The following is a 57,671-nucleotide window of genomic DNA, read 5'->3' on the forward strand; positions in this document are numbered from 1 at the left end:
AGCGGGAGTAGTTCAACTCTCAGAACACATTCCTTCCCGGAATGAGGTATAGGTGTAAGTCCTATCTTCCGCTCCATAATTTAATAATTAAGCGGGGGTATTTCAACTTTCAGAATACGTTCCTTCCCGGAACGTGGTGTAGGTGTAAGTCCTATCCTCCGCTCCATAATTTAATAATTAAGCGGGAGTAGTTCAACTCTCAGAACACATTCCTTCCCGGAATGAGGTATAGGTGTAAGTCCTATCTTCCGCTCCATTTATTCTTCCTCATGGGAAGTTTTTTTTATATCTTTTTTTGTCTTAACGTGTATCAATATTTTAAATTCCAATATTTGTAGCAATATCTATATAATATGGTAATATAAATAATTATAATAGTGTTTTGTACCATTAATTTAAATAGCATACATTATTATAAATACTTTATGGTAGGAGATTGTATATAATGATTAGAACAATTATGAATGGAAAAATTCATAGAGCGAGAGTTACCGAATCAAATTTAAACTACGTAGGTAGTATTACTATAGATAAAAATTTATTAGAAGCAGTTGATATATTGCCTAATGAAAAGGTTGCTATTGTAAATAATAATAATGGAGCAAGATTTGAAACATATGTGATTGAAGGTGAACGGGGCAGTGGTAAGATTTGCTTAAATGGCGCAGCATCTAGACTAGTTGAAGTCGATGATGTGGTGATTATTATGACTTATGTTCAACTGAACGAAGATGAACTTTCTACGCACGTTCCAAAAGTTGCTGTTTTAGATGAATATAACCAGATTACACAAATGATACATGAGGTTGAAAGTAGAGTAATTACGGATTAATTATTATTATTTTGTTGTTTAGAGTCAATCATTATATTTCACTTTATACTTAGAGTTTAATCATTGAAGATCCTTTATATTTAAAAAACTTAAATTTTTTTAGAAGTTTTCACTGTTGATTCAATTTGTTAAATTTATATGTGGTATTATACTTGAAGTTTTGGATTTGAACAGTGACAAAATTTACAATTTACATTTTAAAAAATAGTTGCTAAACCTACTAATTACGGCTTTATTTAAGAAATCTATTGACGACAAATGTAGTTAGTTATATAATAAACTTATGCCGTTTAGAAATTGTAAAATATTTGCAGCTATAAACGATAATAAATATATAGTCTCTTTTGAGCTATTGAGCCGGCGTGGCGGAATTGGCAGACGCGCGGGACTCAAAATCCCGTTCCTTTTTGGAGTGTCGGTTCGATCCCGACCGCCGGTACTAATAAAATAACTAACATTTTAGAAACATCATTTAATGATGTTTCTTTTTTTATATTTTCTTTTCGTTTATATAGAATTGGATTGTTAGATTGAACATTTCATTTTAAAATTTGTTGTTATTTTACTAAAAAGAAGTATCTTATTTTAGTTTTATACTTATAAACTCTTTAAAAATTAATTATTACTAGAGCAAGTTGATATTGTAGTTTAATACAATGTGTAATATTATTAGTCTAATGTTATATTTGGAGGACATAATTTTATGGTTAAATCTAAAAGTTCAGATTCAAGCTGGAAACAATTTTTTAGTAATATTTTACAAGCTGTCGGTGCTGGTGTAGTAATAGCATTATTACCAAATGCATTATTAGGAGAATTATTAAAGTTCTTTAAAGAAGGCAATCAATTACTGGAATCAATATACCAACTTGTTGTGTTAATTCAGTCATTTATGGCCTTTATAATTGGTGTTTTAGCAGCGCACCAATTTAAATTTAATGGTGCAGGTGCAGCTATGGTTGGTGTTTCAGCTATGTTAGGTAGTGGTGCTGTTAAAATTACAGACGGGGGATTTATGTTAAATGGTATCGGCGATATTATTAATACTATCCTTGTGGTAATTGTTGCATGTTTTTTTTATTTATTATTACGTGATAAACTCGGTTCATTAGAAATGATTATTCTACCAGTATTAATACCAGTGATAAGTGGAGTAATTGGCTTATATACATTAAGTTATGTATCGAATGTAACTAAAGGTTTAGGACATGTAGTTAGTTCATTTACAGAACTAAATCCAATGTTGATGTCGATATTAATTTGTATTACATACTCATTGTTAATGGTAACACCAATATCTGTTGTAGCTATTGCAACTGCTATTGGTTTATCAGGATTAGGTAGTGGTGCTGCAAATATGGGTATAGTTGCTGCCTGTGTAACATTCTTATTTGGTTCAATTAGAGTCAATAGCGCCGGTGTGAACCTTGTGCTAATAATTGGTGCTGCAAAAATGATGATACCAGTTTATTTTAAGCATTTAATTATTGCAGTTCCATTAACTATAAACGGTATAATTGGTGGTTTAATTGCTTATTTCATAGGTATCCAAGGTACACCTATGTCTGCGGGATTTGGATATACAGGGCTTGTAGGACCAATAAATGCTTTTAATCGTATGGAAGGAGACCCAATGACGGATATTATTTTACTTGTATTTGGTTACTTTGTTATACCTTTTGTCTCAGCGTTTTTCGTACATGAATTATGTAAAAAATTTATTGGTAAATATTCTGATGAAATTTATAGATTCGAGATACCAAGACAATAGTGGATTCATACTTATCTAACTGTATAACAATCAACAAATTTGAATTTGGGCATATACAAAACCTAGGTTCATGTTATAGCATCTTTTTAAGCGCTTAATAGAGCGGTTTAAGAAATCAAAACTTAAATTTTGATTTCTATCCGCTCTTTTTTTATACATAAGTATTGCATAATAATTTATTTTCATTAAAGAAAGAGCGATATAACAATAATTTTAAATTTTGTTATTGAATAATATTGCGTTAATGTGTATAATAATTAATATTATAGAGAGGGGATACGAAGATGAAACACATATTAAAAGGCTTCATGGCATGTATAATTATATTTTGTGCCATAGTGAATTATATAAACCCTACAGCTCATGCACAATCGCAAGACGAACAATGGGAAAAAATAAAAGAACGTGGTGAGTTAAGAGTCGGGTTGTCGGCTGATTATGCGCCTTATGAGTTTGAGCATAATGTTAACGGTAAGACCGAATACGCTGGAATAGATATTGAATTAGCAAAGAAAGTGGCAAAGGACAATGATTTAAAATTAAAAATTGTAAATATGCAATTTGATAGTTTACTGGGAGCTATTAAAACTGGGAAAGTAGATTTAATTATTTCTGGTATGACACCTACGCCAGAACGTAAAAAGGAAGTAGACTTTTCTAATCCATATATGACAGTTCAGCAAAAAATGATTATAAAAAAATCTGACGCTGATAATTTAAAAACTATCGATGATTTTGCTAACAAAAAGATAGGTGTTCAAAAACAAACACAGCAAGAAAAAATCGCTCAATCGGATATTGAAAATGCTCAAATTCAATCTTTGACTAGAGTTCCAGAAGTAATCATGTCTTTAAAAAGTGGAAAAGTAAGCGGTATGGTTATTGAAGGCCCTGTTGCAGAAGCCTATTTAAAACAAAATAAAGATTTAACTTTTGCTGATGGAGTAAAGTTTAATGAAGGAACTAAAAGCACAGCAATCGCTGCACCAAAAAATGCTCCTAAATTAATGGAAAAATTAAATGCTAGTATTAAAGAAGTTAAGGATAAAAACTTGATTGAAGATTATAAAGATTCAGCTGCTGAAGCAATGAAAAAAGATGATGGTAACTTCTTTAGTAAATACAGTAGCTTTTTCTTAAAAGGGATACAAAATACTATTTTAATTTCAATTGTTGGTGTGTTATTAGGGACTGTATTTGGAGCTATTATAGCATTAATAAAATTAAGTAAGATAAGAGTGTTTAGATGGATAGCTTCAGCTTATATTGAATTCCTAAGAGGCACGCCATTATTAGTACAAGTATTTTTAGTTTATTTCGGTACCACTGCAATGCTTGGTTTAGATATTTCAGCTTTAATATGCGGTATGATTGCACTTGTAATTAACTGTTCAGCGTATATTGCCGAAATAATTAGAGCAGGTATTAATGCGGTAGATAAAGGTCAAACGGAAGCTGCGCGCAGTCTAGGGCTTACTTGTGGCCAAACTATGAAAACAGTTATATTACCTCAGGCAATTAAAAAAATATTACCAGCTTTAGGTAATGAATTTGTAACTGTAATTAAAGAATCATCAATTGTTTCTGTAATAGGTGTAAGTGAAATCATGTTTAATGCACAAGTAGTCCAGGGTGCTTCATTTGACCCATTCACGCCATTATTAGTGGCAGCAGTATTATACTTTATACTTACATTCACATTATCTAGAGTAATGTATTTCTTTGAAGGGAGAATGAAAGTTAGTGATTAATATTAAAAATTTATATAAAACTTTTGGGAAAAATGAAGTTTTAAAAGGTATTGATATGACAGTGAATCAGGGAGAAGTTGTAGCTATCATTGGCCCTTCTGGTAGTGGAAAAAGTACATTACTGCGTTGTATGAATCTATTAGAAACACCTACAAGCGGTGAGGTTATATTTAAAGAAAATAGTTTAACAAGTAAAAATACAGAGTTAGAAAAATTACGTCAACAAATGGGTATGGTATTTCAAAATTTCAACTTATTCCCACATAAAAAAGTAATTGATAATATTATTTTAGCGCCAAGTCTATTAAAAAAAGACAAGCAAGGTAATTTAAAGAATCAAGCCCAAGAATTATTAGATAAAGTAGGATTAAGTGATAAAGCAGATGCTTATCCCTCACAATTATCAGGTGGACAAAAACAGAGGGTTGCTATTGCTAGAGCCTTAGCCATGAATCCAGAAGTTTTACTTTTTGACGAACCTACGTCAGCGTTAGATCCTGAAGTAGTCGGAGATGTTCTGAAAGTTATGAAAGATCTTGCTAAAGAAGGTATGACAATGGTTGTTGTTACTCATGAAATGAATTTTGCTAGAGATGTGAGTGATAAAGTAGTATTTATGGCAGATGGCGTTATCGTTGAATCAGGTACTCCGGCAGCAATATTTGATCAACAACAGCATGAAAGAACTAAAAACTTCTTAAGTAGAGTATTATAAATTTTATTAAAGCCAGGTGGATAAAGTAATTATGCTAATACAATTACTTATCTGCTTGGTTTTTTATTTTTGATGATAAAAATTGGATTTGCACATACTCTAAATACGAAATAGTGTGTTAAACTGTAGGATGTATGTTTTTAATGTGGGGTGTAAGAATAAATGGATTTAAAGCAATTAAAACAAGATGTCATTGACTATGCACATACGATAGGTATCGATAGTATCGGATTTACTACTGCCGACCCATTTGATGAAATGAAACAAAAATTAGTAGACTATCATGCTAAAGGTTATGCATCAGGTTTTGAAGAATCAGATATAGCATTGAGGACCGAACCGACATTAACACTACCAACAGCACGGTCTATTATAGCGATTGCGGTAGGTTATCCCAATAAATTAAAAGGTGCACCTAAGAGTACCAGAGGAGATAGAAGAGGTATGTTTGCGCGTGCTTCATGGGGACAAGATTATCACTCTATTATGAGAAAAAGGTTGGATAAACTAGCTGATTATTTGAGAGATAGAGTAGATGGCGTTGAAATCCAGTCAATGGTAGATACAGGAGCTTTATCAGATAGGGCTGTGGCAGAACGTGCTGGTTTAGGTTATGTTGGTAGAAATGGTTTTGTTATCAATCCCGAACTAGGGACTTGGACTTATTTGGGTGAAATGCTCGTAAGTGTCCCTTTTCCGCCAGATGACCCGTTATTGGATAGTTGTGGGGACTGTACCATTTGTGTTGACCGTTGTCCAACTGGTGCGCTTGTTGGAGATGGGCAGTTAAATAGCCAAAAATGTATTAGCTTTTTAACACAAACAAAAGGTTATTTAGCAGATGAATACCGTTATAAAATAGGGAATCGGCTTTATGGCTGCGATACTTGTCAGCAAGTGTGTCCAAGAAATAAAGGTATTAACACCCAGCATGATGATATTGTCTTAGAACCTGAAATTTTAAAACCAAGATTAGTACCATTATTAAAAATGAGCAATAAAGAATTTAAAAATACGTATGGACATTTAGCAGGTGCTTGGAGAGGTAAAAAGCCAATTCAACGTAATGCAATAGTAGCATTAGCACATTTTAAAGAAGAGAGTGCTATTCCTGAATTACAAGATGTTGCATTAAATGATCCTCGTCCAATGATTAGAGGCACTGCGTATTGGGCAATTGGACAAATACAGGGCGAAGATGCTAGAAACTTTATTGAGCAGCAATATCATAACGAACTAGAAGAAGTTCAACAAGAAATGTTAAAAGGATTAGAAATGAGGAGAGAACAATAGCATGACAAACCATATCGTATTATTTCAACCGCAAATACCAGGTAATACAGGTAGTATTGCAAGAACTTGTGCAGGAACATATACTAATTTACATTTAATTAAACCACTAGGCTTTAGTACGGATGATAAAATGTTAAAGCGTGCAGGACTAGATTACTGGGAAACTGTTAATATTATGTATCATGAAAGTATAGAGGAATTTTTTGAAGCTACTGAAGGTACATATTATTTGTTAACAAAATTCGGAGAAAAAACATATTCAGATTTTGATTTTACAAATACTGAGCATGATCACTTTTTCATATTTGGACGTGAAACAACAGGATTACCTGACTGGGTAAAAGAAAAATATGCAGCTACTGCGCTTCGCATACCTATGAATGATAATATTAGATCGCTTAATCTTTCAAATACTGCTTCATTACTAATTTATGAAGCTTTGAGACAGCAAAATTTTCCAGAGTTACATTAATACTTACCAAAATGAATGAAAATATATTAAAAGCTTTGTATAATGATAATAAGTCTTATATTAACTATTTGTACGAATCATCATTTAGTTTAATAAAGTAGTGGTTTATAGAAACATTATGTAGGGTATTAATAAAAATAATGCTAGAACCGTCTTAATAGAAAAAGAGGAGTGTAATTACTATGGCAATGAACTTTAAAGTTTTAGAAAACGAAAAAGTTGTAGCTGAATATGCTGCAGATATTTTAAGAAAACAATTTAACAATAATCCAACAACTATTGCAGGTGTACATCTTGCTAGTGACAATGCTCCTGTATTGGATGAATTGAAGAAAAATGTAGATAAAAATGCGGTAGATTTCAGTCAAATAAATATATTAGATTATGATGATAAGAAATCTTATTTTGAAGCATTAGGCGTACCAGAAGGTCAAATATATAATGTATCATTTAGTGAAGATACTGAGTCATTTATTAAAGATAAAATCAAAACTAAAGAAAATAAAGGCAAGTTAGTTACACAAGTACTTTCTATTGATACAAAAGGTAATTTAGATGTAAGTATTAACCAAGGTCTCTTTTCAGCTCGCGAAGTAATTTTAATAATTACAGGTAGTGAGAAAAAAGAAGTTGTTCATAAACTTTATGAAGAAAATGGTAAAACAAGTTTTGAACCTTCAGATTTAAAAGCTCACCGCATGGTAAATGTAATTTTAGATGAAGCGGCTGCAGAAGGTTTACCTGAAGATGTGAGACATTATTTCACAGCACGTTTTGCATAATCAAATGTGAGGTGATTCAAATGACAAAAAATAAGAATTCAAATGATCAACAAAATGATACATTAGAACCTGAGAATGAAATGGTCGATGATTTTGACGATGTTGTTGAATTAGGCAAAGAGATGGAACAAATTTCAGAAGAAAATGATGAAGATAAATTAGATAAATCACATGATTCTGAAGTACGTTCTGACCTAAATGACTAATAAATAGCTACCCGAAACATTAATTAATGTTTCGGGTTTTTTATATGTTATTGCACAGCATTTTACAATTTCAAAATCCATTTTACATATTTTAGCTAATAGTAGTTATCACACGATAATATACTTAGCTATAAAAGGAAAAATAGAACAAAAATCACGAATCTTATAATAGGGTTGACCTATTTCTGATTAGATAAAATAACTGCAATTTAAATGTAGTGTATGTTACAAAAAGAAATGCCATGTTAAAAGTTAATGTGGTATGATTAAAACATTATTGATTTAAGGAGATTTATATATGTTAAGTAAGCAATGGAAATATATTATGATAGCTGCAGTAATTGTTAACCTATTATCAATTAAAGGTTTCCCAATGGCAATTGGTGCTATCTATTTACCAGTATTATTTAAAATTGTTAAATTGCAAATTAATTTATCACGTGGTCTTGTGGATCAGGTTAATGCTTCAACATTTGTTAAGGGTAATCAAACAGGTATTATTATAAGCGTTTTATGCTGCATAATTGTAACTGTTTTATTGTTTAAGCCGTTAGGAGATTTTTATAGTAATTTAGATGGCTTTTTAGGATTACTTATCACAATAAGTCCTGTAACTATGGTAATTGGTGCTATATTGTTAATTTTAACTGCTATAGGTATTATTCAATCTGCTAAAGAACAGTTTAAAAATGTAAATATTACAAAATAATTATAGTGTCCAATAACTTTTAAGAAGAAAATCCTGGAAATATTCGGGATTTTCTTTTTATATATAAATAGTTATGTTATTGAAAGTAAAGTAGAAAGAGTAAATAAATATTTGTAATTTGAGAAATATGAATTTATTATGAAAACGCTATATAATACGATTGCCCGTTTAAAATGATTAATGCTATACTTAAAGCGAACTAAGATTAATGAAGGGGAGATTTATAAATGTCAGTTAGAATTGAACATGATACATTCGGTGAAATAGAAGTACCAGCAGACAAATACTGGGGTGCTCAAACAGAAAGAAGTAAACGTAACTTCCCTGTTGGTAAAGAACGTATGCCAATTGAAGTTGTTTATGGATTTGCTCAATTAAAAAGAGGTGCTGCTTTAGCTAACCACGAATTAGGAAAATTATCAGATGCCAAGAAAGATGCAATTGTTTATGCATGTGACCGTGTATTAAATAAAGAATTAGATGAACATTTTCCATTAGTAGTATGGCAAACAGGTAGTGGTACCCAAAGTAATATGAATGTTAATGAAGTTGTAAGCTTTGTGGCAAACAATTACTTAAAAGAGCAAGGTAGCGATGAATCTATTCATCCTAATGATGATGTCAATAAATCACAAAGTTCTAATGATACGTTCCCTACAGCAATGCATGTTGCCTTATACAACGAAGTGGAAACGAAACTAGAACCTGCATTAAAATCTTTAAGAGATACATTTAAACAAAAAGAAGAACAATATAACGATATTATTAAAATAGGGCGTACACATTTGCAAGATGCTACACCGATTCGTTTAGGTCAAGAAATTAGTGGTTGGCGTTATATGCTAGATAAATGTGAAACACTATTAAATGAATCAAAAGCGCATATTTTAAATTTAGCAATAGGTGGAACTGCGGTTGGTACTGGCATTAATGCACACCCTGAATTTGGAGATAAAGTCGCTAAGTTCATAGCAGAAAATACAGGCCATCCATTTGTATCTTCTGAAAATAAATTCCATGCATTAACTGCACATGATGAGGTAGTACAATTACATGGTACTTTAAAAGCACTTGCGACAGACTTAATGAAGATTGCAAACGATGTAAGATGGTTAGCTTCAGGCCCACGTGCCGGATTAGCAGAAATCTCAATACCTGAAAATGAACCAGGTTCATCAATTATGCCGGGTAAAGTTAATCCTACACAATGTGAAATGTTAACAATGGTTGCTGTCCAAGTGATGGGGAATGATACAGCAGTAGGAATTGGTAGCTCACAAGGAAATTTTGAATTAAATGTATACAAACCTGTTATTTTATTAAATACATTACAATCTATATATTTATTAGCAGATGGTATGGATACATTTAATAGTAATTGTGCTGTTGGAATAGAGCCAATTCCTGAAAACATTGATAATTACTTAAACCAATCGCTTATGCTAGTTACTGCTTTAAACCCACACATCGGTTATGAGAAAGCAGCAAGTATTGCTAAAAAAGCGCACAAAGAAGGCTTAACTTTAAAAGAATCTGCAATTCAATCAGGACATGTAACAGAAGAACAGTTTGAACAATGGATTAAACCAGAAGATATGGTTGAACCAAAATAAATAAAACGTAAATAAGTAATTGTAGATATAATTTAAATAGTATTCATAAATTTATCTGAAGTTGTATTCTTTATTAATAAACACACTGTCATTTATATGATAGTGTGTTTTAATTTATTATTATGGAGTATAAGCATCAGTTTGATATGATAGTATAAATGTAATTGGTAAATAAGACACCACAATATAAAGTTAGTCTCTGTAACTTTATATTATGATGTCTTTAAATTTTTTAGAAACGATACTACGTAAGTTTTAAACATGTGAATAGTAATAAACTACATGGTTATGTCTAAAACATAACTAATACTTAAAACTACTAACGTTGTAATTTTAAAATTTTAAAACTTTACTGCTAGGTTAGACTTCATCATCTAGACTGACAGAAATTTGTGCTTGGGTCAGCGGATGGATGAATTCAATTTTATAACTATTTAATTGAAGTTGTCTCAATGTAGAGTTTCCATATAATGGATCACCTATAACTGGATGTCCAATTTCAGCTAAATGAACACGAATTTGGTGAGTACGACCTGTATCTAATTTCAATTCTAATTCACAGACATCTTCTTTAACCATTTTTGAGTCAAGAATATGTGTGATTGCTGATTGACCTGTTGGTGATACCCTACGTTTGTTAGAATGGAATTTATCTTTACCAATCGGCATATCGATAGTTTGGGGTTTGATTGGTAATAAACTATGAACATTAGCTTTATAGATACGATCAATTTCATTTTCTTCTAACATACGATCTAATATTTTTTTCATCAATGGGTTTTTCGCTACGATTAATAAACCAACAGTTTCTTGGTCTAGACGGTGAATTGGTTCAACATAGTCACTTTTAACAGTATAAATAACATGGTTCATTAATGTATTACTTTCTTTTAAATCATTCGGGTGTGTTTTAACACCTTTTGGCTTCATGACTATAGCGATATCATCGTCTTCATAGTAAATTTGTGCAAAACGGTAACTAGGTAAATAATTACTTACTTCATCTGGTGTAGGGATAAACACATTGTCACCTGTGTTAACTCTAGTCATTAATGAAGCGGTTGTGTCGTTAATTGTAATTGCTTTTGACATGTTTAAATTATGCAAATCTTTTTTAGGTAGATGCAATTGTTGGAAAATTTCTCTTAATGTTAAATTATTATATTTAATAGGGATTTCGAATTTCATACGTATCCTCCTTGATAATCAATTATTATCATACCATAAACATAGGTTTAAAAATATTAGATAAATACTTTCATTAGATTAAATATTACATTTGTAATTAAATTATGCGTTCATACAAAAAAACATGATTTTTAAATTATTAACTGAGAAGGTATAATAAATATAAAGTTGTAAAGAAATGGGCTGGTTAAATGGAAAAACCAACTAGACTTGCATTGTTAAAAGAAATTGCAGAATTTTTAAATGAAGAAACCGAAACATATAATATGATTCAAAGTGCATTGAAATATTTAATTGAAGGTACAACATTTACTACCGGTTGGATATTTTTTATAGATGATGATGGACAACATGAATTAGTTGCACATTATGATTTACCTGGTGCATTAGCTAAACAAAATTGTAAATACATGTGTGAAGGAACCTGTTGGTGTGTGCAAGCATATCAAAATAAAAAATTAACAAAAGCATCAAACATTATAAATTGTTCACGTATTAATCTAGCAAATCGTGCATTTCATGAGGAGTCAGAGGGCATCACACATCATGCAACCGTGCCACTGCGCTCTGGCGATGAGTTGTTTGGTCTGCTAAATGTAGCGACGCCTTATAAGACAAGTTATAGTGAAGAGGATTTAGAATTGTTAGAGTCTGTTGCTTTTCAGATAGGGTCTGCAATCAAACGTATTGCGTTAACGGACCAAGAAAAAGAAGCAGCCCGTATAAGTGAAAGAAATCGACTAGCACGTGATTTACATGATTCAGTAAATCAATTACTTTTTTCTGTAAAATTGACGGCACATGCTGCACAAGGTATATCTAATGAAGAAGTATCCCGTAAAGCCTTTAATATCATTGAAGAAACGAGTCAACAAGCTGTAAATGAAATGCGTGCTTTAATTTGGCAACTTAAACCAGTTGGATTAGAGCAAGGGCTAGTTAAGGCTATTCAAAATTATAGCGACGTATTACAATTGGATTTAACGGTTAGTGTTGAAGGTTTAATTAATTTACCAAGTAATATTGAAGAAAATATCTACAGAATTATCCAAGAAGGTATGAATAATACAAAAAAGCATGCTCAAGATACAGAAATTAAATTAAAATTATCACAAAACCAGGACTATTTTTATGTAGAAATTAAAGATTACGGCATTGGCTTTAATATGCAGCAAACTAGCTATAATAATTCACATGGTATTAATAATATGAAACAACGAGCAAAAGCAGTTAAAGCTAACATAGATATAACATCTGAAGAAAATAACGGGACTCAAATTTATATAAAAGTGCCGCTATAAGATAATGAAAGGAATGTTAAAATGAATCGAATCGTGCTTGTTGATGACCATCACATTGTAAGACAAGGTTTAGAATTTCTATTATCCACAGTAGATGATTTAGAAGTCATTGGAGGATTTTCAGATGGTAAATCATTTTTAACATACTTATCAAGTAATGATTTACCAGATATTGTATTACTCGATTTAGTCATGCCAGAAATGAACGGTATTGAAATTACAAAGATAATAAAAAATAACTATCCAGAAATAAAAATTTTGGTCTTAACGAGTTATGTGGATGATGAGCATGTAATATCTGCTATTGATCAAGGAGCAGATGGGTATGAAATGAAAGACGTAGAGCCGGAGCAATTAATTAAAACGATTAAAAAAGTATTGGATGGAGAAAAAATTATTCATCCACAGGCTCAAAATGTTATAGAAGCTGTTAGTAAAAAGCCGCATTTTACAAATAAATTATCTAAACGTGAGGCAGAAGTTTTAGCAGAAATGGTGAAAGGTAAGACTAATAAGGAAATTGCAGAGACTCTATTTGTATCGGAAAAAACAATAAAAACACATGTAAGCCATATTTTTAATAAATTGCAAGTAACGGATCGTACACAAGCCGCTATTTATGCGATGCAGAACAACCTAATATAAAAAACGTATTTTATTTAAAAATATACTATGAAGTAGCAATTTTCTTAGTATTTTGAAAAATTACTTTAAAATATATAAAAATACTATATAATAAAGTTAATACTCAAAAGGGGATGTTGCTATGAAAACAAAAAATCTTTCATTAAAGATTGTCATAGCATTAATATTAGGTATCGCAATTGGTTCTATTTTTAATATTTTTGCAGGCTCAGCCTTTGTAGAGAATGTAGATAAATACCTATTTAATGTTATTGGACAAATTTTCTTGAATTTAATCTTTATGCTTGTAGTACCAGTAGTATTTGTATCTATTGTATTGGGTGTAGTAGGTGTTGGGGATCCTAAATTATTGGGAGGAATTGGACTCAAGACAATTACCTTCTTTTTAACTACGACTGCAATTGCAATTATTATTGGTCTTACTTTGGCACTGGTATTACAACCCGGTGCAGGTAAATCTGATCTTTTAAATAGTGACGATGTATCGAGTTATCAACAAACACTGAATAAAGAAAATAGTGCGCAAGATTCAGCTGCAAAGCAAACATTTGATCAAACACTTATTAATTTGTTTCCTAAAAATCCATTACAGGCAATGACCGAAGAAAATATGCTGCAAATTATTACATTTGCAATATTTATCGGGGTTGGTATTATTATGGTCGGTTCCAAAGCACAGATGGTACATAAATTTTTAGAACAAACCAATGAAGTGTTAATGTATATCGTTACTATGATAATGAGCGTGTTTGCTCCGATTGGGACATTTGGATTGGTGGCACATGCATTTACAGGGGCAGGATTTGGGGCAATTCAGCAACTTGGAATGTACTTCTTTATTGTATTGTTAGCCTTAGCAATCCATTTCTTTGTTGTTTATGGTTCTGCAATTAAGTTTCTTGGTAAATCAAGTCCATTGAAGTTTTATAAGGAATTTATTCCTGCTATTACATTAGGTTTTAGTGCCTCAAGCTCAACCGCAACTTTGCCTGTTTCTTTAGAATGTACAAAGAAAATGGGAGTTAGACGTGAAATTGCTTCATTTGTCCAACCATTAGGTGCAACGATTAATATGGACGGTACAGCAATCATGCAAGGTGTTGCTACTATGTTTATTGCTCAAATATCTGGTGCAACCTTATCTTTTACTCAAATTATAACGGTAGTCGTAATCGCCGTAGTAGCTTCAATTGGGACAGCTGGTGTTCCAGGAGTCGGTTTAATTATGTTAGCTATGGTGTTAAATGCGGTAGGCTTGGATCCTGCTGCAATCGGAATCATTTTAGGTATCGATAGATTACTTGATATGACAAGAACATCTGTGAATATAACTGGAGATGCCGCTTGTGCATTAATTATATCTAAATCAGAAGAGAGAAAATTAGCCGCAAAGAATAAATGATTTTAAATAGTTTAGGAAGATAATTTAAGAGGACGAAACATTATTATAATGTTCTGTCCTCTTTTTTTAATTAAAATCAATAGTTGTAAAAGTAAATATGTTATTGGCTAATTGTTTTTATAAATTATTCTATAAAAACAGACTATATGTTTTGAATTGTCGTTAAAAATATTTTCGCCATTAAAAATAAGACTTTAGGATTACCTAAAAATTATTGCCATAACATTACCTTTGTGCAACAATTGTAAACATAGTATTAAGAAAGGGTAAAGTTAATGTTAAATATAATGAAAAGATTTCAAAAGCGATTAAAACGTTTGGACCTTGGTATTATAATTAGTTTTATAATTCTAAGTATTATCGGCGTCATAATGGTATACAGCGCAAGTATGGTGCCTGCTTCTAAAGGGAGTTTAACAAATGGAACACCTATAGAAGCTAATTATTTTATGAAAAGACAATTTATCTTTTTCATTTTAAGTGTTTGTATAATCTTATTTATTAGCATGTACTTTAATATTAAAATGCTAAGAAATGCTAGTACGCAAAAGTTTCTAATAGTTGGAACGTTTGCATTATTAATTCTGACATTACTGATAGGTAAAGATGTTAATGGTTCCAGAAACTGGATTAATCTTGGATTGTTTAGTTTACAATCATCTGAGTTTTTAAAATTAGTTGCTATTTTTTATCTTTCTTTTATCTTAGATAAAAAACTAACCAACAATCAAGATTATAAGTTGAAGAATATTGTCCCGCCATTGGGTATATTAGGCGTGGGCTTAGTACTTGTATTAATGCAAGGAGATCTCGGGGGTACATTATTAACAGTAGCAATTATTGTGGCTATCTTAATGTATTCAGATATTAAAAATAAAATAAAAATTCAAATATTAACAATTACTTCAATCCCCGTAATTCTATACATATTCTATACTTTAGTTTTTGACTCGAAAAATCTATACAGAATGAAGCGAATTAAAGTAGTATTGGACCCTTTTAAGTACGAAAACAGTGATGGCTATCAACTTACGAACGCATTAGTATCAATAAGTAACGGTGGGGTATTCGGTCGTGGGTTAGGTAATGGCATTTTGAAATTAGGGTATTTACCAGAACCACATACAGACTTTATATTTACGGTTATTTCAGAAGAATTAGGACTCATAGGCGTATTACTTATACTTCTTATGTACGGCTTTATTATTTTTAAAGGATTTATTTATGCAAATAAAACGCGTAACCATTTTTATAAATTAATTTGTGTAGGTGTAGTAAGTTATTTGTTTATGCAAGTATTTGTAAATATAGGTGGTGTGTCTGGTTTGATACCTTTAACTGGAGTAACGCTTCCCTTATTAAGTTATGGTGGATCATCCATGTTAAGTATCAGTATCGCATTAGGTATTTTATTGGCAGTTATACGAGAAATAAAAAAAGAGACCAAAGTATATGAATAATACATAAAAACTTTTATTTAATAAGGCATGGAAGGGAAGAAGTAATTTGAAATTATCGAAAAGAGGCAAGATTGTAGCGGTTATTTTACTGTTAATACTTATAATAATCGGATTTTTTGCATATAAATTATTTCATTTGAATCAAGCAATACATGATTCAGATGGCACAGATGAAGCCACGAAAGCAACCCAAGAAAAAATAAAAAATAATAAACCAATTTCTATCGCAATATTTGGGGTGGATTCAGATGTAAAACGTGCTGAGGAAAACATGGGACAACGTACAGATACACTATTAATTGCATCAATAAACCCCGAAAAGAATAAAACAAAACTCATTTCTATACCTCGTGATATGAGTAGTAATATCCCTGAGGTCGCTGGTAATCAAAAAATTGCACATGCTTATGCATATGGTGGCCCAAAGACAGCAATGGACACACTTAGACAAAATTTAGATGTACCAGTAGATGCTTATGTTACTTTAGACATGGATGGTTTCAAAAAGATGATTGATATTTTTGATGGTGTAACTGTGACAAGCAACGCAACGTTTAGTTATAATGGTTCTAGTTTCAAAGAGGGGCAAAAAGTAAAACTAGATGGCGATAAAGCACTAAATTATGTTCGTAGTCGTAAAGAGGAAGGTGCAGGTGGCGACGAAGGTCGTACTGAGAGACAACGTCAGGTCATTGATACACTATCTAAAAAAGCAAATGGATCTTCCAATTTATTTAAGTTAAACAAAATACTTAAAGTTAGTGAAGAAAATGTTAAAACAGACCTTAATGTTGGCGATTTAAAATCTTTATATTCAAATTATAAAGATGCTACAGAATCTATTGATAAAGAATCTATTGATGGTGAAAATTTAATAGAAACTGATGGAGTTTGGTATTTTGAACCAAATGAAGAAGATAAAAGTGTTAAAATAAATGAATATAAGAATAATTTAAAATAGAATATAGGGTTTGAATGTTGAGAGGTGTAAAGCAATGACAATTATAATATTACTTATAATAGGGCTCGTTTCCTCTATTATAGGTTCTTTGATCGGTGTTGGTGGAGGTATTATTATTGTACCAACATTGGTTTTTATAGGTGCAAATTTTGATTTATTAAGCGGTATTACAACGCAAACTGCAATTGGTATCTCATCTGTGACACTTGTTTTTACAGGTTTGTTTTCAATAATTGCTTACCGGGGCAAAGGTAAAGATACGATTGATTTTAGAAATGGTATTTTATTTTCTATTGGTATTATTCCTGGATCGTTACTAGGTGCTTACCTAAGTCAATTTCTGAACGATATATACTTTAATATTATATTTGGTATATTTTTATTTTTAATTTCAATCTTACTTTTTGTAAAAGACTATTTAGCATCTAAAAAGGACAGTACTACAGAAAAAAATGTGAACTTAACAATAGGAATTATTTTTGCATTTTTTGTAGGTATCAGTGCTGGTTTGTTTGGAATTGGCGGTGGCGTGTTAATGACGCCGTTAATGATAATTGTTTTTAACTTCACACCACACGTAGCCGTGGCAACTAGTATGATTATTATTTTTACTTCAAGTTTAGCGAGCTCAGTGGGACATATGATCCAAGGACATATTATTTGGGGTTATGGATTGATATTAATTATTGCAAGTTATGTAGGAACTAAGTGCGGTGTGAAAATTAATAGATCAATTAATTCCGCAAAGTTATCAAACTTGCTTAAATTTGTTTTGATTTGTTTAAGTATCTATTTAATTATCAAAGGATTTATTGAATTGTAAATTTAACAAGTATGAGTAAAAAAATGTGGCTGATTAATTAAGTATTGTCGTTTGCTTATGACCCAGTTGACTAGAATTGAAAATATCATTTTAGCGTTTTTTGAATTCTAGCTTGCTATTAACAATTTAATAGAATAGAAAAAGATTTGTAAGTGTATTTTTAATATGCATGCTAACTTATAATAATTTTTACAGAATATCAGCCTAAAACATGTTATTGTTTTAGGCTGATATTTTTGAATAGTAAACATTAATAAAATAATTAATTCATATTAACACTTTGCGCTATACATTTAAACTATTTAATTTCATTATAGAGTTCTATAAATTGTTTGCCTTTTTTACGATCTATATAATTAAAAATCCATGGTTCACCATCTTTGTCCATGATAGTGATTCTAAAACAGGTTAATGTTAAACCCATTTTTATACTTTTAATATCTGAAAATAGAAATTCATCTTTTAAATTAAGGACTTTTGCTACATTACTAGTTCTAAAATATATGCAATCACTGAGCAAAATTAAATCTCCAGCAATTGATTGCGAATGCGAATATTTTAATGTAGCTTGAATAGCAAATACAGGATTATTCATATCTATATTCATAACTTTTCCTCCAAGCTTTAATTACAATATAATAAAATGAGTATTTGACATAAGACAAAATTGTTTACTTAATACTACCACTAATTTTGTGCGGTATAAAATATAAACAGCACTAAAAACCCACTTTATATCATTTTGAATGATTACAAAGTGGGTTTAGTGTATATACAAATTTTGAATTATTGATTTTACATAAAATCGGCAAAATGGTCTCTATAACGCATATGCAATATAGCACCAATAATAAATAAAATCACAACTAAGGCAAGGTTATAAAGCGTTAAATGCCAATGCTCTATAAAATACCATTCATGATGAAGCACAGCGGCTCTATATCCTTCTGCAAGGAAATATATTGGATTTAATTTCATCACTGTTATTACAATTTCATTTTTAGGTGCATACAAAATAGAAGATACAAAAAATATAATTCTCATTAATGATTGAACTACCATCTGCGTATCTCGAATCAGTACACCTAATGTAGAAGTTAATAGCGAGATGACTATAGTAAGTATAAGTGCGTAAGGCACATATATCAATAATTGTAATGAATAAATTGAAGGATAATACCCCCCAAAGAAACATAATATTAGTACAATCATAAGTAAACCTAGATGACCATAAAATCTACTGAAAACAATGTAACTAGGTATAATTGATAAAGGAAACTTCATTTTAGCTACTTGATTATACTTTGAAGCGATTGATTTTGTACCTTCTAGTACGCCTTGGTTTACGAAAAACCACATGCTAATACCGACAATTAACCAATAGATAAATGGGATTCCATCATGCATCGAATTATTTCGCAAGCCCAAACCGAAGACAAACCAGTATACTGCAATTTGCATGGCAGGGTTAATAATCTCCCAAGCAATCCCTAAATAATTGTTGTGATTTGATATACGTAGTTGAAAGTCTGCTAGTCTTTTAATTAAATATAAATTTTTCAATTGTTCTTTTAACACAAACCACATTGCATTCATTTGAATATATCACTCTTTCATGCTGACTTTTTAAAAACTGACAAATAAGATTATACATTATAATTTTTAATATAAGCAAATATAAATAAAATGACAGTAATATTAAAGTTTAAAGCGTAACTATAAAAAGCTTGGGTTCATTATCATAAAATACTTTATTTAAGTTAAAGCGAACCTACCCAATTAGCATAGTAGGAGGTTCGTTAAAATAACATGTAGTATTGTTATATTTTTAAAGGGATGTTACCTTTAAAATTTACAAGTTGATAAGCTAATTTAACATCGTTATCTGTAGGTGGTTGAACTTTATTTAAAGGATAGCTCAAGTTCATTGCTTCCCATTTATGGACACCAAGTTGATGATAGGGCAATAGTTCAAATCTTTCCACATTATCCAATGTATTTATAAACGCGCCTAATTGTATTAAATCTTCCTTAGCATCAGTATATCCGGGAACTAGCACGTGTCTAATCCAAACAGGTTGTTTAACATCTGATAACTTTTTAGCAATTTTTAATATTTGTGTGTTAGGTTTTTCAGTTAATGCTATGTGTTTCTCATTATCAATATGTTTAATATCCAAGAGTATTAAGTCTGTATATTTTAATAATTTATCGAAGTGACGTTGAAATGCTAATGTGTCATTTGCACAACCTGCAGAAGTATCGATACATGTATGAATTCCGTTTGCCTTTAACGCTTTAAATAAAGCTGTGACAAAGGGCATTTGCAACAATGGTTCGCCACCACTTATAGTTACGCCGCCCCCAGATGCTTCAAAATAAGGTTTGAAAGATGTTATTTCATCCACCATTTCGTCTACTGTTACTTCTCTAGATAATTCATTGACTTTCCATGTATCCGGATTATGACAATATAAACATCTCAGTAAACAGCCTTGCATAAAAAGTATATATCTAATACCTGGTCCATCGACAGTACCCATACTTTCAACAGAGTGCAAGTGTCCTTTAAGCATTTTGCTCCCACCTTATAATTTTTGTTTTACATTCTTTCATGAAACGTACGAGAAATAACATCTAATTGTTGTTCTCGTGTTAATTTAATGAAATTAACAGCATAGCCAGAAACACGAATAGTAAGTTGCGGATACTCTTCGGGGTGCTCCATTGCATCTAACAATGTGTCTCGATTAAAGACGTTTATGTTTAAATGATGGCCGTGTTGCATAGCGTATCCATCAAGCATACTTGTAAGATTTTTATTTTGCTCTTCTGGTAATTTTCCTAATGATTTAGGAACGATACTAAATGTATTTGAAATACCATCTTTGCAACAATCATAAGGAATTTTTGCAACAGAGCTCAGTGATGATAATGCACCTTTTTGGTCCCGCCCATGCATTGGGTTGGCACCTGGGGCAAATGGTTCACCAGCTTTTCGTCCATCAGGTGTATTACCGGTCTTTTTACCATAAACGACATTTGAAGTGATTGTAAGTACACTCATTGTATGCTCAGAATTACGATATGTTTTATGGCTTCTTAATTTAGTCATAAAGCGTTCTACTAAATCTACGGCGATATCATCTACACGAGTATCATTGTTGCCATATTTAGGGAAATCTCCATTTATTTCAAAATCAATTACTAAACCATTTTCATCACGTATTGGCATAACTTGGGCATATTTAATTGCTGACAATGAATCCGCAGCAACTGATAAACCTGCAATACCTGTTGCCATCGTACGTATGATATTAGTATCGTGTAACGCCATCTCGATACGCTCGTAACTGTATTTATCATGCATATAATGAATAATATTTAAAGCATTGATGTAAACGCCTGCTAACCAATCCATCATCTTATCAAACTTTTCAAATACTTCATCGTAATTTAATACTTGTGAATTGATAGCTTCATATGATGGTCCGACTTGCATACCAGATTTTTCATCTTTTCCACCATTAATTGCGTATAATAAAGTTTTAGCTAAGTTTGCACGAGCACCAAAGAATTGCATTTGTTTACCAATTTTCATTGCAGATACACAACATGCAATACCATAGTCATCACCGTATGATTCACGCATTAAATCATCATTTTCATACTGTATTGAACTTGTTTTTATACTCATTTTTGCACAATAATTTTTAAAATGTGTTGGTAATTGTACTGACCAAAGTACAGTTAAATTTGGTTCTGGTGCAGGTCCTAAGTTGTCTAATGAGTGTAAGAAACGGAATGAGTTCTTAGTTACAAGAGGTTTACCATTAATTCCTATACCACCAATTGATTCAGTAACCCAAGTAGGGTCTCCAGAGAATAATTCATTATAATCTGGTGTACGTGCAAATTTCACAATACGTAATTTCATAATAAAGTGATCAATTATTTCTTGAACTTCACTTTCGGTGATAGTACCATTTTTTAAATCACGTTCAGCATAAATATCTAAGAATGTAGACGTACGTCCTAAACTCATAGCAGCACCATTTTGTTCTTTGATAGCAGCTAAATATGCTAAATAAAGCCATTGAACAGCTTCTTTAAAAGTAGTAGCAGGGCGTCCTAGATCAAAGCCATAAGTTTCACCTAATACTTTTAATTCTTTAAGTGAGCGATATTGTTCTGATAATTCTTCGCGTAATCGAATAATATCTTCTGACATTTCAGTAGACATTGTATTGAAGTCATGCATTTTTTCTGCCATCAAAAAATCAATGCCATAGAGCGCAACACGGCGATAATCGCCAATTATTCGTCCTCTGCCATAAGCATCCGGAAGGCCTGTGATAATACCAGCTTTTCGACAGTCAAGCATTTCTTTAGAGTAGGCATCAAACACACCTTGGTTATGAGTTTTACGATAATCTGTAAATATTTTTTCAGTTTCTGAATCTAGTTTATAACCATAAGATTCACAGGCTGCTTTGGCCATACGAATGCCGCCAAATGGTTGCATAGATCGTTTAAATGGTTTTTCAGTTTGGACGCCGACAATAGTTTCTAAATCTTGATTTAAATAACCGGCTTCATGCGAGGTTATTGTCGAGGGTACTTTTGTATCCATATCCCACATACCACCACGTTCACGCTCTTCTTTTGATAAAGCCATTACTTGATCCCAAAGCTTAGATGTTGCGTCAGTAGGGCCTTCTAAAAATTGATCATCGCCTTCATAAAGTGAGTAGTTTAGTTGGATAAACTCACGAACATCGACATGGCGACGCCAACGCCCACTTTTAAATCCTTGCCAAGCAATTTCGTGTAATTTTTCTTTTTCTAACATTTTTACTCTTCCATTCATTCAGTTAATAATTTCAAAAATATTGTAACATTGATATTGTTAAAACTTTCACAATGTTTGTGAAAGTTTTAAATACAAACTGTGAACGATTTGAAAAACTGTAGGATATTATATAACAGGTTTATAGTATTGCGTGTCTGTTATACAACAGAAAACACTTGTATTGTGAGCAGTTTATAATGAAAAGATAGAGGAAAAAATTAGTGAAAAACACGATGTATAAAAATAAGTCACTTCTACCCCTTGTAATTTGTGGATAAAAGCGACTTAAAAAATCATATATAATAGAAGGTTTTAGAAATTAAATTATGCGTAAAATTGTATTAATCATGATGATAACAGTAATTAGTACACTTTTTATACACAATATTAATTGAAAACAATTGTTTTATTGCCATCATTTACGATAACTTTATGTTGAACATGATATTCAACTGCTTGAGCTAAAACAGAAGATTCAACATGACGTCCAATTTTACGTAAATCTTGTACGTTATAACGATGATTAATACGTGTGACATCTTGGTCTATAATTGGTCCTTCATCTAAATCAGAAGTTACGTAATGACTTGTTGCACCAACTAATTTAACGCCGCGCTCCCAAGCTTGTTTGTATGGGTTCGCTCCAATGAATGAAGGTAAGAAAGAATGGTGGATATTAATAATTTGATTTGGATAATGACTTACAAAATTATCTGTAAGTATTTGCATATATTTAGCTAAAACAATTAATTCTACTTCGTGTTTTGCGCAAATATCCAATATATTTTGCTCAACAATCGCCTTATCATTATTACTTGGCACATAGTAAAAAGGGATATTAAACGATTCAGCAAAATGCCTATTGTTTTCATGATTACTGACAACACAAGTGATTTCAGCAGGGATTTCTTTACGCTGAACTCTTAATAATACTTCATTAAAAGCATGGTCTTCTTTTGATACAAATAATGCGATTTTTGTTTTATCACTTGTATCAAAAATATCAAAATTAATGTCATTTTGACTTAAAGTATTTTCTAGAGCTTCTTTCAGTTGTGTTGCTTTTTCAAACTCAAATCTTAAAAATAATTTCCCTTCGGTATCTTGTGCATGATCATATTCAGTAAAGTGATCAAGATGTAAAATATTAGAGCCGTATTCTGCAATAATATTTGTAATTAATGATGTTATACCGACTTTGTCATTGCATGTTGCGAGTAATATGTATTTATCTTCCATTTAAGCACCTCAAAATTTAAAAAGTACTTAAAATTATAGGGAATATTCTGAACAATGTAAATAAATAAAATATTTTTCAACAAAATTACAACATTTTACAGTTTTAACTATACTATTATAGTAGAAATAGGATATAATAATAAATGGGTTTTTTTATCTTTTATGAGTAATAAGTAATGAGAGATGATGACACTTTTCATGAAAATAATACGCTTACAAACAAAGTGATTTTTGTTTGTAAATTAATTATAAGATATAAGATTGATTATTTTGATAATTGCGCCAATGATAAAAAACGATGAAAATTTGATTTCACTCTTTTATTTTCTTAAAAATTGTATTAAGATGTAATTTGTGTTTCAAGAAGCGTGTATTATTGCAATTTCTTGTGTCCGGATAAAATATTCTTTAGATGAAAGGTAGATTAAAGTAATGGATAGACAGAATTTCACAGATTTAATTCAAACAAAATTTAAAATGGTACGTATTGAAGCAGGTTATACGCAAGATACGATGGCCCAAACTATTGGTCTTTCAAAAAAGACTTTAGTACAAATAGAAAAAGAAAGAGTACTACCTAACTGGACAACATGTGTGTCAATTTGTGCATTATTTAGAGATTCAGATGTTTTAAATAGTACATTTGGTTGTGATCCGCTAGAAATGGTACAAACTATTTCTCGTAATCACTGTGCGTACCCTAACCATTCAACAACAAGTGATATCTACTGGAACACTGTTGATAGCCGTAATGGTTTCATCTTACAAAGTAATAAAGTAAGTGACATTTATCGAGTACTTAACCAAGAAACACAACCAATATTTGGTACTTCTAAATTAAGAGAAGCAGAAACATATTTTGGTAGAATTTCTAAAGAAGAGTTAATGCACGTATAATATTAATTCAATTTGTGATAGAAGAATCATTATTTATATAATTTGGTGACATAGGACTTTAAATTGTATATGAATGATTTAGTCACTATACACTACTTGACCTAAACAAAAGATTTAGGTCTTTTTTTATTTTCAATTGTTTTTTAAAATGAATAGGTGTATGCTTCTACACAATTAAACTATATGTATTGTACAATGTTTAAGAGTGAATTTTTAATAGTAGGATGTTATAAAGTAAAATAAAAAGGAGAAACTTTTATGCATGCATTTTTAATAATTATTTTTATGATGATAATTGGTGCATTAATAGGTGGAGTGACAAACGTTATTGCGGTAAAAATGTTGTTTCATCCATTCAAAACATATTATATTTTTAACAAACGCGTGCCATTTACACCAGGTTTAATACCAAAAAGAAGAGCAGAAATTGCTGATAAAATTGGCCAAGTTATAGAAGAACATTTACTAACTGAGAGTATGATTCAGTCTAAATTAAATGCGCCAACTTCTAGAACTGCAATCGAAGAAGTAATACAAAAACAAATTAAAAAATTAAAAGAGGATCGCATATCTTTTGATTATTTAGCGAATAAAGTCGACATAGATGTTGCACAATTAGCAAATGAGAAAATAGAATCGATTATGTCAGAAAAATTAGAAGCATTTTATTATGATCATCGAAGCACTCCTATTGAACAATTGATTCCTGAAGACATTGAAAAAAGTTTAGATAGTAAGATTGAAGCAGTACCAGAAATACTATTTGATAGAGCACGTGTTTACTTGAAATCTGAAAAAGGTGCATTAGATATCGCGTCGATGTTAGATACTTTCTTTAATGAAAAAGGGAAAATTGTCGGGCTATTACAAATGTTTATGACAAAAGAAAGCATCGCTGATCGTATCCAACATGAATTAATCAGATTGACTAATCATCCTAAAGCTAAAGCAATCGCAAATCAAATTATCGAAAACGAATATGCAACATTTAAATCTAAACAGTTAAATGAAGTGCTGAATGAACAACAATTCCAATCATTTAAAACATCAGTAACGGATTTGGCTATGGGCTATATGGATATCAATAATATGGCAACAAAACCACTAAATACTCTTATGCCAAACTTTATACAATTTTTAGAAAATAAGTTATCCAAGCAACTAACAAACGTGATTATTGAAAATGCGTCTAAACATATCTCACCAATTATGAAGAAAGTCAATTTACGTCAAATGGTTGAAGAACAGATTAATACGTTTGACTTAGCATATATTGAGAAACTCATAATAGATATAGCAAATAAAGAGTTAAAATTAATTATGTTATTAGGGTTCTTATTAGGTGGTATTATTGGTTTATTACAAGGGATAATTGCAATTTTTGTATAACATATTAAATTATGTTATTGTAATATCGATGTGGTTTTAGCACATATACAAAAAAGGAGTGAAGCATAGTGGCAGTAAATTTATACGATCATGCAAATCAATTAGAGCAAGCATTAAGAGAAAGTGATGAATATCAAGCTATTCAAAATGCTTATGCAAAAGTTAAAGAAAATCAAGAATCAAAAGATTTATTTGATGAATTCCGTGAAACACAATTAAATTTCCAACAAAAACAAATGCAAGGTGAAGAAATCGGTGAAGAAGAGCTGCAAAAAGCACAAGAACAAGCTCAAAAAATCGAAAATGATTCTAACATTTCTGAATTAATGGCGGCTGAACAAAATATGAGCCAAGTATTCCAAGAAATTAATCAAATCATTGTAAAACCTTTAGATGAAATTTACGCTGACTAATTATTGTTAGAGTAATGTATAGAGACTATAATACAAATAAATATTGTGTTGTAGTTTAAAATGGAATGAACAGAAAACTGATTATTTTATAACTACGATTTTGTTATCCATTATGATAGTTAAGACTATAAACGAAATAGCTTAATTTAAGCGCATTTTCAAACAGTCAATAACTACCAATACAAAAATGAGGCTGAGGCATATATTTATGTGTCAGCCTCATTTTTTGTGCCCTTTTTAAAGATTATGTTTTAATTAAAAAATGATGAAAATGCTATTGTCTAACTCATTTAATAATAATTAGAAGTGATATTGTCTTGATTTGAGCATCTTTTGTTTTATCGACTGTCTAATAGACAATGTGGTAAAATATACTAATACAAGGTATTTGTATGCATAAATTTTAGTATTGGTTGAAATTTGTAATATATTACTGAAACAACAAACATGCATCAGCTTAAATAAACCTTTCAATAAAGGAGAAAGATACTGTATGGTGAAATTTATTCATTGTGCTGATTTACATTTAGATAGCCCTTTTAAATCAAGAGATTATCTCAGTCAGCCTATTTTCGAAGATATCCAAAAAAGTGCTTATGAAAGTTTTAAAAAAATAGTAGATTTAGCATTAGCCGAAGAAGTCGATTTTATGATTATTTCAGGCGATTTATTTGATCAACAAAATCGCACATTACGCGCAGAAGTGTTCTTAAAGGAACAATTTGAACGTTTAGAGAGAGAACAAATTTTTGTCTATTTATGTCACGGTAACCACGATCCTTTATCATCGAGTATTGGTACTGTATGGCCAGATAATGTATCAGTTTTCTCTGAAAATGTTGAAACATACCAAACAATAACTAAAAACGGAGAAGAAATTTACCTTCATGGTTTTAGTTATCAAAATGATGCAAGTTATGAGAATAAACTTGATGCATACCCAATTAGTCAAGGTTATAAAGGTATTCATATCGGTATTTTACATGGTACATATAGTAAAACAAGTACGAATGACCGTTACACAGAATTTAGATTAGAAGATTTAAATAATAAATTGTATCATTATTGGGCGTTGGGCCATATACACGAGCGTCAACAATTGAGCGATATGCCACAAATACATTATCCAGGTAATATACAGGGACGACACTTTAAAGAGCTTGGTGAAAAAGGATGTTTACTTGTTGAGGGGGACAACTTAAAACTTGATGCTAAATTTATACCGACGCAATTTATAAGATTTGAGAAAGCGACGCTAGAAACAAAGCAAACCTCTAAACAGGGTATCTTTAATGATATACAAGCATTTAAGACTCAAGTTAGAAAAAATGGTAAAGCAATCTATCAGTTGAACGTATTAATAGATTCAGACCAGTGGATACCTGAACAAGATATTTTACAAATTCATGAAATGATTAGTGACTATGAAGCAAATGAACATAATTTTGTATTTATCGAAGACTTAACAATTAAAAATAAGTACGATGATCAAAATACATTAGTTAAAGAATTTTCTCCAGAGTTAATTGAGGACAATACCATATATAATCTAGCGATGAATGACTTATATTTAAATCCTAAAGCGTCTAAGTACTTAGAAAACTATAGTGATTTTGATAGACGAGAACTTATTGAACATGCAGAAGAACTCTTGAAGTCAGATATGAGGGGAGAATAAAATGAAAATTAAATCATTAGAGATTTACGGATATGGTAAATTTATACAAAGAAAGATTGAATTTGATGAATCATTTACTGAAATTTATGGGGAAAATGAATCTGGTAAATCAACAATCCAAGCATTTATTCATTCCATACTTTTTGGCTTCCCAACTAAGAAAGAAAATGAACCACGCCTAGAGCCTCGATTAGGAAACCAGTACGGTGGTAAATTAACTTTAATTCAAGATGATGGATCGTTAGTAGAGGTTGAACGTGTTAAAGGTAGTGCAACAGGTGACGTAAAAGTATACTTACCTAACGGAACTATTAAAGATGAAACTTGGTTGAATAAAGAACTAAACTTTATTTCTAAGCGTACATATCAAGGTATCTTTTCATTTGATGTACTTGGGCTTCAGGATATTCATAAAAAAATGGATGAAACTCAGTTACAAAATTACCTGTTACAAGCAGGGGCTTTAGGTTCAACAGAATTTACAAGTATGCGCGAAATATTAAGCGACAAAAAAGAAATGTTATATAAAAAAAACGGACGTAATCCAATTATAAATCAACAATTAGAACAGTTGAAAGAGCTTGAGGGGCAAATTCGAGAAGAAGAATCGAAATTAACTTCATATAAAAGATTAGTTGATGACAAAGATAAAGCTGAACGTAGATTGAGTAATTTAAAGCAAAACTTAACACAACTATCAAAAATGCATGAACAGAAACAAAAGGAGATTGCATTACATGAACAGACTCAAGAATGGAAAGAACTAGAAGCTCAATTAAATATTGAACCAATTGTGTTTCCAGAACAAGGTATTGATCGTTATGAATCAGCAAAAATACAAACACAAAATTTAAAACGTGACATTGGTTTACGTGAAGAGCGTTTAGCTCATCTTAAAGCAGAAAATGAAAAAGTAAATGTACCAAAACAGAGTGATTTAGATGCATTTAATCATTTACATCAACAAGAAAACGAAATTAAACAAAAAGAATATGAACTAAAAGCTGTAGAAAAAGAAATTCAAGACAAAACGCGTGAAAAATCAGGATTAAGTTCTAATATTGGTTGGCAAAGTGTTCATCATCAAGTAGACGATTCTGAAGCGATGAAAAGTCATGTAAGTAATCAAATTAAAATTAAGCAAGAACAAACTGCTTATATACAACAACTTGAACGTAATATTGAAGAAAATAAAATTGATAAAGACACAAACCATGCTGAAATAGAGTCATTAGAAGCGGATATTGTGCCAGAAGAAAATTTTGAGAAGAAAAAACAATATAATAAAAGAGTATTTGAATTACAAGAAAAAAATAATCTTTATCAAAAGATGAAAGAAGCGTTTGATACTGAACAACGTGAAAATGAGAAAAAACAAAATTTATTACGAATGAGCCTAATGATACTAGCGGTAATAGGGATTGGGTTAACGATATTCTCATTTGTATCTGCAAATATTATTTTCGGTATTGTATTTGCTATTTTATCTCTTGTATTTGTCATAGGTATATTTTTTGTAAAAACAAAAGAAATTGGACATAGTGAAACATTTTCAAAAGAGATTGATGATTTGGAACATCAAGTCAATCACTTAGAAAACAATTATGACCTTGATTTTGATTTGGACGATCAATATAGGGTGCGCGAACAATATCAATCTGCCATTAAAACAAAAGATGCAATTGATAAGAAAGCAGCTTACTTAGAAGACACATTAGAGCAAGCCAAGCAATATTACCAAACTGCGCAGAACAATATCAATGATATTAAATCAGATTTGTTCTTATCAAATAAAATCTCAGATGAATTAATTATCGACAGCATTAATACAATAAATAAAATTAAAGAACATGATGGTCATATTACTGAACTTCATAAAAAAGTACATGAATTACAACAACAATTAGATGAATTTTACGCTCATGCGCAAGAAATTACAAAAAATCAATTTTCATATTTTAATGAACTGTCATTATTCCACGATATAAGACAATGGTTAAAAGAAGAAACAAATAATTTAGATAAATGGAATAGAAACAATGAACAAATCAAATTGATTGAAAGTGAGGTTTCACAACTCCATAATAGGTTAAACGAAAATAATAATGTAATTTCGCAATTGTTTAATTTTGTTAACGTCAATGATGAAGAGGCTTATTACCAACATCATGTTCAACACCAAAATTATCATCAACAGATGGCACGTTTTAATGATTTATCAAAATACCTAGAAAATCAAAATTACAATTATGATTCTAGTTCTAGATTGAGTGAGAAAACTGCTGCGCAATTAACAAACGAAGATGAAGTGCTCGCTCGTCAAGTTGATGACTATAATGACCAATATTTAGAATTACAGTCACAAGTAAGTGATTTAAATGCTAAAATTACAGATATGGAAACAGATAAAACTTTAGCTGATTTAAGACATAGATTCCATATACTTAAAAACAAAGTAAATGACGAAGCTAAAGACTGGGCTAGCCTTAGTTATCTACAAGCTTTAGTAGAAGGGCATATTAAGCAAATTAAAGATAAACGTTTGCCACAAGTGATAAACGAAGCAACAAATATCTTTTCACATTTAACAAATGGTCATTATGTGCAAGTCACATATGCTAATGACGATTTAATGGTAAAACAAGCAAATGGACAGATGTATGAGCCTGTAGAGTTAAGTCAGTCTACGAAAGAAATTTTATATATTGCATTACGGTTGAGTTTAATCCAAACTCTGAAACCATATTATCCATTTCCAATTATTATTGATGACGCTTTTGTGCATTTTGATAAATATAGAAAAGACATTATGATGAATTATTTAAGACAAATGCCAAGTAATTATCAAATTTTGTATTTTACATGTGTGAAAGATACGAGCGTGCCTTCAAAACAAATCATTACATTAAATAAAATCGAGGAAGGCGGTAAATAATGAGAAATGTTGAAAATTTAAATCCTGGAGATTCAGTGAATCACTTTTTCTTGATTCATAAAGCTACACAAGGTGTAACTGCTCAAGGTAAAGATTATATGACACTTCACCTACAAGACAAAAGTGGAGATATTGAAGCGAAACTTTGGACTGTAAGTAAAGAAGACATGAAAGTATTAGAGCCTGAAAAGATTGTACATGTTACAGGAGATATTATAAATTATCGTGGCCGTAAACAAATGAAAATTAATAAAATAAAATTGGCTACACCAGAAGATAATATGAATACACAAGATTTTGTAGATGGCGCACCTATGACGCCTGAAGAAATTCAAGAAGAGATTTCACATTATATGTTAGAAATTGAAAATGCGACATTACAGCGTATTACACGTCATTTAATACGTAAACATCAAGAAGCATTCTTTACATTTCCAGCTGCAAGTACGCATCACCACAACTTCTCAAGTGGTTTAAGTTACCATGTATTAACAATGTTGCAAGTAGCTAAATCAATATGCGATATTTATCCATTATTGAATCGTAGTTTATTATACAGTGCCATTATTTTACATGATTTAGGTAAAGTAAGAGAATTAAGTGGTCCAGTAGCTACATCTTATACAGTTGAAGGAAACTTATTAGGACATATTTCGATTGCAAGCGATGAAGTAGCTGAAGCTGCTAGAGAATTAAACGTTGATGGTGAAGAGGTATTATTATTACGTCATATGATTTTAGCACATCATGGTAAGATGGAGTTTGGGTCACCTAAATTACCACACATGAAAGAGGCTGAAATACTGTTCTTTATTGATAATATAGATGCGAAAATGAATATGTTTGAAAAAGCATTTAAGAAAACAAATAAAGGACAATTTACGGAACGTATCTTTGGGTTAGATGGCCGACAATTTTACAACCCGACATCTTTAGATTAATAGTTAAAGCTATTTGAAAATATTAGAGTGGAATTTAAATTACATTTCTTTACAGTATATAAAAAGAGGTTAGGAATTTTCCTAACCTCTTTTTTATAATTATTATTGTCCTGTAGACATGCCAGCGCCACTTTGCTGCATCATTTGTTGTTGTTGCTGCTGCTGTTGTTGTTGTTTAATTTTCTCAGGGTCTAATATAGAGTCTTCAATTGCTTTTTTGATATCTCTATCTTTGTAATCTACTTTATATTCATCCAATAGCTCTTTATACGCATCTGTTAATAATTTAGGTTCTTTTTGAACTTTAGATTGAATTAATTGTGATTTAAGTTTGCCTTTTTCTTTATCAAAATCATCTTGTTTATCTGCTTTAATGATATGATAACCATAATCAGTTTTGACTACGTCAGAAATGTCGCCTTCTTTAAGTTTGAAAAGGGCTTTTTCAAATTTATCTTCCATTTGACCCTTGATAACATAACCTAAGCTTCCATCTTTCTTAGCTGAAGATTTATCCATAGATTCTTTTTTAGCGATTTCGCCAAATTTATCTGGATCTTTTTCAACTTGTTTTTGGATTTTTTCTGCTTTAGCTTTAGCGTCTTTATCTGATAAACCTTCTTTATCATCTTTGTTTTCTTTAACTTTAATTAAGATATGAGAGCCTTTTTTAGTATCTTCTTTAATTTCTTTATCTGAGATATCTACTTTGTCATTAAGCAATTCTTTTTGATAAGCTTGTAATTTTTTTTGTTCTTTGTAATCACTTAGAGACATTTTTTGTTGTTTTAACATGCTTTCAAATTGGTCTTTGCCACCATATTGCTTTTGCTCTTTTTCAACTTCTTTATCAATATCTTTAGTATTTACTTCATCTTTATATTTATCAGCTAGTAGTTTATTTAATAAAATAGAGAATGAACTGTTAGCAATTTGTTCATCGCCAATCTTATTCATAACATCTTCTACTTTAACGTCACCAGCTTTTGAAGAAATAATCGTATCTTCTTTTGAATCTGTTGCACTGTTACCACACGCACCCAACAATAGTGCACTTGCTGTAACAGGAACTATAACTTTTTTCAATGTTTTCATGGTTGGAAACTCCTTTTGTAAGAATAACAACGTAAATATAACATATTATTGGGTAATCACCAATTAGAAACGTAATTTCTAAGACTATAGTATTAGTTTATTTAAAAAAATAGGGCAACAAAATCAAATTATAAAAATCAGATTAAGTTGTCCCATTAGACAAAAAATAATTTAAGTTGTAAAAATGTTGTAACTCCATTTTGAATTAACGAGTTATTATAGTAACAGTAATGAAACCAAAACATGCATATTACTTTAAATACAATAAGTTAGAAAAATAATATTTATATATGGTGTTCGCGTTTTAATTTCACTTTGTTTAATATATTAATACCTGTTTGATGTTCTTCAATATAAGTGCCTTCGTTTGAAAATAAAATAATCTTTAAATATAAAAAGTCCATCACTGAATACCCCATATTTAAGGCAATAAGAAACATTAAGTAATGTCCGTATTGCGGAAATAAAGTGCTTAAATAAGCACAAATAGAAGTGATTAAAATAACAGGCGTCATTAAATCAAAGCAAAAATAATATTTGTTTATAGGTGTGTTAACGTACGTATTATAAAAAGGGATGTTTCTTTGTTTTAATAATTTATATTTTTTAAACGACTTATAGTACGGAAACAAGAATAATAAATGGATTGCTTTATGAATAGGGTATAATACTAATACAAGCAACAAGAAAACTAAAAAATATTTATCTGTTAGTTTAGTATTTGAAAAGAAGTATAAAATTTCATATGCAATGAGAAATGTAATGATAGTTGTGACTAAACTGAGGAATGCAATCCTAGGTAAACCAAAACGTGCATTAATATCTATTTGCCGTGTACAAAGATACATAGTTCGGTCATACTCCTTTATATTATAATTCGCATGCTATATACTTTCGTATTATCTATCTAAATAAAAAAAACGTCAAGATAAATTTGATGAAAGTATTTATCCTTAATTTTTAGCTTTACACCAAGCTCTAAGTCTGGATAAGTAAATATTGAATGTAAAAAAGAACTGTAGCTCACATAAATATAAGGCGAGCCACAGTTCAAAATGTTAATAACAGTCTTTAAACCGCGTAATTTTTAATTTAATTATCTTTTTCGAATGCTTTAGTAATTTCTTCTCCACGGTTTTGAAGGTTTTCTATATGAGATTGTAGTTTATCGATATTAGGATCGATATCTGATTTGAAATCACCAATCATCGTTTTAACTTCATCACCGATTGAACTACCAAATTCTGTACCTTCAGACTTTATTTGAGCAATATAGTTAGTGATGTCGTTTATACTTTGTTTAATTGTAGTGATTTCTCTATCAAACTCAGACTCAGCGCCGACTGGTTTCTTAGCATGTTCAACATATTCATTAGAATCTTTTTTATCGCGATTCATCAACGCTACACCTAGGCCAGTTGCAACTCCGGCACCTAGACCTAACAATATTTGAGCTGTTTTCATAAAAATTCTCCTCATTTCTAAATAGTATCTCAACGGTTAATAATTTTTATATACCCCATATGTTATAAGGTAAGCATTTTTAATCGAAGTGAGCAACTATCTCTTGTGCGATTTTTGCCTTTTGTTCATCGTCTATACTTTCAGCATGTGTTTCCCATTTATAACCAAACCCATCCACATCGTTTTCGTATCTTGGTAATAAATGGAAATGAAGATGGAAAACAGATTGATCGGCAAATTCGCCATTATTTTGTATAATATTTAATCCATCAGGGTTAAAAGCTGATTTTATAGCATTTGCTACCTTTGGTAAAGCAACTCCGATATGTGTCATAGTCTCACTATCAGTTTCAAAAATATTTGCAGATGCTTTTTTTGGTATTAATAATGTATGACCTTTTGTAACTTGTGAAATGTCTAAGAATGCGTATACGTATTCATCTTCATATACTTTATAACTTGGAATTTCACCATCAATAATTTTACTGAAGACTGTTTCTGACATAAAAGCTTCACTCCTTGTAAGATTGTTACTGCCTATTATAGCATTACTATATTATTCACGTCAGTTTTCGCAATAAATTTATACCTAAAGCTTTATTTTTGATACAATATAATTTGTGGAGGTGCCATATGACAGTAAAAGTAGAACATTTAACAGGCGGATATGGTAAACGACCTGTAATTAAGAATATAAATTTTGAACTCAATCAAGGAGAAATTGTTGGTCTTATTGGGTTAAACGGTGCAGGAAAGAGTACAACAATTAAACATATGCTAGGATTACTTACACCAATGGAAGGTAGTCTAACTATTTCAGATATTAACATCAACAAAGATGTAGAAACTTATAGAAGGAAACTATCATATATTCCTGAATCTCCAGTTATATATGAAGAATTAACGTTACAAGAACATATTTATATGACGGCTATGGCTTACAATATTAGTAGAGAAAAGGCAATGGAAAGAGCACGTCCATTATTAAAAACATTTAGGTTAGAAGATGAGTTAAATATATTCCCGAGTCATTTTTCTAAAGGTATGAAACAAAAAGTAATGATTATCTGTGCTTTTATAGTAGAACCAGAGTTATACATTATTGATGAACCATTTTTAGGTTTAGACCCTTTGGGAATTCAATCGATGTTAGATTTAATGGTTGAGAAAAAGAATGAAAATCGCACGGTTTTAATGAGTACGCACATTTTAGCAACTGCAGAGAGATATTGTGATCGATTTTTAATCATGGATGAAGGAGAAATCGTTGCTTTCGGTAATTTGGAAGAACTTCGGAAACAGACCGGCTTAGAAGGTAAAACACTAGATGAGATATACATCCATGTGACACAAGGTGGCAATAATTCATGACACAGGATGCTAAACAATTATTTTTTACTAGAAAAAAGGAAATCAGTAAAGAAAAGCAATATTACAATAAATTCATCTTCAACGGTCATTTTTCAGTATTCCTTGTAATTTTGTTAGGAGCATTTATATTAGGATATGGGGATTGGTTGAAGTCTATACCGCAACATATTAATTACGCCTTGATAGCAAGTGTTATTGTGGCAATTACTTCAATGTTTCCACTAAGAACTTTACTGAAAGATGCAGACCGATTGTTTTTATTACCATTTGAAAAGAATATGGAATTATACATGTCACAATCATTAGTCTATAGTTATTTTTCGCGTATAGGACTTCAGATTTTAATTTTAATCGTGTTATTTCCGTTGTTTTTCGTAATAAATAACCAATCATTTGAATTTTATATACTTTTTGCTGTATTAATGCTAGTTATGCCTTACTTAGGGTTATTAGTGAAATGGCAATGGTATAAGTATAAGTTAGAAAGTTGGTCGCTCCATCTTGTATTGTTTATCGTTTATACTTCGGGATACTATGTTGCGCTAGAAGCAAAACATTTTTCTAGTTTAACTTCAATTTTAGTATTAATCGGCTTAATCATTTTACTTAAATACCAAAATAAAAATCAATTATTCCCATGGGAAAGAATGATTAAGTCAGAACAACAACATCATATGAATTATTATAAATTTGTAAATATGTTTACCGATGTTAAGCACTTAAAGGAAACGGCAGTACGTAGGAGTTATCTTGACCCATTATTAATTACGCCAAAAAATAAGAAGTTTAATGAAAACTATATGTATCTCTACTTATTTATTAGAAGTTTTGCAAGAGGTAAGGATGCATTTAACATCATATTAAGATTAGTTGTATTAGCGATGATTTTAATGTTTTGGTTACATCAACCATTAGTTACGCTAATCATAGGTGGTCTTTTTATGTATATCATTTTATTACAAATGGCTCAGTTTTATACACAGCAAGCTTATGGCTTGTGGCCGCAAGTTTGGCCAAGTTCAGATACTAAAGTAATAAAAGGCTATGAACAATTTTTATATAGGCTTATGTTTATTGTAGGCGTATTGTTTGTGGTTGTTTATGCAATTACATTTCCAGTGTACAGCTATTATGGTTTATTATTCTTTTTGGTAGGATGGCTAACAATTAGAAATGTTATCAAAAAACTCAAATACCAAGAATCGTTATTAAGAGATTAAAAAAGTGGTCGTTACTCAATGAATCATTAAATGAAATGAGCAACGACCACTTTATTTTGATATAATCTTTACGAAAAAATTAATTATCGTCGATTGGGAACAGATATCTTTCGAAATAACTTGAATGTTGACCACTTGAACCAAAGAATTGACTAAGCGCAAGTTTATCAAAATTATCTTTGAAAACAGATGAAGCTTTAAAGTCTTCATAATCCGTTCTACTTTCAAAGCCAAAGTAAATCTTGTAAGTTAATCCATGCTCAGGTTTTAAGAAACGGTAGCTTCTATACCCTGCAAATTGTCTGAAATCAGTAGTTAAATTCTCTAATCTTTTTTCTAGTTGATAAGCATGATCTTCTGATGTTGGTATAAAGATTACAGAATAAAAGTGGTTTTCGTTTAATTCTCCCTCAGACTCAAGGATATTATAAATTAAAGGTTGTTTTAATACTGATTTTTCAGCTGTTTCTTCTAGAATCACTGAAGAATCAGATGCAGAAAATTGTAATAATTTATGGTCGGGATTGTTTAATCTAATTTGATTTAAATAACCAAACGTCCCATAAGATGCAAAAATTTTCATAAAGATTTTCCCCCTTGCTTTGTTTATGAAAGTATAGTTAACTACTATACCTTACTATAGATATATCTAAGTTTTCAAATAGATATAAAATAAGCTTTGATAACATTATAATTGATTTCTATTATAAAACAATAGTCAAATGATTAAATCGTGAAAAGCGAACAGTTTGTCTTTTTTATGACATTTAAGCACAATGAAATACGAACAATAATACAGTATGGTATTATAGATAAGAATGATTACAATGTAGGAGGATTACAAGGTGCATAATAAAAATAATACAATCCTAAATATGATTAATGGCGAAGCTGTGTCGCACACGCCAGTATGGTTTATGCGACAAGCGGGAAGGTCACAACCTGAATATAGAAAGTTAAAAGAAAAGTATTCATTATTTGAAATTACGCACCAACCAGAATTGTGTGCATATGTAACACACTTACCTGTAGATAATTATAATACAGATGCAGCAGTGCTTTATAAAGATATTATGACACCATTACAACCTATTGGTGTAGATGTTGAAATACAATCGGGTATTGGGCCAGTTATTCATAATCCGATTAAAAATATTCAAGATGTTGAAAAACTAGGTGCTATAGATCCCAAAAGAGATGTACCATATGTTTTAGACACAATAAAATTATTAACTGAAGAAAAATTAAACGTTCCTTTAATAGGTTTTACTGGTGCGCCATTTACTTTAGCAAGTTATATGATTGAAGGAGGCCCTTCAAAAAATTATAATTTTACAAAGGCGATGATGTATAGTGATGAAGCTACATGGTTTGCATTAATGGACCATCTCGTTGACATGTCTATCACTTATACTGCTGCTCAAGTAGAAGCGGGAGCCCAAATCATACAAGTATTTGACTCGTGGGTTGGCGCGTTAAACATTCAAGATTATCGTTATTATATAAAACCAGCTATGAATAAGTTGATAAGTGGTATAAAAGCAAAATATAATGTGCCAGTTATTTTGTTTGGAGTTGGTGCGAGCCATTTAGCTGATGAATGGAATTCTTTACCAATCGATGTTCTAGGTTTAGATTGGCGTTTATCAATTAAAGAGGCAAATGCAATGAATATTAACAAAACGTTACAAGGTAATTTAGACCCATCTCTATTATTAGCACCTTGGGATGCTATAGAAGAAAGATTAAAAGTGATTCTAGATCAAGGTATGACACACGGGAAGCATATTTTCAATTTAGGTCACGGCGTTTTTCCACAAGTTAAACCTGAAACCTTAAAACGAGTTACTACGTTTGTACATGAATATACACAAAGATAGTACGACATAAACTTTGGCTATCAAGACTTACAAATTCTTATGTCATATACATCTAAAATTTTTTATACAAAGGATGATTTTAAAATGACAAAAACGATAGGCTTATTAGTAATGGCTTACGGTACACCATATAAAGAGAGTGATATAGAACCTTATTACACTGATATTAGACATGGTAAACAACCGTCTGATGCAGAATTACAAGATTTAAAAGATAGATACCAATTTATAGGAGGACTGTCTCCTTTAGCAGGCACAACAAATAGACAAGCTGAAGCTCTACGTGACGCACTCAATGAAGCATATGACGAGGTGCAATTTAAACTTTATATAGGCTTGAAACACATCTCACCATTTATAGAAGATGCTGTACAATCAATGCATGAAGATGGCATAGATGAAGCAGTTACGGTTGTATTAGCGCCACATTATTCAAGTTTTTCAGTGGGATCATATAATACACGTGCCCAACAAGAAGCAGATAAATACGGTATACAATTTAAACATGTAGCACATTATTATCAACAGCCTAAATTTATACAATACTGGACTGAAAAAATTAATGAAACACTAACAAAAATCCCTCGTGAAGAGCACGATGAAACTGTGTTAGTAGTTTCGGCTCATAGCTTACCTAAAGGATTGATTGAGAAAAATAATGATCCTTATCCGAATGAATTGCATCATACTGCACAATTATTAGAGGAACAATCTGATATTATTCATGTGGCAGAGGGATGGCAATCTGAAGGTAATACAGGTACGCCATGGTTAGGACCAGATGTCCAAGATTTAACTAAATCTTTATATGAAACTTATGGATACAAGCATTTCATATATACACCAGTAGGGTTTGTTTGTGAACATTTGGAAGTATTATTTGATAACGATTATGAATGTAAAGTGGTTTGTGATGAACTAGGTGTAAATTATTACCGACCTAAAATGCCTAATACAGACCCATTGTTTATCGGTGCAATCGTTGATGAAGTTAAAAATGTTTATTAAAGGAAGCGTGAATTAATTTGGGTAAAAGTATCGCAATAATTGGTGCTGGTATTACAGGATTATCTAGTGCTTATTTTATAAAAAAACTACGCCCTGACGTAGATGTAACTATTTTTGAATCATCTAATAGAACTGGTGGGAAAATTCAAACTTATAGAAAAGATGGCTATACTATTGAATTAGGTCCAGAATCTTATTTAGGACGTAAACAAATTATGACTGATATTGCTCAAGATATTGGTTTAGAAAATGATTTGATTACCAATCAAACTGGACAGTCTTATATATATGCAAAGAATAAATTATTCCCAATCCCTGGTGGGTCTATATTAGGCGTACCAACTGATATAAAACCATTTTTAAAGACAAAGTTAATCTCTCCCCAAGGGAAACTACGTGCTGGATTAGATTTATTTAAAAAGCCTACAGAAATGAACGAAGATATTTCAGTTGGCGCATTTTTCCGAGAACGTTTGGGCGATGAGATATTAGAAAATCTAATAGAGCCCTTAATGGGTGGCATTTATGGTACAAATATTGATGATTTAAGTTTAATGAGTACTTTTCCAGAGTTTAAGCATAGAGAAGAACAATTTGGTAGTTTGATTAAAGGTATGAGACATGAAAAATTACAACGCCAAAAACAACGTCAATTATACCCAGGTGCGCCTAAAGGTCAATTTAAACAATTTAAACACGGGCTTAGTTCATTTATAGAATATTTGACTAAATATATTGTCAACAAAGGTGTTGAAATAAAATACCAAACGCCAATTAAAGATATTATTACTTCACAAACCAATTATGAAATTATCAGTGGAGATAACAAAGACACATTCGATAGTGTGCTAGTGACTACGCCACATCAAACATTTATGCAATGGTTTGGTAATGACCCTGCATTTGATTATTTTAACTCTATGGACTGTACCACAGTAGCAACAGTGGTATTGGCCTTTGACGAAAAAAATATTGAAAACACGTATGATGGTACGGGGTTTGTAATCGCGCGGACAAGTGAAACTGATATAACAGCTTGTACATGGACGAGTAAAAAATGGCCATTTACGACTCCAGAAGGAAAAGTGCTTATACGTGCTTATGTAGGTAAACCAGATGACACAGTTGTAGATGAACATACAGATGAAGAATTAGTTAATATTGTTAAAAAAGATTTAAGCCAGATGATGACATTTAAAGGCGCTCCAGACTTTAGTATTGTAAATAGACTACCTAAAAGTATGCCACAGTATCATGTTGGTCATATCAATAAAATTAGATCAATACAAACACATATTAAACAAAATTACCCAAAACTACGTATTACAGGTGCCTCATTCGAAGCGGTAGGTTTACCTGATTGTATTCAACAAGGTAAAAATGCTGTAGAAGAGTTATTAGCAGAATTATAATAATTAAATAAAAGCAATTAACCGTATCTTCTACTTATCGAATAGTTATATAGATGATACGGTTTTTTTATTATGGATATTGAATTGTTTATAATTCATATGAATCTATGAGATAATGAAACAGTTGCAAAATTAGCATATTAGATAGCTAATGTGATTCACATAAAGTGGGGGGGATATTTATGACTGATATCGTAATAGTACATTCAAAATATGGAGACGCATCGAATCATTGGTATGATTGGCTAGCAAATAACCTTACATTAGAAGGCTATAATGTAAAATTATTTAATTTACCATATGAAAAAGATAGCAAAATCGAAAAATGGGTAAGTGAAATGAAACAACAAATCCAAATTAATAAATATGAAACTTATTTTGTTACGCATGGCTTTGGTACTTTAGCATCATTAAAATATATTGAAGAAATGCATGTAAATTACATAGAAGGTTTGTTTAGTATTTCAGGATTTATGGAAGATGCTCAAGTATCAAATGAATTAGCTCTTACAGAAAAATTTCAAATTGATTATAAGCAAGTTAAAAGAAAAGTGGAAGCATTTTATGGCTTATGTGCTAAGGATGATAAACATGTATCATATGAAGAAACTAAAAGACTAATGGATAAATTAGGAGGCAAATGTAAAGTGACTGAATATGGAGGGCATTTTATGGAAGATGATGGATTTACAACATTTACAAGATTGCAAAGTAAAATGCTGGGTATTATGAGTCAATAAATAATAATCTTAATTAAAGTTATTTAAACGGCAAATCTTTAACTATTGAATTTTTATGATGCTTTTTTATTGGAACAATGTCTTAAAACTATAAATAAATTTCCGGAGAGGCTAATTATTTATATAAAAAAGGAACTAAAATTAAAATAATATTATTATTAACCATTTTTACACAAATTAGTTTTTAAAATCCATTGACTAAATCTCGAAATCTTTATATACTGAGTTAGTCTTATTTGATAGGTGATGTGCAAACAGCCAACATTATACTTAGTTTTAATTTTGATTAAGCTAATGTAAATTAATTTTAAAAAAACGTTGACATTAACTTAACATTTATGGTATATTTAATTGGTAGTCGTCATTAATAATATTAACGCGGGATGGAGCAGTTCGGTAGCTCGTCGGGCTCATAACCCGAAGGTCGGTGGTTCAAATCCGCCTCCCGCAATTTTTAAAGGTCCCGTAGTGTAGCGGTTAACACGCCTGCCTGTCACGCAGGAGATCGTGGGTTCGAATCCCATCGGGACCGCCATTTTTCATTATGGTTCAGTAGCTCAGTTGGTAGAGCAATGGATTGAAGCTCCATGTGTCGGCAGTTCGACTCTGTCCTGAACCATTCTTTTGATTTTTACTTTGGCGGTTGTGGCGAAGTGGTTAACGCATCGGATTGTGGTTCCGACACTCGTGGGTTCGATTCCCATCATCCGCCCCATAATCGTTAAAATGCGGGTGTAGTTTAATGGCAAAACCTCAGCCTTCCAAGCTGATGTTGTGGGTTCGATTCCCATCACCCGCTCCATTATAATTATTCCACAGTAGCTCAGTGGTAGAGCTATCGGCTGTTAACCGATCGGTCGTAGGTTCGAGTCCTACCTGTGGAGCCATGGCCCCGTGGTCAAGCGGTTAAGACACCGCCCTTTCACGGCGGTAACACGGGTTCGAGTCCCGTCGGGGTCATACAAACAGAAGTGAAATATCGCTTCTGTTTTTTTATATGGAGAGTTGTCCGAGTTGGCCGAAGGAGCACGCCTGGAAAGTGTGTAGGCGCCACAAGCGTCTCGAGGGTTCGAATCCCTCACTCTCCGTTAATTACATAATTTGAGCTTTCTTGAGACACCGAAATCCTTGATATAATAGGGTTTCGGTGTTTTTGTTTTTATGACATATTGTAAGTTTTGTTATCTTCTTATCAAATCAACTTTTCTCTTTATCTACTACTCCTTGTATGTTCTAACTTATTTTCAAATTTTTTTCGTAATCTATGATTGTTCTGCTTGTTTGTCTGAAATAACGTGACATTAACTATATTATATTGTAAAAAGTAGTGTTAAATTGATTAATAAGAACAAATGTTCTATTATATTCTTGAGGTGATTATATGGAACCCAATTTAGATTGGAGTAAAACTTTTCAAGAGTTTCAAGATATATTAAATTCAGGAATCAATCCAGAATGGCTATACAGCACTAAAGCAAACATGGTTTTGAATCCAGCTTATACAGGAGAAGGTAAGCAATTTTTCTTTACAAAAGATATTGTTAAAGCTAGTAAAACTATTCCATTCTTTTAAATTAATACTATGAAAATAACAACCTCAGATACACCAGGTGAATACGAATGCGAAATTGATCTCTGTATGATACCTGGAGAAAGACTTATATTATTAGTACCAGAAGCTTTATAGTTAATAGACAATTATTTGTAAAAATACTATTAATATATTAGTCATAAATATCACTGTAGTATTGTACGATATTTTAAAATACCGATTTGTTAGTTATTATATTTCTTTGGTTATTTTATTAGTTCAAAATATTTTAATATTTATAATATAGGGTATTTATAATAAAGAATATCAATGAGGTGTTATTATTGTCTTTAAATATAAATATAAATAGTTACTTAAAATTATTAGAAAATGAAATTTTAACAGAACAAAGATATTATCAAGAGAAGAATTATATATCAAAGTTTTTTTACAAGTTGTTTAAGCATCCAAGAGATAAAAATAAAGAATTATTATATTTAGATTCAATTGATGATGAGTCGTTTTATCAATTATTTAGTGCATATACTATAGGTAGTGAACTACTAACAATACCCGATTGTTTAAATGAAGATATAATGAGTTACGGTAGTATAGAGGATTTATTCAAAGATAGAGTTAAAATTTTGAAAGATAGATTGCCATTAAAACATGAAGCTGCAATCCATTTTAAAGAAAAAGATTGTAATTTTGTTAAGGAGAGTTTACTTGCTTTTCAAGAAAAGTTTTCTAATCAAAATATATTTTAGAAAGAAGTAATATAATTAAAAAAGATGATCGGTGAAATAACTATCCACTTTTTAAGATTATGGGGATAAAGAATAGTGATAAACTTAATTTAGATAAAATAATTTTACTTATAAATAACTTAAAAATAAAGAACCCTCAACTAAATAAATAAGTGAGGGATGTTATATACCGACAAAAAAAATATACATTTAAAAAATCTTAATTTACGGAATTATAAATTAAGTATAAGGAGTTAAAATATGAAACTAACAAAAATAGAACTTCAAGAAAAAGATTACCCAAAAGCATTAGAAATATGGGAAAAATCTGTAATTGCAACTCACGATTTTTTAAAAGAAAAGGATAGATTGGAAATAAAAGCTGAAATTCCTACATATTTTAAATTTGTCGAAGCTGATTTGTGGTTTAATGCCTACGAAGCAATTGGTTTCTCAGGTACAAACGAAAAAAATTTAGAAATGCTTTTTATAGATCCAAAATATTTTCAGATAGGATATGGTACTGAAATACTACAGTATTTAATTCAAGAAAACAAAGTTCAATATGTTGATGTAAATAAAGATAACTATAATGCTGTGAATTTTTATATCAAAAATGGATTTAAAAAGTATAAAGAATCTCAAAAGGATCAACAAGGAAGAGATTATCCAATATTACATCTCAAACTGTAAAGATTACTTAATGATATGGTTTTAAACAAATCATTTATATAGTTAGATGAGTTTATTTTGTGAAAGAAATTTACAGAAAGTAGCTTTGTTAGCTGTAGCTCCAGCATAAGAAGTTATTTCAGTAGCCCAACCCCCAAATCTTGAATCGTAAACATTATGTGCTGCTGTAAGTATAGTATCAGGAGCCATCACAGTACCTGTACCAATATAAGTTATATTGGTAAATATCATGTTTAAGAGTACTATAGTTTTATAAGGATAAGATGTATAATTTTTCACTAACATATGGTTATCTTTGGCTAAAATTCTTTCTATTTCACTTCCAGTGGCTTCTTCTATAGGTCTAAGGTTCTCTTGTGGTATCTCATAATCAACAGGTGTAGCATCTTTTATAGGTTTTGTGGGTTCAGTTATATAAGTATGGTTATTGTTTATTGATGATGCACTAACATTTTCTTCTTTTAAAACATAAGAGATAAGCAATAAAATCAATATTACTAAAAGAAAGCGCTTCATTAATTTAAAATCCTCCTTAAAACGATATTATAAAAATGATTTTCCTAAATTAATTAATCGCTGTATGTCACGTAGATTAGTTTGTCATTGGTAAAATCGAATACTACTTTCAAATTATTAAATTCTACTTTCGTATCTAAATTTTCAATTCTTGCAATTTGATAACCGTTCATAATTAACCAAGGCATATCATATTTTTGAATTTTCAAGGTTATATTTTCGTAATTTGCATATATCCATTCAATTCTTTTCTTGTTATCTTTTATATCAATGGCATTTAATTCAAGCTCTTTTGTATCATTATAGTTGAAATCATGCACTTTAGTTATTCTCCTTTAATGAATTTATCTGCTGTCATAACAGCTAACAGGTTATTTTGTCTTATGGCTTCTAATTTCATATTGAAAATTTGTGTTACGTACTGATCAGCACTTCTAGGCACTCTATTAAGTGTTTTTGAAAAATACTTCAACCATTCAATTTTATCTTCATATTTCATTTTACTAATTGCAAAGTTTTTCTTTTGCCCGTGCCTAAATAACCGCGTGGTAAATTTTCCAGCAAATTGGTCCCGTGTTTTCTGATCTTTGTAAATAGGGCTTTTGTAAATGACTTTATAAATTTCGTTAATTGTTGCAAAGTATTGTTTCCCTGTACTTTTGTGATGTGATAAATGTATACCATTATCAAAATTATTAACTACGACATAGTATTCGTAATCTGTTTTTATAGCATAATTTCTCGAGTTCATTAGAAATTCTATAGTGAATAATTGATCTTCAGCAGTTTGTGAAAATGTTTTAAATCTTAATTTATTTTTATCTATAATTGCTTTTTTAAACATTTTGAGTACGGATAAAGCATAGAACATACTGTTGTCGATAATATTAGCTTTTGGAACATTTCCATTTTCAAATATAGCTTTAGGCACGCTTCTACCTTTACCTTTAACGCCGTATTTTCCAATAATCAAATCACTTTTATGTTTAATTCCATAATTATATAAGTCTTCTAAGGTACGTGGGTGTAATAAATCGTCAGAATCTAAAAAGAAAATATACTCACCACTACTCATTTCAATACCTTTATTTCTAGGTTTGCTAGCACTGCCACTGTTGAATTTTAATCGTTTGAATTTAATTAACTTACTGTACTTTTTTGCATAAGATTTAATAATTTTTAATGTATTTGAGTTATTTGAATGATCGTCTACAATTATTAACTCATAATTGGCTTTCTCCATTGTTTGATTAATAACAGAATCAATTGTACGAAAAAGAGAACAATCGTTGTTGTATGTTGGCATAACTATGCTGACTTTTTTAATTTTTAAACGCCTCCTTTTTTACAAAGTTAGCAAAGAAGGCATTATTAGTATATGTAGTTAGTTATTTTTTAAAATAAGTACAAGCAAAACTAATAAAAAAATAAGTTAGATTAATGAAAGTTATATGCGGTAATGAAATATTAAATAGTAATATGATTTATTTTAATTATTAAATAATGTTAGTGGGTTAATAATATAAGGGGGGATGTATATTAAAGGAGATATTATACGATTAGTATAATATAAATTAAAATAGAAATTGACTATTTGGTAACATATTTAGGAGTTAATAATTGGTATAGAGTCGGTGACTAAAGTGGTTCTTATGTAAGAGCCCTAATCAACTTAAGTAATTATTAAGCCCATTTCTAAAAGGACCACTTCTTTAAAGAAGTGGTTCTTGATTTATTAAGTTAGTAAAAGTGATACCCTTTCTATCTAGTCATCTTAGTCAAATAAGAGCGATAAATTCCTTTTAGATGGATTAGATTTTTTTGGAGCTATATACTTGAGCGCAGTTCAAGTGATTTTTATTATAAAAAACACTAGTTTCTATATTTTTTAGTTATCGGAATTCAACCATTTAGTTTAAGCATTTTATTTTCAGTCATGTTTTCTTTGATGAAATAGGGGATGTATTTTAAGAGGAATTGACTTTGACGCGCTGACAATAATTAAATGTTTACCTAGATATATGTTTAATTATCTTGTTCGTTATTTAATACTTTGCCATTCTTAGCATCAATAGTTACTTCGTGTTTTTCTTTATCTTTTTTAAGGTCTAAATCGTAAACGAGTTTCCCATCGTCTTTTGATAGTGACCACTCTTTGATGTCTCCGTCAAATTCTTTTTGACCTTTTTTAATGGCTTCTTTATAATCGATGGCGTTATTATAATTAAATGTTTCGTTTTTATTAAGTGAATCTTCGTTTTCTTGTTCTTTGTTCAAGATTTTTTTATTTTTATCAGAGATAATAACTTCTGACTCTTTATAATCACCTTGTTGTTCAATTTTATATGCCCATTCGCCGTTGCTTTTTTCATATGAGATGCCTTTTAAATGTTGGTTATTATATGTTTGTTGAGCTTTTTTAATAGCGTCTTCAGGGCTTGTTTTAATTTTGTTGATAGCGATGACTTGGTTGTCAGATTTTGTATCTTTTTTATTTTCAGATTTTGTATCACTGTCAGATGAACCATTTCCACAACTAGCTAATAATAGACTAGAAAATACTATTACTGATAAACTTTTTAACTTCATCTGCTTCACTCCTTTATCATTTTTACAATAAATACTTACCCAATCTTTGATATAGACAAAACATTAAATGTGAAAATTTAATTTTAACCAGTTAAATCAGTTGATTTAACTGAATTTCAAAATAAAAGTAACATTTCCACTATAAGGTGATAAAAATAGTTAAGAAATAGGAAAAATAGTAAAAATAACACGTGTTGTGCAAGAACCCTGTTAAATAAATATAAACACGTTATAATAAGTATAATTGAGATGGAGGAATGACAGATTGGATTTTTGGTTAAAAACACAAGCTGAACAAAATAGTAAAGGAATATTTATCGATGATGGCGCGAATCAAATTACTTTTGGGAAGATGTATGATTGCGCTAAAAGACTCGCCTATAGTCTAAAACAATTAGAATTAAGCAGAATAGGTTTATATGTTAACAATACAATAGAATCCATAGTATTAATTAATGCTGCATGGGTAGCAGGAATAGAAGTAGCCATGGTTAATACGAGGTTAACTAAGGAAGAAATGATTGCTCAAATGAAATCTATAAATGTAAGTACCATCATAGCGATGGAACAACTTCATTTAAGAGATATTAAAGTGATAGATTTTCAAACATTGCAGACTCAGGAAGGGCACGAATTCGAAGCGCCGTTTTCAATCGCTCGAATCGCATCTATTATGTTTACTTCTGGTACTACAGGTCCACAAAAAGCAGTACCACAAACTTTTGATAATCATTATGCGAGTGCATTAGGTTGTAAAGAAAGCCTTGGATTTAATCAATCTACGAAATGGTTATCGGTATTGCCGATTTATCATATTTCTGGTTTAAGTGTTGTGTTACGTGCGTTAATTGAAGGTTTTACACTACGGCTTGAATCGAAATTTGATGCTGATAAAATGTTAAAGATAATTAAAGAAGAGAATCCTACACATATTTCGTTAGTACCGCAGACTTTAAAATGGTTAATGGACAAAGGATGGCAACAGCCATTTGCAATTCAAAAAATATTACTTGGCGGAGCTAAGCTAACTACGTCGTTAATAAATAAAGCATTAGATTATAATTTACCGATATACAATTCTTTTGGTATGACTGAGACATGTTCACAATTTTTAACAGCTACACCAAAAATGTTGAAACTCCGACCAGATACTGTCGGGAAACCTAGCGATAATGTTGAAGTGAAAATTTCACAACCTAATGTTTATGGCCATGGGGAATTACTGATTAAAGGTGACAATGTTATGAATGGTTATCTTTTCCCGACAAATAAACAAGATACCTTTGAGGATGGTTATTTTAAAACAGGTGATATAGCAGAAATCGATGAAGAAGGTTATGTCATGGTGTTTGATCGTAGAAAGGATTTAATTATAAGCGGTGGGGAAAACATATACCCTTATCAAATAGAAACGGTTGCCAAAAAGCATAAGTCTATCGAAGATGCAATGTGTGTCGGTATTGAGGATGATACATGGGGTGAAGTACCTTATTTATATTATGTTGCATCAGAAACTTTAACAAATAAACATTTAATAACGTTCTTTCAAAACCATCTAGCAAAGTATAAAGTGCCAAAGCAATTTAAGCGTGTTACTTCTTTACCGTATACATCAACAGGCAAATTGCAGAGGAATCATTTATAAAAGTAATAAGGAGTCTATATGAAAATAGTTGATATGCATCTATATCTTTATGATGAACGGTTTAATACACCAATTATTACACCTAAAATAAAACTGGAGAAACGTAAAGCATTGTTTGTAGCTTTAGTTACGGATAATAATGTATATTACTATGGAGAGTGTAACGCATTTGAAACCGATTGGTATACAAATGAAACGATTGATGAAGCTCAAATTCAAGTTAAAGAGTGGTTTGAAAGTATTCAAGACATAGCGTTTTATACTTTTGATGATATAATAAGTAGTTTAAACCATTTATCTAAATACCCGGCAACTAGAAGTATGATTGTAATGGCTTGCTACCAAATGTTTTTTAAATTAACAGATTTTAGCGTAGCATATGGTGCAACGGTTAGTGGCTTAGCAGAAGAAAATATCTTGCAATTATCTCAAACGCGACCTCAACGCGTTAAAATAAAATGGTCTGATTCAATTTTAGATGATATTAAAACAGTTGAAAAATTATCATTCAAACCAGATATTGTTGTAGATGCAAATGAATCTATAACCGAGGCGGAGATAACCAAGCTAACAACAATTGGAAATAACCGATTATTGTATATAGAGGAGCCATTTAAATCTTTAGAGATGCTAAAACAGTTTTATATCTATGAATTACCACCAGTTGCCATAGATGAAAAGGCAGACACTGTAAATAACATTCTAGAGGCTATAGATGCTTACGCTATAGCTGTTGTTGTATTGAAGCCATTTAGATTAGGAGGCATTGATAAGGTGCTGGATATCATTAAAGCTCTTAGTGATAAAAATGTAAAAATAGTCATAGGTGGCATGTATGAGTATGGCTTGAGTAGGTATTTTACTGCGATGCTAGCCCAACTTTGTGATTATCCAAGTGATATTACACCAGAAGGCTATTATTTTGAAAAAGATATAGTCGACCGCGCAGGTATATTAAAAGGAGGCTCAATTTATTTTGAGCCTCCAAAGGTTAAGAGTACAAGATTAACACGAATTTATTAATCTTTTTTGTTATCTTTTTTCTTTAAAGGCACTGGATCAAAACCGCCTTTATGAAGCGGATGACATTTTGAAATTCTTTTAATACCTAACCAAGTACCTTTGAATGCACCATATACTTGAATTGCCTCTCTTGTATATTCCGAACAAGTAGGGTAAAAACGGCAAGTTGCAGGCGTTAATGGTGATATGAATCGTTGATATATACGGATTAGTCCAAGAAATATAGTTTTCATAAATTTTGCCTCCAACAAATAGCTTAGCTTTAGCATAGTTAGTTTAACATAATAATGGGAAGAGTGATGTATATGAAGTTTAAAGACAAAGATAACGACAACGTATATTTATCATATAAAGATAAAGAAGATATTGCTGATGGAAATCATGTACTTATTATTCCGAAATATAAAAATCAGTTGCTATTTACAAACCATAAATTACGGGGCATCGAATTCCCAGGCGGTAAAAAAGAGAATGGAGAAACAAGTGAAGCAGCTGTTGCGCGTGAGTTGTTTGAAGAAACAGGGGCGACGATAGCGCAATGCGAGTATATTGCACAATATCAAGTACAACGTGTAAACGGCGTTAGCTTCACCAAAGATGTATTTATGGTAAATGTATCAGAGATAAGTCGACAAGACGATTATTTAGAAACAAATGGACCGTTATTTTATAAGAATATAGCTGATGTTCCAGAAAGTAAAAAAAGTTATTTGTTGAAGGATGATGCAATTTTACACTGTTTAGAGAGAGTGATATCACTTGGATTTTATAAATAGAAAACGTATGCCAATAGAATCTATACATCATATATTTGAAGAAGTCACATATTGTGTCGATAACTTAAAAGTTCGAGGCTTAGTAATGACGCCAAAAAAAGATGTAAAAAGAATTGTGATTTATTTACGTGGTGGTAAAGGTCAAGTAGGCAAAGTAAGAGCAGCCAGAATGATGCAATTTGCAAATACAAGCACTTTAGTCTTTGGTCCGTATTATAGAGGAAATAATGGTAGTGAGGGTAAAGATGAATTTTATGGGGCAGATTTAAATGATGTCACGGTCGCTATACGCATACTGCATCAAAAATACCCTATTGCTGACATTCATATGGTTGGGTTTTCGAGAGGTGGACTTCAAGGTTTGCTCACATTTCAAGATTTACCAATCTCAAGTTATATTATTTGGGGTGGTGTGTCTGATATATACTTAATGTATGAAGAACGTGTTGACTTAAGGGGCATGTTGAAACGCATGATTGGCCATCCTAAAAAGCAGGCTGATGCCTATCAACAGCGAGATGCATTAGCTCAGATTACTAAGTCAAGTCCACCTATATTTATTGTTCACGGTGGAGAAGATAAGCAAGTAGGCATTCATCATGCCTATTATTTAGCGCAGCAATTAGAGGAAAAGGGAACGACTTTCCGTACGTTTTATCAAATGTCAGAAGGTCATATACCGAGACCTTTTGCTTTAAAAGAAACACTTTATGAAATCAAGAAGTGGATGACAGATGTGGAAAAAAATAAAATATAATAGAATAAATAAAAATAGAGGAGCGGGCATTACGCCCGCTCCTCTATTTTATATATGATATTTGTGATATTAAATATTATTTGAACCCGCCGTGTGTTGCTAAATCATCTACTTCTACTCCAAATTTTTCGAAGTTATGTTTGAAACGATTGATTAAATCTTGAGCTTGTTCTCTATATGCTTCTGGCTTACTCCAAGCATTAATAGGGTTCAATAGAGTTTGAGGAACATCCTCAACTTCTACTGGGATATCTAAACCGAACATATCGTCTTTAATATATTCAGCCTCTCTTAATTCTCCAGTAATTGCTTGATTTACCATTTGTCTCGTGTAATTTAGACTAATACGACGCCCTACGCCATATTTACCACCAGTCCAGCCAGTGTTTACAAGATAAACATCAACATCATGTTGATCAATTAAGTTGCCTAATAAATCAGCATAAACTTTAGCGTTTAGAGGTAAGAATGGTGAACCAAAGCATGTAGAGAATGAAGGTTCTGGCTCAGTTACGCCACGTTCTGTACCAGCTAATTTAGCAGTAAATCCACTCAAGAAATGGTACATTGCTTGATCTTTGGATAATTTTGAAATTGGTGGTAGAACACCAAAAGCGTCTGCAGTTAAGAAAATAATTGTATTAGGGTGAGCCGCTTTAGATGGTGTTACAATATTTTCAATATGGTTGATTGGATATGCTGCTCTAGTATTTTCTGTGTATTGATTATCATCGAAGTCAACGTCACCATCTTCGTCAACAATAACATTTTCTAAAATGGTACCGTATTTAATAGCGTCATAAATTTGAGGTTCTTTTTTATAAGAAAGGTTAATTGCTTTTGCGTAACAACCACCTTCAATGTTAAAGATGCCATTTTCGTTCCAACCATGTTCGTCGTCTCCAATAAGCTTACGCGTTGGATCAGCTGATAGTGTAGTTTTACCAGTTCCAGAAAGACCGAAGAATAAAGCAACGTCACCTTTGTCTCCAACGTTAGCTGAACAGTGCATGCTCATAATGTTATCTTTAGGTAGTAAATAGTTCATTACGGAGAAAATACCTTTTTTCATTTCACCAGCGTACTCAGTACCACCAATGAGGATGACTTTATGTTTGAAAGATGTGATGATAAATGTTTCTGAGTTTGTGCCGTCAATTTCTGGATCGGCTTTAAAATGCGGTGCTGAAATAATTGTGAAGTTTGGTTTGATTTCTTGTGCTTCTTCTTTTGAATTTGGACGGATAAACATATTTTGAGCAAATAAGTTATGCCACGCTAATTCATTTACAACAGTTAATTTCAATTGTGAGTCGTTATCACTGCCTGCATAACCATTGAATACGTATAGTTCATCTTTTTTGTCTAAATAATTTAGTACCTTATCGTATAAGTTTAAAAATGTTTCTTCCTCAATCGGTTGATTAACATTACCCCAGTCAATATCATCTCTATAAGATGGCTCATTTACAATAAACTTATCTTTTGGTGAACGACCTGTATATTTACCTGTTCTAGCGTTAATTGCACCTAATTCGGTAAGTTCGCCTTCATCATTATTTAAAATTTTATTATACAACTGTGTTGTAGATAATTGAAATAATGAAGATTTTTTGTCTAAAATACTTTCAATTTTGCTTGTATAAGTGTATGTATCTACAGCCATACTAATCCCTCCAACGCTATTTAGTTATTGTAAGCCTTTACAATTACAGAGTATAACACATATATATCATTAGTCCATACCAATTTAAAAGGAATTTTAAATAAATATTAATAAATGTAAAATTGACATTATATCGTTGATTCTGTACTATAGAACTTAACGGATTCTCTTATCCTGAGTGGCGGAGGGACATGGACCCAATGAAGCCCAGCAACCTCTTCTTAATACGAAGAAAGGTGCCAAACCGTTTGCAGACAAATAGCGTCTGAACGATAAGAGCGAATGGACGTATAAGGGCCTTCTCTCTATTTATTGATAGTGTAGAAGGCTTTTTTAATGAGCTCAACAGAGAGAGAATTTTCGTAATTTAAAACTAAAGGAGCAAATTATGACTTACAATAGAAGATTATTCACTTCAGAATCGGTAACAGAAGGACATCCTGATAAAATAGCGGATCAAGTATCTGACGCTATATTGGATGAAATATTAAAAGACGACCCTCATGCACGTGTTGCTTGTGAGACTACAGTAACAACTGGTATGGCGTTAATTTCAGGTGAAATATCAACAACAACATATGTTGATATTCCAAAAGTGGTACGAGAAACAATTAAAGAGATTGGATATACGCGTGCTAAATACGGTTACGATAGCCAAACCATGGCAGTGTTAACGGCAATTGATGAACAGTCACCAGATATCGCTCAAGGTGTCGATACAGCTTTAGAATATCGTGAAGATGCTACTGAAGAAGAAATAGAAGCTACAGGAGCGGGCGACCAAGGTTTGATGTTCGGTTATGCAACAAATGAGACGGATACATACATGCCTTTACCGATTTTCTTATCACATCAACTTGCTAAACGCTTATCAGATGTACGTAAAGATGAGATATTAGACTATTTACGCCCTGATGGTAAAGTACAAGTAACTGTAGAGTATGATGAACAAGATCAACCACATCGCATTGATACGATTGTCGTATCAACGCAACATGCTGAAGATATTGAATTAGAACAAATCCAAGATGATATCAAGCATCATGTTATTTATCCAACAGTACCAGAAGCACTTTTAGATGAGGATACAAAATTTTATATCAATCCTACTGGGCGTTTCGTAATAGGTGGTCCACAAGGTGATGCAGGACTTACTGGGCGTAAAATAATTGTTGACACATATGGCGGTTATGCACGTCATGGCGGGGGATGCTTTAGCGGTAAGGACCCAACTAAAGTAGACCGTTCAGCTGCATATGCTGCACGTTATGTAGCTAAAAATATCGTTGCTGCTGAATTAGCAGATAAATGTGAGGTACAACTTGCATATGCTATCGGTGTAGCTGAACCAGTTTCTATTTCTATAGATACGTTTGGCACAGGAAAAGTTAATGAAAGTGAATTGGTTGAAGCAGTGAGAGAACATTTTGATTTAAGACCCGCTGGGATTATTAAAATGTTAGACTTGAAACATCCAATTTATAAACAAACTGCTGCATATGGTCATTTTGGTCGTACAGATGTATTATTACCATGGGAAAAGTTAGATAAAATTAATTTATTAAAAGATACAGTTAAAGCTTAACAAGAACAAAAATTTTTTAACTTTACTATCGAATGCTATGCGTTTATCTATTATAATTAAGTTACTGAACACATAAAGGAGCGTTTTTTGTTATGAATTCATTTGGACCATTAGAGATTGGTTTAATTGTGGCAATTGTTGTAGCAATAATTTGTTTCATTTTATTTATCATTGCTTTGAAAAGTAAAAAGAAAGCACAACAAAAGGTAGAAGAACAATACAAAACCAGAGAACAAAAACTAAGCGACGAGCATGAAGAAGAATTAGAAAAAGAAAGAATAGAAAATAAAAAAACAGTAACAAAGCAAAAAGAAGAATATAATGCTACAGTTAGTTCAAAAAACAGGGAAATTGATGCATTAAAATTATTCTCTAAAAATCAAAGTGAATATGTAACTGATATGAGACTAATTGGCATTCGAGAAAGATTAGTAAATGAAAAAAGAATTCGTCCAGAAGATATGCATATTATGGCCAATATATTTTTACCTAAAAATGAATTTAATGATGTACAGCGTATTAGCCACCTAGTACTTACACGTACTGGTTTATATATTATTGATTCACAATTATTAAAAGGTCATGTATACAATGGTGTGAGTGCCGCACAGTTTAAAGAACAACCTATGATGGAACAGGTATTTAATACCTTGGAGCTTGATAGACAAGAACCACAAACCCTTGTATTAGATCAAAATGAAGATGAAAATTCATTGTCTTTTGTTAATTACACTACTCATTTAAATGAGATTGAGAAACTTGCTGGTGATATTCAAACTGAATTAAATTTAAAATTCACACCGACAACAATTTTATATTTTAATCCTAAAAATGAAGGTGATGTAACAATTTCAAACTATGCGCAAAGTTCAAATACGAAAGTGCTAGTTGGTCCAGAACAATTGGATGAATACTTTAATAAATTCGTATTCCATGGTCGTATTCAATATAACGTTGAAGATTTACAACGTGTTATGGATGAAATTGAATCATTTAACTAAAGTTACAAATTTCATAGTTCAAGAAAAATAATGAAATGTAGTACATAATGTCAGCGAAAGCCATCAGGCTTTTGTTGACATTTTTTGTTAAGGATAAATTAAAAAAAATTCTAATTCGTCTGCATAAATAAATTAAGTTAAATTAAATGTGAAGCTGTCATCTTATATCATAAGAAAATACAAAAATAAGAACTAATTATAAGTATTTAGGCATTTTTATTTATATATTTCGAAATATTTATTAGTATAATAATTAACAAAATAAAAAGGGGATTTTAACTTGGAAAATATTACATTTTACAATGGGAATGAGATGCCGATTGTTGGTTTAGGTACATTCCGCGTGGAGAATAACGATGAATGTGCAGCATCAGTAAAACATGCAATTGAAAGTGGTTATACACATATCGATACGGCGATGATTTATGAAAATGAAGACAAGGTAGGTCAAGGTATTGCTGAAGGATTAGCTTCAACAGGATTAAAAAGAAGTGACTTATTCATTACTTCTAAATTATGGCTTGATGACTATGGTAGACAAAACGTCGCAAATGCATATGAAACAAGTTTAAACAAACTAGGCTTAGATTATTTAGATCTATATCTAATGCACTGGCCTGGGACTGACGAAGCACTGATGATTGATACATGGCAAGGTATGGAAGATCTTTATAAAAATGATAAA

The 57,671-nt window shown here is 31.2% G+C and carries 55 protein-coding genes, 12 tRNA genes and 1 riboswitch (1 of these 68 running past the window's edge); of the genes, 50 read left to right on the plus strand and 17 right to left on the minus strand.

Annotation, left to right across the window (positions count from 1 at the left end; genetic code table 11):
* The first annotated feature begins 1 nt into the window (after position 1).
* The 14 genes from J5E45_RS00005 (at position 2) to fumC (ending at position 10,144) form a co-directional block, all read left to right on the plus strand.
* Positions 2 to 76: transfer RNA gene (locus J5E45_RS00005), tRNA-Gly, on the plus strand.
* Positions 77 to 91: 15 nt separating this feature from the next.
* Positions 92 to 166 (plus strand) — tRNA-Gly (locus J5E45_RS00010).
* 15 nt (positions 167 to 181) lie between these two features.
* A tRNA-Gly gene (locus tag J5E45_RS00015) sits at positions 182 to 256 on the plus strand.
* A 189-nt stretch (positions 257 to 445) separates the two neighbouring features.
* Complete coding sequence (gene panD / locus J5E45_RS00020) at positions 446 to 832, plus strand: aspartate 1-decarboxylase (RefSeq protein WP_101049756.1); 387 nt, start codon at positions 446 to 448, stop codon at positions 830 to 832.
* A gap of 356 nt (positions 833 to 1,188) precedes the next feature.
* Positions 1,189 to 1,271: transfer RNA gene (locus J5E45_RS00025), tRNA-Leu, on the plus strand.
* A gap of 264 nt (positions 1,272 to 1,535) precedes the next feature.
* Positions 1,536 to 2,603: a PTS sugar transporter subunit IIC gene (locus tag J5E45_RS00030; protein WP_107549143.1), complete on the plus strand. Its 1,068-nt coding sequence runs from the start codon at positions 1,536 to 1,538 to the stop codon at positions 2,601 to 2,603.
* A gap of 284 nt (positions 2,604 to 2,887) precedes the next feature.
* On the plus strand, positions 2,888 to 4,354 hold the full coding sequence (locus J5E45_RS00035; RefSeq protein ID WP_208181431.1) for an ABC transporter substrate-binding protein/permease: 1,467 nt from the start codon (positions 2,888 to 2,890) through the stop codon (positions 4,352 to 4,354).
* Entirely contained in the window at positions 4,347 to 5,069 is a 723-nt protein-coding gene (locus J5E45_RS00040; protein WP_039066944.1) for an amino acid ABC transporter ATP-binding protein, read from the plus strand. Before J5E45_RS00035 ends, J5E45_RS00040 begins: the two co-directional genes overlap by 8 nt.
* Positions 5,070 to 5,231: 162 nt before the next feature.
* Positions 5,232 to 6,362, plus strand: coding sequence for a tRNA epoxyqueuosine(34) reductase QueG (queG, locus tag J5E45_RS00045; protein ID WP_069792609.1), 1,131 nt, complete (start codon positions 5,232 to 5,234; stop codon positions 6,360 to 6,362).
* 1 nt (position 6,363) lies between these two features.
* The gene (gene trmL, locus J5E45_RS00050; protein WP_069792608.1) at positions 6,364 to 6,834 is read left to right on the plus strand and encodes a tRNA (uridine(34)/cytosine(34)/5-carboxymethylaminomethyluridine(34)-2'-O)-methyltransferase TrmL; all 471 of its coding nucleotides are present in this window, start codon (positions 6,364 to 6,366) and stop codon (positions 6,832 to 6,834) included.
* Positions 6,835 to 7,016: 182 nt separating this feature from the next.
* The gene (locus tag J5E45_RS00055; protein WP_017723187.1) at positions 7,017 to 7,616 is read left to right on the plus strand and encodes a sugar phosphate isomerase family; all 600 of its coding nucleotides are present in this window, start codon (positions 7,017 to 7,019) and stop codon (positions 7,614 to 7,616) included.
* Positions 7,617 to 7,636: 20 nt separating this feature from the next.
* Positions 7,637 to 7,822 carry an SAS053 family DNA gyrase inhibitor gene (locus J5E45_RS00060; protein ID WP_039066950.1) on the plus strand — a complete coding sequence of 62 codons (186 nt, stop codon included), beginning with the start codon at positions 7,637 to 7,639 and terminating at the stop codon, positions 7,820 to 7,822.
* A 298-nt stretch (positions 7,823 to 8,120) separates the two neighbouring features.
* A complete protein-coding gene (locus tag J5E45_RS00065) occupies positions 8,121 to 8,531 on the plus strand; it encodes a hypothetical protein (protein WP_101049750.1) in 411 nt (136 codons plus the stop codon).
* A gap of 227 nt (positions 8,532 to 8,758) precedes the next feature.
* Positions 8,759 to 10,144 (plus strand): class II fumarate hydratase, encoded by a 1,386-nt coding sequence (gene fumC, locus J5E45_RS00070; RefSeq protein ID WP_039066954.1) that lies wholly within the window; start codon positions 8,759 to 8,761, stop codon positions 10,142 to 10,144.
* Positions 10,145 to 10,504: 360 nt separating this feature from the next.
* Here fumC and J5E45_RS00075 read toward each other — a convergent pair whose 3' ends face one another.
* Positions 10,505 to 11,332 (minus strand): RluA family pseudouridine synthase, encoded by an 828-nt coding sequence (locus J5E45_RS00075; RefSeq protein WP_039066955.1) that lies wholly within the window; start codon positions 11,330 to 11,332, stop codon positions 10,505 to 10,507.
* A gap of 191 nt (positions 11,333 to 11,523) precedes the next feature.
* On the opposite strand from J5E45_RS00075, the gene J5E45_RS00080 reads away from it, so the two are divergent.
* The 6 genes from J5E45_RS00080 (at position 11,524) to J5E45_RS00105 (ending at position 17,924) form a co-directional block, all read left to right on the plus strand.
* Positions 11,524 to 12,633: a GAF domain-containing sensor histidine kinase gene (locus J5E45_RS00080; protein ID WP_039066957.1), complete on the plus strand. Its 1,110-nt coding sequence runs from the start codon at positions 11,524 to 11,526 to the stop codon at positions 12,631 to 12,633.
* A 21-nt stretch (positions 12,634 to 12,654) separates the two neighbouring features.
* Positions 12,655 to 13,278, plus strand: a complete 624-nt coding sequence (locus J5E45_RS00085) for a response regulator (protein ID WP_039066958.1) — start codon at positions 12,655 to 12,657, stop codon at positions 13,276 to 13,278.
* A 121-nt stretch (positions 13,279 to 13,399) separates the two neighbouring features.
* A complete protein-coding gene (locus J5E45_RS00090) occupies positions 13,400 to 14,680 on the plus strand; it encodes a dicarboxylate/amino acid:cation symporter (protein ID WP_039066959.1) in 1,281 nt (426 codons plus the stop codon).
* Between the two features lie 275 nt (positions 14,681 to 14,955).
* Positions 14,956 to 16,140, plus strand: a complete 1,185-nt coding sequence (locus J5E45_RS00095; protein ID WP_172643865.1) for an FtsW/RodA/SpoVE family cell cycle protein — start codon at positions 14,956 to 14,958, stop codon at positions 16,138 to 16,140.
* Positions 16,141 to 16,186: 46 nt separating this feature from the next.
* Positions 16,187 to 17,101, plus strand: a complete 915-nt coding sequence (locus tag J5E45_RS00100) for an LCP family protein (protein ID WP_039066960.1) — start codon at positions 16,187 to 16,189, stop codon at positions 17,099 to 17,101.
* Between the two features lie 34 nt (positions 17,102 to 17,135).
* A complete protein-coding gene (locus J5E45_RS00105; protein ID WP_039066962.1) occupies positions 17,136 to 17,924 on the plus strand; it encodes a sulfite exporter TauE/SafE family protein in 789 nt (262 codons plus the stop codon).
* A gap of 298 nt (positions 17,925 to 18,222) precedes the next feature.
* On the opposite strand, the gene J5E45_RS00110 is transcribed toward J5E45_RS00105, so the two are convergent.
* From J5E45_RS00110 to purU, 5 genes are all read right to left on the minus strand, one after another.
* Complete coding sequence (locus J5E45_RS00110; RefSeq protein WP_069792558.1) at positions 18,223 to 18,531, minus strand: hypothetical protein; 309 nt, start codon at positions 18,529 to 18,531, stop codon at positions 18,223 to 18,225.
* A gap of 188 nt (positions 18,532 to 18,719) precedes the next feature.
* On the minus strand, positions 18,720 to 19,520 hold the full coding sequence (locus J5E45_RS00115) for an ABC transporter permease (protein WP_069792557.1): 801 nt from the start codon (positions 19,518 to 19,520) through the stop codon (positions 18,720 to 18,722).
* Positions 19,521 to 19,744: 224 nt separating this feature from the next.
* The gene (gene pflA / locus J5E45_RS00120; RefSeq protein WP_069792556.1) at positions 19,745 to 20,500 is read right to left on the minus strand and encodes a pyruvate formate-lyase-activating protein; all 756 of its coding nucleotides are present in this window, start codon (positions 20,498 to 20,500) and stop codon (positions 19,745 to 19,747) included.
* A gap of 26 nt (positions 20,501 to 20,526) precedes the next feature.
* Complete coding sequence (gene pflB, locus J5E45_RS00125; RefSeq protein ID WP_208181433.1) at positions 20,527 to 22,776, minus strand: formate C-acetyltransferase; 2,250 nt, start codon at positions 22,774 to 22,776, stop codon at positions 20,527 to 20,529.
* Positions 22,777 to 23,163: 387 nt separating this feature from the next.
* Positions 23,164 to 24,015 carry a formyltetrahydrofolate deformylase gene (purU, locus tag J5E45_RS00130; protein WP_039066968.1) on the minus strand — a complete coding sequence of 284 codons (852 nt, stop codon included), beginning with the start codon at positions 24,013 to 24,015 and terminating at the stop codon, positions 23,164 to 23,166.
* Between the two features lie 432 nt (positions 24,016 to 24,447).
* Here purU and xdrA point away from each other — a divergent pair, with 432 nt between their 5' ends.
* The 6 genes from xdrA to yhaM all read left to right on the plus strand — a co-directional run bounded on the left by xdrA (position 24,448) and on the right by yhaM (position 32,268).
* The gene (xdrA, locus tag J5E45_RS00135) at positions 24,448 to 24,912 is read left to right on the plus strand and encodes an XRE family transcriptional regulator XdrA (protein ID WP_017723171.1); all 465 of its coding nucleotides are present in this window, start codon (positions 24,448 to 24,450) and stop codon (positions 24,910 to 24,912) included.
* Between the two features lie 258 nt (positions 24,913 to 25,170).
* Positions 25,171 to 26,301 (plus strand): DUF445 domain-containing protein, encoded by a 1,131-nt coding sequence (locus J5E45_RS00140; RefSeq protein ID WP_039066970.1) that lies wholly within the window; start codon positions 25,171 to 25,173, stop codon positions 26,299 to 26,301.
* Between the two features lie 68 nt (positions 26,302 to 26,369).
* A complete protein-coding gene (locus tag J5E45_RS00145; protein WP_017723169.1) occupies positions 26,370 to 26,714 on the plus strand; it encodes a YlbF/YmcA family competence regulator in 345 nt (114 codons plus the stop codon).
* A 493-nt stretch (positions 26,715 to 27,207) separates the two neighbouring features.
* On the plus strand, positions 27,208 to 28,392 hold the full coding sequence (locus tag J5E45_RS00150) for a metallophosphoesterase family protein (RefSeq protein ID WP_107549929.1): 1,185 nt from the start codon (positions 27,208 to 27,210) through the stop codon (positions 28,390 to 28,392).
* A gap of 1 nt (position 28,393) precedes the next feature.
* On the plus strand, positions 28,394 to 31,327 hold the full coding sequence (locus J5E45_RS00155) for an AAA family ATPase (protein WP_208181434.1): 2,934 nt from the start codon (positions 28,394 to 28,396) through the stop codon (positions 31,325 to 31,327).
* Positions 31,327 to 32,268: a 3'-5' exoribonuclease YhaM gene (gene yhaM, locus J5E45_RS00160; RefSeq protein ID WP_039066975.1), complete on the plus strand. Its 942-nt coding sequence runs from the start codon at positions 31,327 to 31,329 to the stop codon at positions 32,266 to 32,268. The genes J5E45_RS00155 and yhaM overlap by 1 nt, the downstream gene beginning before the upstream one ends.
* A 102-nt stretch (positions 32,269 to 32,370) precedes the next feature.
* Here the strand turns inward: yhaM and prsA are convergent, their stop codons facing one another.
* From prsA to J5E45_RS00180, 4 genes are all read right to left on the minus strand, one after another.
* Complete coding sequence (gene prsA, locus J5E45_RS00165; protein ID WP_039066977.1) at positions 32,371 to 33,363, minus strand: peptidylprolyl isomerase PrsA; 993 nt, start codon at positions 33,361 to 33,363, stop codon at positions 32,371 to 32,373.
* A 284-nt stretch (positions 33,364 to 33,647) separates the two neighbouring features.
* Positions 33,648 to 34,211, minus strand: coding sequence for a DUF3267 domain-containing protein (locus J5E45_RS00170; protein ID WP_039066979.1), 564 nt, complete (start codon positions 34,209 to 34,211; stop codon positions 33,648 to 33,650).
* Positions 34,212 to 34,455: 244 nt separating this feature from the next.
* Entirely contained in the window at positions 34,456 to 34,827 is a 372-nt protein-coding gene (locus tag J5E45_RS00175; protein ID WP_039066981.1) for a YtxH domain-containing protein, read from the minus strand.
* A 79-nt stretch (positions 34,828 to 34,906) separates the two neighbouring features.
* Positions 34,907 to 35,332 (minus strand): HIT family protein, encoded by a 426-nt coding sequence (locus tag J5E45_RS00180; protein ID WP_208181436.1) that lies wholly within the window; start codon positions 35,330 to 35,332, stop codon positions 34,907 to 34,909.
* Between the two features lie 128 nt (positions 35,333 to 35,460).
* Between J5E45_RS00180 and ecsA the strand changes: the two genes are divergently transcribed.
* Both ecsA and ecsB read left to right on the plus strand, forming a co-directional pair.
* A complete protein-coding gene (gene ecsA / locus J5E45_RS00185) occupies positions 35,461 to 36,198 on the plus strand; it encodes an ABC transporter ATP-binding protein EcsA (RefSeq protein WP_039066983.1) in 738 nt (245 codons plus the stop codon).
* Positions 36,195 to 37,418: an ABC transporter permease EcsB gene (gene ecsB / locus J5E45_RS00190; RefSeq protein ID WP_208181437.1), complete on the plus strand. Its 1,224-nt coding sequence runs from the start codon at positions 36,195 to 36,197 to the stop codon at positions 37,416 to 37,418. The genes ecsA and ecsB overlap by 4 nt, the downstream gene beginning before the upstream one ends.
* A gap of 79 nt (positions 37,419 to 37,497) precedes the next feature.
* On the opposite strand, the gene J5E45_RS00195 is transcribed toward ecsB, so the two are convergent.
* Positions 37,498 to 38,001 (minus strand): antibiotic biosynthesis monooxygenase, encoded by a 504-nt coding sequence (locus tag J5E45_RS00195; protein WP_039066987.1) that lies wholly within the window; start codon positions 37,999 to 38,001, stop codon positions 37,498 to 37,500.
* A gap of 262 nt (positions 38,002 to 38,263) precedes the next feature.
* Here J5E45_RS00195 and hemE point away from each other — a divergent pair, with 262 nt between their 5' ends.
* From hemE to J5E45_RS00270, 15 genes are all read left to right on the plus strand, one after another.
* Positions 38,264 to 39,298: a uroporphyrinogen decarboxylase gene (gene hemE, locus J5E45_RS00200; protein WP_101049736.1), complete on the plus strand. Its 1,035-nt coding sequence runs from the start codon at positions 38,264 to 38,266 to the stop codon at positions 39,296 to 39,298.
* 84 nt (positions 39,299 to 39,382) lie between these two features.
* Entirely contained in the window at positions 39,383 to 40,306 is a 924-nt protein-coding gene (gene hemH / locus J5E45_RS00205) for a ferrochelatase (protein ID WP_208181439.1), read from the plus strand.
* A gap of 17 nt (positions 40,307 to 40,323) precedes the next feature.
* The gene (gene hemY, locus J5E45_RS00210; RefSeq protein WP_208181440.1) at positions 40,324 to 41,718 is read left to right on the plus strand and encodes a protoporphyrinogen oxidase; all 1,395 of its coding nucleotides are present in this window, start codon (positions 40,324 to 40,326) and stop codon (positions 41,716 to 41,718) included.
* 182 nt (positions 41,719 to 41,900) lie between these two features.
* Positions 41,901 to 42,458, plus strand: coding sequence for an RBBP9/YdeN family alpha/beta hydrolase (locus J5E45_RS00215; RefSeq protein ID WP_069792550.1), 558 nt, complete (start codon positions 41,901 to 41,903; stop codon positions 42,456 to 42,458).
* Between the two features lie 377 nt (positions 42,459 to 42,835).
* Positions 42,836 to 42,909 (plus strand) — tRNA-Met (locus tag J5E45_RS00220).
* An 8-nt stretch (positions 42,910 to 42,917) separates the two neighbouring features.
* Positions 42,918 to 42,993, plus strand: a tRNA-Asp gene (locus J5E45_RS00225).
* An 11-nt stretch (positions 42,994 to 43,004) separates the two neighbouring features.
* Positions 43,005 to 43,077, plus strand: a tRNA-Phe gene (locus J5E45_RS00230).
* 20 nt (positions 43,078 to 43,097) lie between these two features.
* Positions 43,098 to 43,173 (plus strand) — tRNA-His (locus J5E45_RS00235).
* Positions 43,174 to 43,186: 13 nt separating this feature from the next.
* Positions 43,187 to 43,260 (plus strand) — tRNA-Gly (locus J5E45_RS00240).
* Positions 43,261 to 43,270: 10 nt separating this feature from the next.
* Positions 43,271 to 43,345: transfer RNA gene (locus J5E45_RS00245), tRNA-Asn, on the plus strand.
* 1 nt (position 43,346) lies between these two features.
* Positions 43,347 to 43,418, plus strand: a tRNA-Glu gene (locus tag J5E45_RS00250).
* A 39-nt stretch (positions 43,419 to 43,457) separates the two neighbouring features.
* A tRNA-Ser gene (locus J5E45_RS00255) sits at positions 43,458 to 43,546 on the plus strand.
* 293 nt (positions 43,547 to 43,839) lie between these two features.
* Positions 43,840 to 44,031 (plus strand): hypothetical protein, encoded by a 192-nt coding sequence (locus tag J5E45_RS00260; protein WP_039066993.1) that lies wholly within the window; start codon positions 43,840 to 43,842, stop codon positions 44,029 to 44,031.
* Between the two features lie 302 nt (positions 44,032 to 44,333).
* Positions 44,334 to 44,756: a hypothetical protein gene (locus J5E45_RS00265; RefSeq protein WP_069792248.1), complete on the plus strand. Its 423-nt coding sequence runs from the start codon at positions 44,334 to 44,336 to the stop codon at positions 44,754 to 44,756.
* A 240-nt stretch (positions 44,757 to 44,996) separates the two neighbouring features.
* Positions 44,997 to 45,428 (plus strand): GNAT family N-acetyltransferase, encoded by a 432-nt coding sequence (locus J5E45_RS00270; RefSeq protein WP_069792247.1) that lies wholly within the window; start codon positions 44,997 to 44,999, stop codon positions 45,426 to 45,428.
* A gap of 42 nt (positions 45,429 to 45,470) precedes the next feature.
* Here J5E45_RS00270 and J5E45_RS00275 read toward each other — a convergent pair whose 3' ends face one another.
* The 4 genes from J5E45_RS00275 to J5E45_RS00290 form a co-directional block, all read right to left on the minus strand.
* Entirely contained in the window at positions 45,471 to 45,944 is a 474-nt protein-coding gene (locus J5E45_RS00275; protein WP_208181442.1) for a trypsin-like serine peptidase, read from the minus strand.
* Positions 45,945 to 45,997: 53 nt separating this feature from the next.
* Entirely contained in the window at positions 45,998 to 46,264 is a 267-nt protein-coding gene (locus J5E45_RS00280; protein WP_069792245.1) for a hypothetical protein, read from the minus strand.
* A 5-nt stretch (positions 46,265 to 46,269) separates the two neighbouring features.
* On the minus strand, positions 46,270 to 47,271 hold the full coding sequence (locus tag J5E45_RS00285; RefSeq protein ID WP_208181614.1) for a glycosyltransferase: 1,002 nt from the start codon (positions 47,269 to 47,271) through the stop codon (positions 46,270 to 46,272).
* Positions 47,272 to 47,969: 698 nt separating this feature from the next.
* Entirely contained in the window at positions 47,970 to 48,533 is a 564-nt protein-coding gene (locus J5E45_RS00290; RefSeq protein ID WP_208181444.1) for a PepSY domain-containing protein, read from the minus strand.
* A 265-nt stretch (positions 48,534 to 48,798) separates the two neighbouring features.
* Between J5E45_RS00290 and menE the strand changes: the two genes are divergently transcribed.
* Entirely contained in the window at positions 48,799 to 50,178 is a 1,380-nt protein-coding gene (gene menE, locus J5E45_RS00295) for an o-succinylbenzoate--CoA ligase (RefSeq protein ID WP_208181445.1), read from the plus strand.
* A gap of 18 nt (positions 50,179 to 50,196) precedes the next feature.
* On the plus strand, positions 50,197 to 51,201 hold the full coding sequence (gene menC, locus J5E45_RS00300; protein WP_039067005.1) for an o-succinylbenzoate synthase: 1,005 nt from the start codon (positions 50,197 to 50,199) through the stop codon (positions 51,199 to 51,201).
* On the opposite strand, the gene yidD is transcribed toward menC, so the two are convergent.
* Positions 51,198 to 51,434, minus strand: a complete 237-nt coding sequence (gene yidD, locus J5E45_RS00305; protein WP_039067006.1) for a membrane protein insertion efficiency factor YidD — start codon at positions 51,432 to 51,434, stop codon at positions 51,198 to 51,200. The two genes, menC and yidD, sit on opposite strands and share 4 nt — an antisense overlap.
* A 66-nt stretch (positions 51,435 to 51,500) precedes the next feature.
* Here yidD and ytkD point away from each other — a divergent pair, with 66 nt between their 5' ends.
* A complete protein-coding gene (ytkD, locus tag J5E45_RS00310) occupies positions 51,501 to 51,977 on the plus strand; it encodes an RNA deprotection pyrophosphohydrolase (RefSeq protein WP_080750256.1) in 477 nt (158 codons plus the stop codon).
* Positions 51,961 to 52,734: an alpha/beta hydrolase family protein gene (locus J5E45_RS00315; protein ID WP_172643866.1), complete on the plus strand. Its 774-nt coding sequence runs from the start codon at positions 51,961 to 51,963 to the stop codon at positions 52,732 to 52,734. The genes ytkD and J5E45_RS00315 overlap by 17 nt, the downstream gene beginning before the upstream one ends.
* Positions 52,735 to 52,810: 76 nt before the next feature.
* Here J5E45_RS00315 and pckA read toward each other — a convergent pair whose 3' ends face one another.
* Positions 52,811 to 54,400 carry a phosphoenolpyruvate carboxykinase (ATP) gene (gene pckA / locus J5E45_RS00320; protein ID WP_208181447.1) on the minus strand — a complete coding sequence of 530 codons (1,590 nt, stop codon included), beginning with the start codon at positions 54,398 to 54,400 and terminating at the stop codon, positions 52,811 to 52,813.
* A gap of 166 nt (positions 54,401 to 54,566) precedes the next feature.
* Positions 54,567 to 54,679, plus strand: a riboswitch (SAM riboswitch).
* 109 nt (positions 54,680 to 54,788) lie between these two features.
* On the opposite strand from pckA, the gene metK reads away from it, so the two are divergent.
* From metK to J5E45_RS00335, 3 genes are all read left to right on the plus strand, one after another.
* On the plus strand, positions 54,789 to 55,985 hold the full coding sequence (gene metK, locus J5E45_RS00325; protein WP_039067010.1) for a methionine adenosyltransferase: 1,197 nt from the start codon (positions 54,789 to 54,791) through the stop codon (positions 55,983 to 55,985).
* Between the two features lie 92 nt (positions 55,986 to 56,077).
* Positions 56,078 to 56,986, plus strand: coding sequence for a nuclease-related domain-containing protein (locus J5E45_RS00330; RefSeq protein WP_069792240.1), 909 nt, complete (start codon positions 56,078 to 56,080; stop codon positions 56,984 to 56,986).
* A gap of 280 nt (positions 56,987 to 57,266) precedes the next feature.
* Positions 57,267 to 57,671: the start of an aldo/keto reductase gene (locus J5E45_RS00335; RefSeq protein ID WP_069792239.1), read on the plus strand. The gene runs 432 nt beyond the window's last position; only the first 405 of its 837 coding nucleotides appear in the window; its start codon is at positions 57,267 to 57,269; its stop codon lies off the right edge, out of view.

The sequence above is a fragment of the Staphylococcus shinii genome (assembly GCF_017583065.1).
In the GTDB taxonomy this organism is placed as follows: domain Bacteria; phylum Bacillota; class Bacilli; order Staphylococcales; family Staphylococcaceae; genus Staphylococcus; species Staphylococcus shinii.

Coding starts and splice junctions, on each gene's coding strand:
- queG (WP_069792609.1), top strand. CDS start 5,232: ATGGATTTAAAGCAATTAAAACAAGATGTCATTGACTATGCACATACG.
- J5E45_RS00330 (WP_069792240.1), top strand. CDS start 56,078: ATGAATTCATTTGGACCATTAGAGATTGGTTTAATTGTGGCAATTGTT.
- J5E45_RS00055 (WP_017723187.1), top strand. CDS start 7,017: ATGGCAATGAACTTTAAAGTTTTAGAAAACGAAAAAGTTGTAGCTGAA.
- panD (WP_101049756.1), top strand. CDS start 446: ATGATTAGAACAATTATGAATGGAAAAATTCATAGAGCGAGAGTTACC.
- J5E45_RS00155 (WP_208181434.1), top strand. CDS start 28,394: ATGAAAATTAAATCATTAGAGATTTACGGATATGGTAAATTTATACAA.
- J5E45_RS00215 (WP_069792550.1), top strand. CDS start 41,901: ATGACTGATATCGTAATAGTACATTCAAAATATGGAGACGCATCGAAT.
- J5E45_RS00105 (WP_039066962.1), top strand. CDS start 17,136: ATGACAATTATAATATTACTTATAATAGGGCTCGTTTCCTCTATTATA.
- J5E45_RS00270 (WP_069792247.1), top strand. CDS start 44,997: ATGAAACTAACAAAAATAGAACTTCAAGAAAAAGATTACCCAAAAGCA.
- J5E45_RS00115 (WP_069792557.1), bottom strand. CDS start 19,520: ATGAATGCAATGTGGTTTGTGTTAAAAGAACAATTGAAAAATTTATAT.
- xdrA (WP_017723171.1), top strand. CDS start 24,448: ATGGATAGACAGAATTTCACAGATTTAATTCAAACAAAATTTAAAATG.
- purU (WP_039066968.1), bottom strand. CDS start 24,015: ATGGAAGATAAATACATATTACTCGCAACATGCAATGACAAAGTCGGT.
- J5E45_RS00075 (WP_039066955.1), bottom strand. CDS start 11,332: ATGAAATTCGAAATCCCTATTAAATATAATAATTTAACATTAAGAGAA.
- prsA (WP_039066977.1), bottom strand. CDS start 33,363: ATGAAAACATTGAAAAAAGTTATAGTTCCTGTTACAGCAAGTGCACTA.
- fumC (WP_039066954.1), top strand. CDS start 8,759: ATGTCAGTTAGAATTGAACATGATACATTCGGTGAAATAGAAGTACCA.
- J5E45_RS00140 (WP_039066970.1), top strand. CDS start 25,171: ATGCATGCATTTTTAATAATTATTTTTATGATGATAATTGGTGCATTA.
- J5E45_RS00095 (WP_172643865.1), top strand. CDS start 14,956: ATGTTAAATATAATGAAAAGATTTCAAAAGCGATTAAAACGTTTGGAC.
- yhaM (WP_039066975.1), top strand. CDS start 31,327: ATGAGAAATGTTGAAAATTTAAATCCTGGAGATTCAGTGAATCACTTT.
- J5E45_RS00150 (WP_107549929.1), top strand. CDS start 27,208: ATGGTGAAATTTATTCATTGTGCTGATTTACATTTAGATAGCCCTTTT.
- J5E45_RS00085 (WP_039066958.1), top strand. CDS start 12,655: ATGAATCGAATCGTGCTTGTTGATGACCATCACATTGTAAGACAAGGT.
- J5E45_RS00030 (WP_107549143.1), top strand. CDS start 1,536: ATGGTTAAATCTAAAAGTTCAGATTCAAGCTGGAAACAATTTTTTAGT.
- yidD (WP_039067006.1), bottom strand. CDS start 51,434: ATGAAAACTATATTTCTTGGACTAATCCGTATATATCAACGATTCATA.
- J5E45_RS00170 (WP_039066979.1), bottom strand. CDS start 34,211: ATGTATCTTTGTACACGGCAAATAGATATTAATGCACGTTTTGGTTTA.
- J5E45_RS00175 (WP_039066981.1), bottom strand. CDS start 34,827: ATGAAAACAGCTCAAATATTGTTAGGTCTAGGTGCCGGAGTTGCAACT.
- pflA (WP_069792556.1), bottom strand. CDS start 20,500: ATGCTTAAAGGACACTTGCACTCTGTTGAAAGTATGGGTACTGTCGAT.
- J5E45_RS00180 (WP_208181436.1), bottom strand. CDS start 35,332: ATGTCAGAAACAGTCTTCAGTAAAATTATTGATGGTGAAATTCCAAGT.
- ytkD (WP_080750256.1), top strand. CDS start 51,501: ATGTATATGAAGTTTAAAGACAAAGATAACGACAACGTATATTTATCA.
- metK (WP_039067010.1), top strand. CDS start 54,789: ATGACTTACAATAGAAGATTATTCACTTCAGAATCGGTAACAGAAGGA.
- J5E45_RS00110 (WP_069792558.1), bottom strand. CDS start 18,531: ATGAATATAGATATGAATAATCCTGTATTTGCTATTCAAGCTACATTA.
- J5E45_RS00275 (WP_208181442.1), bottom strand. CDS start 45,944: ATGAAGCGCTTTCTTTTAGTAATATTGATTTTATTGCTTATCTCTTAT.
- J5E45_RS00290 (WP_208181444.1), bottom strand. CDS start 48,533: ATGAAGTTAAAAAGTTTATCAGTAATAGTATTTTCTAGTCTATTATTA.
- J5E45_RS00195 (WP_039066987.1), bottom strand. CDS start 38,001: ATGAAAATTTTTGCATCTTATGGGACGTTTGGTTATTTAAATCAAATT.
- ecsA (WP_039066983.1), top strand. CDS start 35,461: ATGACAGTAAAAGTAGAACATTTAACAGGCGGATATGGTAAACGACCT.
- menC (WP_039067005.1), top strand. CDS start 50,197: ATGAAAATAGTTGATATGCATCTATATCTTTATGATGAACGGTTTAAT.
- J5E45_RS00060 (WP_039066950.1), top strand. CDS start 7,637: ATGACAAAAAATAAGAATTCAAATGATCAACAAAATGATACATTAGAA.
- pflB (WP_208181433.1), bottom strand. CDS start 22,776: ATGTTAGAAAAAGAAAAATTACACGAAATTGCTTGGCAAGGATTTAAA.
- J5E45_RS00080 (WP_039066957.1), top strand. CDS start 11,524: ATGGAAAAACCAACTAGACTTGCATTGTTAAAAGAAATTGCAGAATTT.
- J5E45_RS00090 (WP_039066959.1), top strand. CDS start 13,400: ATGAAAACAAAAAATCTTTCATTAAAGATTGTCATAGCATTAATATTA.
- trmL (WP_069792608.1), top strand. CDS start 6,364: ATGACAAACCATATCGTATTATTTCAACCGCAAATACCAGGTAATACA.
- pckA (WP_208181447.1), bottom strand. CDS start 54,400: ATGGCTGTAGATACATACACTTATACAAGCAAAATTGAAAGTATTTTA.
- J5E45_RS00035 (WP_208181431.1), top strand. CDS start 2,888: ATGAAACACATATTAAAAGGCTTCATGGCATGTATAATTATATTTTGT.
- hemH (WP_208181439.1), top strand. CDS start 39,383: ATGACAAAAACGATAGGCTTATTAGTAATGGCTTACGGTACACCATAT.
- J5E45_RS00260 (WP_039066993.1), top strand. CDS start 43,840: ATGGAACCCAATTTAGATTGGAGTAAAACTTTTCAAGAGTTTCAAGAT.
- J5E45_RS00065 (WP_101049750.1), top strand. CDS start 8,121: ATGTTAAGTAAGCAATGGAAATATATTATGATAGCTGCAGTAATTGTT.
- ecsB (WP_208181437.1), top strand. CDS start 36,195: ATGACACAGGATGCTAAACAATTATTTTTTACTAGAAAAAAGGAAATC.